At 63.4% G+C, this 54,979-nt stretch carries 52 protein-coding genes, 2 tRNA genes and 4 pseudogenes (1 of these 58 running past the window's edge); 24 read left to right on the top strand and 34 right to left on the bottom strand.

The window, feature by feature from the left end; translation table 11 throughout:
• The 4 genes from ybgF to CAF78_RS02330 form a co-directional block, all read left to right on the top strand.
• Positions 1-215, top strand: partial view of a tol-pal system protein YbgF gene (ybgF, locus tag CAF78_RS02345; RefSeq protein WP_085675678.1) — the 3' end only. 601 nt of this gene lie to the left of the window's left edge; 215 of the gene's 816 nt are visible here — the last part of the coding sequence; the start codon falls outside the window, past its left edge; the stop codon is at positions 213-215.
• A 159-nt stretch (positions 216-374) separates the two neighbouring features.
• Positions 375-1,022 (top strand): 7-carboxy-7-deazaguanine synthase QueE, encoded by a 648-nt coding sequence (gene queE, locus CAF78_RS02340; RefSeq protein ID WP_085675911.1) that lies wholly within the window; start codon positions 375-377, stop codon positions 1,020-1,022.
• A gap of 16 nt (positions 1,023-1,038) precedes the next feature.
• Positions 1,039-1,713 (top strand): 7-cyano-7-deazaguanine synthase QueC, encoded by a 675-nt coding sequence (gene queC / locus CAF78_RS02335; protein WP_079229346.1) that lies wholly within the window; start codon positions 1,039-1,041, stop codon positions 1,711-1,713.
• Positions 1,714-1,774: 61 nt separating this feature from the next.
• Positions 1,775-1,850, top strand: a tRNA-Lys gene (locus CAF78_RS02330).
• 94 nt (positions 1,851-1,944) lie between these two features.
• Here CAF78_RS02330 and CAF78_RS02325 read toward each other — a convergent pair.
• From CAF78_RS02325 to CAF78_RS02315, 4 genes and pseudogenes are all read right to left on the bottom strand, one after another.
• Positions 1,945-2,904, bottom strand: a complete 960-nt coding sequence (locus CAF78_RS02325; protein ID WP_085675679.1) for a cation diffusion facilitator family transporter — start codon at positions 2,902-2,904, stop codon at positions 1,945-1,947.
• Between the two features lie 146 nt (positions 2,905-3,050).
• Positions 3,051-3,587, bottom strand: a pseudogene (locus CAF78_RS28940) (methyl-accepting chemotaxis protein); the annotation flags it as partial.
• Between the two features lie 321 nt (positions 3,588-3,908).
• Positions 3,909-4,898, bottom strand: a pseudogene (locus CAF78_RS28935) (HAMP domain-containing protein); the annotation flags it as partial.
• Between the two features lie 285 nt (positions 4,899-5,183).
• Positions 5,184-6,536, bottom strand: coding sequence for an APC family permease (locus tag CAF78_RS02315; RefSeq protein ID WP_085675681.1), 1,353 nt, complete (start codon positions 6,534-6,536; stop codon positions 5,184-5,186).
• 475 nt (positions 6,537-7,011) lie between these two features.
• Here CAF78_RS02315 and CAF78_RS02310 point away from each other — a divergent pair, with 475 nt between their 5' ends.
• A complete protein-coding gene (locus tag CAF78_RS02310) occupies positions 7,012-8,523 on the top strand; it encodes a YdgA family protein (RefSeq protein ID WP_085675682.1) in 1,512 nt (503 codons plus the stop codon).
• Positions 8,524-8,757: 234 nt separating this feature from the next.
• Entirely contained in the window at positions 8,758-9,816 is a 1,059-nt protein-coding gene (nadA, locus tag CAF78_RS02305) for a quinolinate synthase NadA (protein ID WP_016711984.1), read from the top strand.
• A gap of 109 nt (positions 9,817-9,925) precedes the next feature.
• Here the strand turns inward: nadA and CAF78_RS02300 are convergent, their stop codons facing one another.
• Positions 9,926-11,362 (bottom strand): M48 family metalloprotease, encoded by a 1,437-nt coding sequence (locus CAF78_RS02300; RefSeq protein WP_085675683.1) that lies wholly within the window; start codon positions 11,360-11,362, stop codon positions 9,926-9,928.
• A gap of 119 nt (positions 11,363-11,481) precedes the next feature.
• On the opposite strand from CAF78_RS02300, the gene CAF78_RS02295 reads away from it, so the two are divergent.
• Together CAF78_RS02295 and CAF78_RS02290 are read left to right on the top strand one after the other, a co-directional pair.
• Positions 11,482-11,721 carry a sulfurtransferase TusA family protein gene (locus CAF78_RS02295; RefSeq protein WP_027919941.1) on the top strand — a complete coding sequence of 80 codons (240 nt, stop codon included), beginning with the start codon at positions 11,482-11,484 and terminating at the stop codon, positions 11,719-11,721.
• A gap of 19 nt (positions 11,722-11,740) precedes the next feature.
• Positions 11,741-12,811 (top strand): AI-2E family transporter, encoded by a 1,071-nt coding sequence (locus tag CAF78_RS02290; RefSeq protein WP_085675684.1) that lies wholly within the window; start codon positions 11,741-11,743, stop codon positions 12,809-12,811.
• Between the two features lie 116 nt (positions 12,812-12,927).
• Here CAF78_RS02290 and CAF78_RS02285 read toward each other — a convergent pair whose 3' ends face one another.
• Together CAF78_RS02285 and CAF78_RS02280 are read right to left on the bottom strand one after the other, a co-directional pair.
• Positions 12,928-13,401, bottom strand: coding sequence for a peroxiredoxin (locus tag CAF78_RS02285; protein ID WP_085675685.1), 474 nt, complete (start codon positions 13,399-13,401; stop codon positions 12,928-12,930).
• 11 nt (positions 13,402-13,412) lie between these two features.
• Positions 13,413-13,973, bottom strand: coding sequence for a glycine cleavage system protein R (locus CAF78_RS02280; RefSeq protein WP_013973793.1), 561 nt, complete (start codon positions 13,971-13,973; stop codon positions 13,413-13,415).
• Between the two features lie 260 nt (positions 13,974-14,233).
• On the opposite strand from CAF78_RS02280, the gene dapA reads away from it, so the two are divergent.
• The 5 genes from dapA (at position 14,234) to CAF78_RS02255 (ending at position 17,935) form a co-directional block, all read left to right on the top strand.
• The gene (dapA, locus tag CAF78_RS02275) at positions 14,234-15,121 is read left to right on the top strand and encodes a 4-hydroxy-tetrahydrodipicolinate synthase (protein WP_085675686.1); all 888 of its coding nucleotides are present in this window, start codon (positions 14,234-14,236) and stop codon (positions 15,119-15,121) included.
• 15 nt (positions 15,122-15,136) lie between these two features.
• Positions 15,137-16,255, top strand: coding sequence for an outer membrane protein assembly factor BamC (gene bamC, locus CAF78_RS02270; protein ID WP_085675687.1), 1,119 nt, complete (start codon positions 15,137-15,139; stop codon positions 16,253-16,255).
• Positions 16,256-17,014, top strand: a complete 759-nt coding sequence (locus CAF78_RS02265) for an MBL fold metallo-hydrolase (RefSeq protein WP_085675688.1) — start codon at positions 16,256-16,258, stop codon at positions 17,012-17,014. It abuts the gene before it with no gap.
• A gap of 29 nt (positions 17,015-17,043) precedes the next feature.
• Entirely contained in the window at positions 17,044-17,754 is a 711-nt protein-coding gene (gene purC / locus CAF78_RS02260; protein ID WP_011535129.1) for a phosphoribosylaminoimidazolesuccinocarboxamide synthase, read from the top strand.
• 91 nt (positions 17,755-17,845) lie between these two features.
• A tRNA-Ser gene (locus CAF78_RS02255) sits at positions 17,846-17,935 on the top strand.
• A gap of 71 nt (positions 17,936-18,006) precedes the next feature.
• On the opposite strand, the gene CAF78_RS02250 is transcribed toward CAF78_RS02255, so the two are convergent.
• From CAF78_RS02250 to CAF78_RS02220, 6 genes and pseudogenes are all read right to left on the bottom strand, one after another.
• The gene (locus CAF78_RS02250; RefSeq protein ID WP_256573927.1) at positions 18,007-19,650 is read right to left on the bottom strand and encodes a hypothetical protein; all 1,644 of its coding nucleotides are present in this window, start codon (positions 19,648-19,650) and stop codon (positions 18,007-18,009) included.
• 559 nt (positions 19,651-20,209) lie between these two features.
• Positions 20,210-20,557: an addiction module antidote protein gene (locus CAF78_RS02240; RefSeq protein ID WP_085675691.1), complete on the bottom strand. Its 348-nt coding sequence runs from the start codon at positions 20,555-20,557 to the stop codon at positions 20,210-20,212.
• Positions 20,554-20,766, bottom strand: a pseudogene (locus CAF78_RS28705) (type II toxin-antitoxin system RelE/ParE family toxin); the annotation flags it as partial. The pseudogene CAF78_RS28705 and the gene CAF78_RS02240, both read right to left, overlap by 4 nt.
• Positions 20,744-20,944 (bottom strand): annotated as a pseudogene (locus CAF78_RS28700) (DUF3077 domain-containing protein); the annotation flags it as partial. The pseudogenes CAF78_RS28700 and CAF78_RS28705, both read right to left, overlap by 23 nt.
• Before the next feature lie 143 nt (positions 20,945-21,087).
• Positions 21,088-21,342: a hypothetical protein gene (locus CAF78_RS02225; RefSeq protein WP_085675693.1), complete on the bottom strand. Its 255-nt coding sequence runs from the start codon at positions 21,340-21,342 to the stop codon at positions 21,088-21,090.
• Positions 21,343-21,736: 394 nt separating this feature from the next.
• On the bottom strand, positions 21,737-22,354 hold the full coding sequence (locus CAF78_RS02220; protein WP_085675694.1) for a LysE family transporter: 618 nt from the start codon (positions 22,352-22,354) through the stop codon (positions 21,737-21,739).
• Between the two features lie 278 nt (positions 22,355-22,632).
• Between CAF78_RS02220 and CAF78_RS02215 the strand changes: the two genes are divergently transcribed.
• Entirely contained in the window at positions 22,633-22,824 is a 192-nt protein-coding gene (locus CAF78_RS02215; RefSeq protein WP_085675695.1) for a DUF4223 family protein, read from the top strand.
• Between the two features lie 76 nt (positions 22,825-22,900).
• Here CAF78_RS02215 and CAF78_RS02210 read toward each other — a convergent pair whose 3' ends face one another.
• The 5 genes from CAF78_RS02210 to CAF78_RS02185 all read right to left on the bottom strand — a co-directional run bounded on the left by CAF78_RS02210 (position 22,901) and on the right by CAF78_RS02185 (position 29,305).
• Complete coding sequence (locus CAF78_RS02210) at positions 22,901-23,770, bottom strand: LysR family transcriptional regulator (protein WP_085675696.1); 870 nt, start codon at positions 23,768-23,770, stop codon at positions 22,901-22,903.
• Between the two features lie 59 nt (positions 23,771-23,829).
• On the bottom strand, positions 23,830-24,882 hold the full coding sequence (locus CAF78_RS02205) for a proline racemase family protein (protein WP_085675697.1): 1,053 nt from the start codon (positions 24,880-24,882) through the stop codon (positions 23,830-23,832).
• A gap of 240 nt (positions 24,883-25,122) precedes the next feature.
• Complete coding sequence (locus tag CAF78_RS02195) at positions 25,123-27,489, bottom strand: TonB-dependent siderophore receptor (protein WP_371856905.1); 2,367 nt, start codon at positions 27,487-27,489, stop codon at positions 25,123-25,125.
• 315 nt (positions 27,490-27,804) lie between these two features.
• Entirely contained in the window at positions 27,805-28,770 is a 966-nt protein-coding gene (locus CAF78_RS02190) for a FecR domain-containing protein (RefSeq protein ID WP_085675699.1), read from the bottom strand.
• Positions 28,771-28,774: 4 nt separating this feature from the next.
• Complete coding sequence (locus CAF78_RS02185; RefSeq protein WP_085675700.1) at positions 28,775-29,305, bottom strand: sigma-70 family RNA polymerase sigma factor; 531 nt, start codon at positions 29,303-29,305, stop codon at positions 28,775-28,777.
• 333 nt (positions 29,306-29,638) lie between these two features.
• On the opposite strand from CAF78_RS02185, the gene mqo reads away from it, so the two are divergent.
• Positions 29,639-31,276, top strand: a complete 1,638-nt coding sequence (mqo, locus tag CAF78_RS02180; RefSeq protein ID WP_085675701.1) for a malate dehydrogenase (quinone) — start codon at positions 29,639-29,641, stop codon at positions 31,274-31,276.
• Positions 31,277-31,325: 49 nt separating this feature from the next.
• Here the strand turns inward: mqo and CAF78_RS02175 are convergent, their stop codons facing one another.
• Genes CAF78_RS02175 through CAF78_RS02155 form a run of 5 tightly spaced genes read right to left on the bottom strand, consistent with a single transcriptional unit; the run spans position 31,326 to position 34,005 of the window.
• On the bottom strand, positions 31,326-31,769 hold the full coding sequence (locus CAF78_RS02175) for a hypothetical protein (protein WP_085675702.1): 444 nt from the start codon (positions 31,767-31,769) through the stop codon (positions 31,326-31,328).
• Between the two features lie 26 nt (positions 31,770-31,795).
• Positions 31,796-32,116 (bottom strand): AzlD domain-containing protein, encoded by a 321-nt coding sequence (locus CAF78_RS02170; RefSeq protein ID WP_027918627.1) that lies wholly within the window; start codon positions 32,114-32,116, stop codon positions 31,796-31,798.
• Entirely contained in the window at positions 32,095-32,796 is a 702-nt protein-coding gene (locus tag CAF78_RS02165; RefSeq protein WP_256573926.1) for an AzlC family ABC transporter permease, read from the bottom strand. Before CAF78_RS02165 ends, CAF78_RS02170 begins: the two co-directional genes overlap by 22 nt.
• Positions 32,793-33,275, bottom strand: coding sequence for a GNAT family N-acetyltransferase (locus CAF78_RS02160; RefSeq protein WP_085675703.1), 483 nt, complete (start codon positions 33,273-33,275; stop codon positions 32,793-32,795). Before CAF78_RS02160 ends, CAF78_RS02165 begins: the two co-directional genes overlap by 4 nt.
• Entirely contained in the window at positions 33,259-34,005 is a 747-nt protein-coding gene (locus CAF78_RS02155) for a 2OG-Fe dioxygenase family protein (RefSeq protein ID WP_085675704.1), read from the bottom strand. Before CAF78_RS02155 ends, CAF78_RS02160 begins: the two co-directional genes overlap by 17 nt.
• 203 nt (positions 34,006-34,208) lie before the next feature.
• Here CAF78_RS02155 and CAF78_RS02150 point away from each other — a divergent pair, with 203 nt between their 5' ends.
• From CAF78_RS02150 to CAF78_RS02140, 3 genes are all read left to right on the top strand, one after another.
• Complete coding sequence (locus tag CAF78_RS02150) at positions 34,209-35,078, top strand: LysR family transcriptional regulator (protein ID WP_085675705.1); 870 nt, start codon at positions 34,209-34,211, stop codon at positions 35,076-35,078.
• Positions 35,079-35,234: 156 nt separating this feature from the next.
• On the top strand, positions 35,235-35,879 hold the full coding sequence (locus CAF78_RS02145; protein WP_085675706.1) for a hypothetical protein: 645 nt from the start codon (positions 35,235-35,237) through the stop codon (positions 35,877-35,879).
• Positions 35,879-36,490 (top strand): metalloregulator ArsR/SmtB family transcription factor, encoded by a 612-nt coding sequence (locus CAF78_RS02140; protein ID WP_085675707.1) that lies wholly within the window; start codon positions 35,879-35,881, stop codon positions 36,488-36,490. The genes CAF78_RS02145 and CAF78_RS02140 overlap by 1 nt, the downstream gene beginning before the upstream one ends.
• Positions 36,491-36,611: 121 nt before the next feature.
• Here the strand turns inward: CAF78_RS02140 and CAF78_RS02135 are convergent, their stop codons facing one another.
• Complete coding sequence (locus CAF78_RS02135) at positions 36,612-36,947, bottom strand: helix-turn-helix transcriptional regulator (RefSeq protein ID WP_085675708.1); 336 nt, start codon at positions 36,945-36,947, stop codon at positions 36,612-36,614.
• Positions 36,948-36,998: 51 nt separating this feature from the next.
• On the opposite strand from CAF78_RS02135, the gene xenA reads away from it, so the two are divergent.
• The gene (gene xenA / locus CAF78_RS02130; RefSeq protein WP_085675709.1) at positions 36,999-38,090 is read left to right on the top strand and encodes a xenobiotic reductase XenA; all 1,092 of its coding nucleotides are present in this window, start codon (positions 36,999-37,001) and stop codon (positions 38,088-38,090) included.
• A gap of 113 nt (positions 38,091-38,203) precedes the next feature.
• Here xenA and CAF78_RS02125 read toward each other — a convergent pair whose 3' ends face one another.
• From CAF78_RS02125 to CAF78_RS02105, 5 genes are all read right to left on the bottom strand, one after another.
• A complete protein-coding gene (locus CAF78_RS02125) occupies positions 38,204-39,451 on the bottom strand; it encodes an FAD-binding oxidoreductase (RefSeq protein WP_085675710.1) in 1,248 nt (415 codons plus the stop codon).
• Positions 39,452-39,453: 2 nt separating this feature from the next.
• Positions 39,454-41,031: an aldehyde dehydrogenase (NADP(+)) gene (locus CAF78_RS02120; protein ID WP_085675711.1), complete on the bottom strand. Its 1,578-nt coding sequence runs from the start codon at positions 41,029-41,031 to the stop codon at positions 39,454-39,456.
• A gap of 125 nt (positions 41,032-41,156) precedes the next feature.
• The gene (locus CAF78_RS02115) at positions 41,157-42,104 is read right to left on the bottom strand and encodes a dihydrodipicolinate synthase family protein (protein ID WP_085675712.1); all 948 of its coding nucleotides are present in this window, start codon (positions 42,102-42,104) and stop codon (positions 41,157-41,159) included.
• 43 nt (positions 42,105-42,147) lie between these two features.
• Complete coding sequence (locus CAF78_RS02110; RefSeq protein ID WP_085675713.1) at positions 42,148-43,074, bottom strand: 4-hydroxyproline epimerase; 927 nt, start codon at positions 43,072-43,074, stop codon at positions 42,148-42,150.
• A gap of 23 nt (positions 43,075-43,097) precedes the next feature.
• Complete coding sequence (locus tag CAF78_RS02105) at positions 43,098-44,711, bottom strand: APC family permease (RefSeq protein ID WP_085675714.1); 1,614 nt, start codon at positions 44,709-44,711, stop codon at positions 43,098-43,100.
• Between the two features lie 378 nt (positions 44,712-45,089).
• Here CAF78_RS02105 and CAF78_RS02100 point away from each other — a divergent pair, with 378 nt between their 5' ends.
• The gene (locus CAF78_RS02100) at positions 45,090-45,872 is read left to right on the top strand and encodes an AraC family transcriptional regulator (RefSeq protein WP_085675715.1); all 783 of its coding nucleotides are present in this window, start codon (positions 45,090-45,092) and stop codon (positions 45,870-45,872) included.
• On the opposite strand, the gene CAF78_RS02095 is transcribed toward CAF78_RS02100, so the two are convergent.
• A complete protein-coding gene (locus CAF78_RS02095) occupies positions 45,860-46,747 on the bottom strand; it encodes a LysR family transcriptional regulator (RefSeq protein ID WP_085675716.1) in 888 nt (295 codons plus the stop codon). The two genes, CAF78_RS02100 and CAF78_RS02095, sit on opposite strands and share 13 nt — an antisense overlap.
• 140 nt (positions 46,748-46,887) lie before the next feature.
• On the opposite strand from CAF78_RS02095, the gene moaB reads away from it, so the two are divergent.
• Positions 46,888-47,427, top strand: a complete 540-nt coding sequence (gene moaB, locus CAF78_RS02090; protein ID WP_085675717.1) for a molybdenum cofactor biosynthesis protein B — start codon at positions 46,888-46,890, stop codon at positions 47,425-47,427.
• 86 nt (positions 47,428-47,513) lie between these two features.
• On the opposite strand, the gene CAF78_RS02085 is transcribed toward moaB, so the two are convergent.
• Together CAF78_RS02085 and moaA are read right to left on the bottom strand one after the other, a co-directional pair.
• Positions 47,514-48,413, bottom strand: a complete 900-nt coding sequence (locus CAF78_RS02085; protein ID WP_085675718.1) for a bestrophin family protein — start codon at positions 48,411-48,413, stop codon at positions 47,514-47,516.
• A 20-nt stretch (positions 48,414-48,433) separates the two neighbouring features.
• Positions 48,434-49,438 carry a GTP 3',8-cyclase MoaA gene (gene moaA, locus CAF78_RS02080; protein ID WP_085675719.1) on the bottom strand — a complete coding sequence of 335 codons (1,005 nt, stop codon included), beginning with the start codon at positions 49,436-49,438 and terminating at the stop codon, positions 48,434-48,436.
• Between the two features lie 353 nt (positions 49,439-49,791).
• Between moaA and CAF78_RS02075 the strand changes: the two genes are divergently transcribed.
• Complete coding sequence (locus tag CAF78_RS02075; RefSeq protein WP_085675720.1) at positions 49,792-52,122, top strand: FdhF/YdeP family oxidoreductase; 2,331 nt, start codon at positions 49,792-49,794, stop codon at positions 52,120-52,122.
• 119 nt (positions 52,123-52,241) lie between these two features.
• Here the strand turns inward: CAF78_RS02075 and CAF78_RS02070 are convergent, their stop codons facing one another.
• Positions 52,242-52,703: an Lrp/AsnC family transcriptional regulator gene (locus CAF78_RS02070; RefSeq protein ID WP_085675721.1), complete on the bottom strand. Its 462-nt coding sequence runs from the start codon at positions 52,701-52,703 to the stop codon at positions 52,242-52,244.
• A gap of 125 nt (positions 52,704-52,828) precedes the next feature.
• Between CAF78_RS02070 and CAF78_RS02065 the strand changes: the two genes are divergently transcribed.
• A complete protein-coding gene (locus tag CAF78_RS02065) occupies positions 52,829-54,013 on the top strand; it encodes a PLP-dependent aspartate aminotransferase family protein (RefSeq protein ID WP_085675722.1) in 1,185 nt (394 codons plus the stop codon).
• Between the two features lie 106 nt (positions 54,014-54,119).
• Here CAF78_RS02065 and CAF78_RS02060 read toward each other — a convergent pair whose 3' ends face one another.
• Complete coding sequence (locus CAF78_RS02060) at positions 54,120-54,356, bottom strand: YdcH family protein (RefSeq protein WP_085675723.1); 237 nt, start codon at positions 54,354-54,356, stop codon at positions 54,120-54,122.
• 117 nt (positions 54,357-54,473) lie between these two features.
• On the opposite strand from CAF78_RS02060, the gene CAF78_RS02055 reads away from it, so the two are divergent.
• Positions 54,474-54,839 (top strand): 5-carboxymethyl-2-hydroxymuconate Delta-isomerase, encoded by a 366-nt coding sequence (locus CAF78_RS02055; protein ID WP_085675724.1) that lies wholly within the window; start codon positions 54,474-54,476, stop codon positions 54,837-54,839.
• Positions 54,840-54,979 lie beyond the last annotated feature (140 nt).

Below are 54,979 nucleotides of genomic sequence, written 5' to 3'. Positions count from 1 at the left end.
AGGGCGACCTGCCAGCCGCCAGCCAGGCGTTCGCCCAGGTCAGCCAGAAGTACCCCAAGCACAGCAAGGTGCCAGATTCGCTGTACAAGCTGGCTGACGTCGAGCGCCGCATGGGCCACACCGACAAGGTCAAGGGCATCCTGCAACAGGTCATCACCCAGTACCCCGGCACGTCCGCCGCGCAACTGGCGCAACGCGACCTGCAGAAGCTCTGAGCTGCACCTTTGCAAGAAACCCGCGCCTGTCGCGGGTTTTTTCGTTAGAATCACAGCCCTTTTTTTATAAACACGCTGTAGCGGATAACGCCATGTCGAGTCCGCGACAGTGCCTGACGGAGGCGGACAGCCTGTTTAGCTGTCACGCCCGTGGCGAGCATGCAAGACACATTACGCATCACCGAAGTCTTTTACTCTTTGCAGGGTGAAACGCGAACGGCTGGGCTGCCCACGGTATTCGTGCGCCTGACCGGTTGCCCCCTGCGCTGCCAGTACTGCGACAGTGCCTACGCCTTCACCGGCGGCACCATTCGCACCCTCGATTCGATCCTCGAGCAGGTGGCCGGCTTCAAGCCGCGCTACGTCTGCGTCACCGGCGGCGAGCCGTTGGCCCAGCCGAACGCCTTGCCGCTGCTGCAGCGCCTGTGCGATGCCGGCTACGACGTCTCGCTGGAAACCAGCGGCGCGCTCGACATTTCGGGCACCGATCTGCGCGTCAGCCGTGTGGTCGACCTCAAGACCCCTGGGTCGGAAGAGTCGCACCGCAACCGCTACGAGAACATCGAGCAGCTGACCCGCAACGACCAGGTCAAGTTCGTCATCTGTTCCCGTGAGGACTATGACTGGGCGGTGTCCAAGCTGATCCAGTACAACCTGGCCGAACGCGCTGGCGAAGTGCTGTTCTCGCCCAGCCATCATCAGGTGAGCGCCACCGACCTGGCCGACTGGATCGTCGCCGACAACCTGCCCGTGCGCTTCCAGCTGCAGCTGCACAAGCTGCTGTGGAACGACGAACCCGGACGTTGATTGAGGAGTGAACGAGATGACTGAGAAACGCGCGGTAATCCTGCTGTCTGGCGGCCTCGATTCGGCCACGGTCGTGGCCATGGCCAAGGCCGAAGGCTACAGCTGCTACACCATGAGCTTCGACTACGGCCAGCGCCATCGCGCCGAGCTGAATGCTGCTGCCCGCGTCGCCCGCGACCTGGGCGTGGTCGAGCACAAGGTCATTGGCCTCAACCTCGATGGCATAGGCGGCTCGGCCCTGACCGACAGCAGCATCGATGTGCCGGAGACCCCGGGCGAGGGCATTCCGGTGACCTACGTGCCGGCCCGCAACACCGTGTTCCTCTCGCTGGCGCTGGGTTGGGCGGAAGTGCTGGAAGCCCGTGACATCTTCATCGGCGTCAATGCCGTGGACTATTCCGGTTATCCGGATTGCCGTCCGGAGTTCGTCGAGGCGTTCGAGCGCATGGCCAACCTGGCGACCAAGGCTGGCGTCGAAGGGCAGGGCTTCCGCATCCAGGCGCCGCTGCAGAACATGAGCAAGGCGCAGATCGTGCAGGCGGGTATCGCCCGTGGCGTGGACTACAGCCTGACGGTTTCCTGCTATCAGGCCAACGATGAAGGCCAGGCGTGTGGCAAATGCGACAGTTGCCGCCTGCGTGCTGACGGCTTCAAGGCAGCGGGTGTAGCAGACCCGACGCGCTACTTTTGACAAAAGGTAGGCTCAGGTATTGATTTCCCGTTAGAAATCAGTATTATACGCGCCATCCAACGGGTCGTTAGCTCAGTTGGTAGAGCAGTTGGCTTTTAACCAATTGGTCGTAGGTTCGAATCCTACACGACCCACCATATGCAACAAGACAAAGCCCGCTACCAGAAATGGTCGCGGGCTTTTTCGTTCATGGCTGGCCGGTAAAGGGGGGGGGCAGGGCGCCCCTCCTGGTTATTCAGCCCACTCTGGATCCCCGGTAAACACCACGGTGATCCAGCGATCTGGCCCTTCGCCGCCTACCGCATCACCGATCTCGTTGCGCCACGCATCCCATTCATCGATGGTTTTCGCAGCCATGGTCCTTGGCACGATGAAATACAGCTCGATCTCCCGCGAGCGCCCGACCTTGGCCACATAGGCCCTGTACGACTGCAGGCCGTGGCGCGCCACGAATGCACGCGCCACTTCGTCAACGTGCAGCTTCAGGTCGCCCGGTGTCACCAGGAAGATCTCCGACAGCGCCTGGCGCACTACTGACAACGGTAGTGGAATGATCACCAGGCACACCAATGCCAGCACCGCCGGGTCGATGTACGGCGATACCCACTCCCATTGCGTGCCCTGCACCGCATAGCCGAAGCAGAAGGCGATCAACAGGGCGGCGGTGATACTGGCCGACATCACCCAGCCTTTCACGTCCATGCGCACGAAGTCCGACTTCAGTTTGCGGTTGGCGCGGTTCTCGACCACGGCGATGGTCGCGCAGGCGATCACGGTCAGCAGCGCGTAGACCATGGCGATGCCGAACTCCAGGTGCCGGCCGCCTTGCAGCAGGCTGCTGACGGCGTTGATCAGCGCGTAGATGGCGACGCCGCTGAGCAGGATGCCATTGAGTGCCAGCACCATCGGCTCCAGGTGCCAGAAGCCCATGGTGAAGCGCTCACGCAGCTTGCGCGAGAGTTGCAGGCTGGTGGCGTGCGAGGTGATGAGTTTCACCACCACCAGCGACAGGCCGCTCATGCTGGCGTCGACCAGGGAATAGACGCCGTCGAAGACGATCGAGAACGAGCCGGAGGCCAGGCCGAAGCCGATGCCGATGGTGGCGATGAACAGGGTGACGGCGATCGAGGTGCGTAACAGGCCCTGTTCGCTGGTGATATCGAAGAAAGAAGATCGGGGTGTGGTTTGCATAACTTGAACTCAGTGTGACGATTTTGCTTTTTGGGGCCTGTGCCGGCCTCTTCGCGGGCAAGCCCGCTCCCACAGGGATATCACAAGCCTCAAGTGCTGCACGGTACCTGTGGGAGCGGGCTTGCCCGCGAAGAGGCCCTTACAGGCTAGACGCGAAACTGTTCCATCAATGCCTGTTGCTGGTTGGCCAGCCGGTTGAGGGCCTGGCTGATCCGCGCCGATTCATCGGCCTGGCCCGACAGCGACTCGGTCACGTCGCGAATCCCGGCGACGTTGCGGTTCACTTCCTCGGCCACCGCACTCTGTTCCTCTGCCGCCGAGGCAATCTGCAGGTTCATGTCGCTGATCACCGCCACGGCCTCGCCGATGCGCTCCAGTGCCGGCAATGCCTGTTCCATGCGCGTGGCGCTGGCCTGGGCCTGGCGCTGGCCTTCATGCATGGCACCGACCACGTCCTGGGTGCCTTGCTGCAGCCCTTCGATCACCTGGCGGATCTCTTCCACCGACACCTGGGTGCGTTGGGCCAGGCTGCGCACTTCGTCGGCGACCACGGCAAAACCACGCCCGGCCTCGCCCGCGCGTGCGGCTTCGATGGCGGCATTGAGTGCCAGCAGGTTGGTCTGCTCGGCAATCGCGCGGATCACCTCGAGCACCGAGCCGATCTGCTCGCTGCGCTGCTCCAGCGCACGGGCCTCGTCCATGGCCGCGTCCATGCCGGTTGCCAGCTGGTCGATGGTCTGGCGGGTGCTGGCGATCAGCTGCAGGCCCTCACGGCTGGCCTGATCGGCGCCGCGTGCGGCCTGGGCCGCCTGCGCGGCGTTGTGGGCGACGTCCTGGGCGGTGGCGCTCATTTCGTTGGCGGCGGTGGCGACCTGTTCGATTTCCCGTTGCTGCTGCTGCATGCCATTGCTGGTCTGGCTGGCGATGGCGGCGGACTGGTCGGCGGTGCCGCGGGCTTCGAGCAGCGAGCCTTTGACCTGGGCGATCACTGGTTGCAGCTTGTCGAGGAAACGGTTGAACCAGCCTGTCAGCTGGCCCAGTTCGTCCTGGCGGGCGTAGTCCAGGCGACGGGTCAGGTCGCCTTCGCCGCTGGCGATGTCTTCCAGGCGGGCAGCCACGGCGAGGATTGGCCGGGTAACGCCTCGGGCGGTCAGCCAGACCAGCAACAGGCCGATGATCGCGGCGCCCAGGCCGATCAGCAGACTGGTCAGGTTGGCGCTCTGGTTATGGGTATCCAGGCGCTGGTTGAGGGCCAGGGCTGGCGCTTGCAGCACGGCTTCCGGCAGTTCCAGTTGCACCTGCCAGGCGGTGGCATCAGGAATGGGCGCAAATGGGTGTGTTACGCGCAGCATGCCCTGGTCTACCGCCTTGTCTAGCGGCTGGCCCAGCTTGCTGGCGTCACGACTGTGCCCGGCGAGCAGGCCGGCTGCACTGACAATGCTGACCTGGCCTTGGCCGTCGAACAGCTCCTGTTGGCCATCCAGGCTCAGTTGCTGGAGGTTGTCCAGGCCGATGTCCAGGCCGACCACGCCGACGACCTTGCCGTTTTCCAGCAAGGGCAGGGCGATGCTGGTCATCAGCACCTGGTGGCCATTGACCTCGTCCAGGTAAGGCTCGAGCATGCAGGCCCTGGCGGTTTCCTGCGGGCAGGTCAGCCAGCGGTTCCTGGCCTGGCCATTGGTGCCGGGGCTGTTGTCACCCAGCATCGACTCGGGCATCGCTTCCAGCTCCAGGGTGCCTGGGCGGGGTTGCGACCAGTACAGCGAGAAACGTCCGCTTTCGTTGCTGCCACTGGTCTCCTGGCCGATGAACTGATTGTCCTGGTGGTCCAGCGCATTGGGCTGGAACACCAGGTACAAGCCGATCACGTCCGGGTTGCCGGCCAGGCTGGCGTGGGCCTGGCGGGTCAGTTCGGCGCGCAGGTCGCTGCCGCCCTTGGCCTTGAGCACCTGGACCAGGCGGGCGAAGCCGTTGCCGTACTGGTAGGCGTCCATGAAGTAGCGCTGGATGCGCAGCGCCTGGGTTTCGGCGTGGGCCTGCAGGCGCAGGCGCGCACTGTGTTCGAGCATTTCGGTGCTGGCCTGGTTGACCAGCGCCGCGCTCCGCCGCGACTGGGTCAGTGAGCTGGCGACCAGCAGGGCGACGATGGCCAGCAGGCACAGGCCGGTGAGCAGGGTGATCTTCCACTGGATGGAGAGGCGACGCAGCGGCATGAGGACTTTCCTTATCGTTCAACAACAACGCCCGCGTTCAGGCGCGGGCGTTGTCGGTGGCTGGAGTCAATCAGCGACGTAGTTCGGTGGCGAGACCCGGAAGGCCTTGGTCAGCCAGGCCAGGTGCAGCAGCCCCGCCAGTGCCCACAGGCCGCCAAAGATCAGCGAATGCTCGTTGAGGTCAAGCCAGAGCTTGGCGATGATGCAGAAGCCGATGGTCGGCAGGGCCAGGTACTTCACCTTGTTGGCCAACCCCTGGCGATTGCCCTCGCGCAGGTAGCAGTGGCTGATCACCGACAGGTTGACGAAGCTGAATGCTACCAGCGCGCCGAAGTTGATGATCGAAGTGGCGGTGACCAGGTCGAAGAAGATGGCCGAAAGGGCGATCACGCCGACCACGGCAATGTTCACGATCGGGGTCTTGTAGCGCGAATGCAGGCGGGCGAACACGCTGCTCGGGATCACATTGTCGCGGCCCATGACGTACAGCAGGCGCGAAACGCTGGTCTGCGAAGCCAGGCCCGAGGCGATGGTGTTGATCACGGTGCAGGCGATGAAGATCGACTGGAACAGCTTGCCGCCGACATACAGGGCGATTTCCGGCAGTGCCGCTTCCGGGTCGTGGAAGCGTGCGTTGGTCGGGAAGTAGGCCTGCATGAAATACGACACGCCGATGAACACCACGCCGCCGATCAGGGCGGTGAGGAAGATCGCCCGCGGGATGATCTTGCCTGGGTCCTTGGTTTCTTCGGACAGGCAGGTCACTGCGTCGAAGCCCAGGAACGAGAAGCACAGGATGGTTGCGCCGGCAGCCAGGGCGCTGAGCTGCGTCTGCGAGTCGGCGAACGGGGTCAGGCTCCAGGAGGTACCCAGTCCCTCGCCCTGGTCCAGGCCGCGGATGCAGAGGTAGATGAACACCGACATGATCATCAGCTGCACAACCACGAACAGCAGGTTGAAATGCGCCACCAAATTGATGCTGCGCATGTTGATCAGGCTGATCAGGGTAACGAAGCCAGCCACCCACATCCACGCCGGCACCTCGGGGAACATGGCCGAGAGGTAGAGCTTGGCCAGCAAGGCGTTGACCATGGGCAGCAAGAGGTAATCAAGCAGCGAAGACCAGCCGACCAGGAAGCCCACGTGTGGGTTGATGGCGCGTTGGGTGTAGGTGTACGCAGAACCGGACTGTGGGAAGCGGCGTACCAGCGTGCCGTAGCTCACAGCGGTGAACAGAACGCCGGCCAGGGCCAGCAGGTAGGCGCTGGGCACGTGGCCGGAGGTCACGCCGGACACGATGCCGAACGTGTCGAACACGGTCATTGGCGTGAGGTACGCCAGACCGATGATGACTACGTGCCAGAGGCGCAGGGATTTACGGAATTGGCCGTTGCCGGTGGCGTTGTGGTCATGCTGCATGCTGGTGTGGCTCCATGTTGTTCACCTTTTTTGTTTGGAGCAGAGATAGGCGCGGGCTAGGCGCCGACGTCAGGCTTGCAGTGCCGTGGCGAGGAGGTTGAAGCGTGCGGGCAGGGGCATCCGAGCATCATGACGGCGCGACTTTTTCTTCTTCGTGGATCGGGCGCTGGGCGAGGTGGTGAAAATAAAAAACGATTGGTAGGGAGGCGTCAAGTTAAACATGACAAGATGTTGCGAAATTGAAATATTTATCGGTTAAACAGGCTGAATGTTCGGTTTTTGCGCGTTTTTTTGCGGTTTCGATCGACTTGAATGTTCGTAAAAATTAACGATTGCACGATTGTCGGACATTTCCCAAATCCAACCTTTCTGCCTTGACGCGGTCACCTGGCTTTCGCGGCGATGATATCCTTTTGCACCCCTTGCAGCCGACTGGCTGCGAAACTGCCCATATGGACATCGATCGGTACTATTCATGAAGAAATCAGTAGGCATCCTTTCCGGCCTGGCCATCGCCATCGCCGTCGTGACCACCGCTGGCGCCTGGTACACCGGCAAGCAACTGCCTGGGGAGCTGGACAACGCTGTCAGTCGCAGCAACGCACAGCTCAAGAAGGCCCTGACCAACTATGGCGGCAGCATGACCGTCGAGCTGGTCTCGCTCGATCAGCATTTCTTCAGCAGTACTGCGCAGTACCGGCTCAAAGCCAAGGACATCAATCTTGGCCATGGCGAAGTGGTCAGTTTCGACCTGGGCATGACCGACCAGATCGAGCACGGCCCGTTCCCCTGGTCGCGGGTCAAGGCGTTGAAGCTGGTGCCGGTGCTGGCGACGAGCAGCAGCACCCTGCAGAAGGATGACATCACTGCGCCGTGGTTCGCTGCGGCAGGCGAGCATTCGCCGATCAGCGCGCACACCAGCCTGGGCTTCTCGGGCAACGTCGACAGCACCGTCACCGTGGCGCCGCTCAAGCGCACCGAGGCCGACGGCAGCAGCCTGGAGTTCTCGGGCATGTCATTGGAGGTCAGCGGCGATCAGGAAGGCAAGGCGTCGAAGTTCCATGGCAGCGCAGACCGCTTGGAGATCAAGCTGGTCGGCGAGGACCATCCGCCGGCCACCTTCGAACTCTCGGGCCTGAAGGTCGGCGGCAACCTGGCGGCCAGCAAGCATGACGCAGTGTATGTCGGCAATGTCGACCTGCTGCTGGCCGAGGCCAAGGCCACCCTGGGTGACAAGCAGCAGGTGCTGCTGCTCAAGGGCCTGGAGCAGAACGCCCTGCAGACCCTGGATGGCCCAGACACCGTGGGTGGCCGTGTGGATTACCGGGTGGCGGACATCACCTGGGACGGCCGCGCAGTCGGTAATGCGCAGATGGGGGTGAGCGTCAAGTCGCTCAATGCCCCGGCCTTGCAGTCACTGTCGAAGTGGTACCAGGCCCACTTGCCGGAGTTCGAGGCTGCCCAGGCTGCCGGCCAGCCGGTGCCGGAAATCCAGATGGATGAGGCGGAAAAAGCCCGGTTCCATGGTGACCTGCAACAGTTGCTGGCCTCCAAGCCCAAGCTGGCGATCGAGAACCTGGCGTTGCGCACAGCCAATGGCGAGAGCCGCTTCGACCTGTCGATGGATTTCGCCAGCCCGGCTTCGTTCGACCTGCCGCCTGACCAGCTGAGCAAGCAGTTGATCACCGAGGTGAAAAGCAAGCTGTCGTTGTCCAAGCCGATGATCGGGGACCTGGCGACCTTGCAGGCGCTGCTGGATGGGCAGACCGATGCCCAGGCGATTGCCGCGCAATCGAGCCAGGCCGGGGAAATGGTCGGCATGATGGCGCTGCAGAGCGGCATGGCCACCGTGCAGGGCAACGATGTGGTATCGAGCCTGCACTATGCCGATGGCATGGTTGACTTCAATGGCAAGAAGATGACCGTCGAAGAGTTTGCCATGCTGCTGGCGGCGCATTTTGCCGCGATGCAGCCGCAGGAAGGCTGACCTGGCGAGGGGCACTGGCCTGTTAGCGAGTTTGCCCGCGAACAGGCCAGTGCAGGCTGTACAAAAACCACTTTAGAATTCCCTTGATTGTCTGTAGCCTTCGGCGTCCGATAATAATCCGCGCCCGCAGAGGGCCGTGGCGGCGTGCCTGCCGTCCGGCATCCTTAGCCGATCTGCCAGGGCCGGGTGATACACTCGATTTGACGCGCACGCGCGCCTGCAGGTCCAGCGATCATGACCCAGATTTCCGAACGCCTGTTGGTTCAGGCCCACCTTGACGCCAAGCAGCCCAACCCGCTGACCGCCGAGCAGGAGGCCGAATACCGTGCGGCCATCGCTGCCGAGCTGAAAGCGCAGAATGCCGTGCTGGTGGCTCACTACTACTGCGACCCGGTCATCCAGGCGCTGGCCGAAGAGACCGGCGGTTGCGTGTCCGACTCGCTGGAAATGGCCCGCTTCGGCAAGAACCACCCAGCCGAGACGGTGATCGTCGCCGGTGTGCGTTTCATGGGCGAAACCGCCAAGATCCTCACTCCCGAAAAGCGCGTGCTGATGCCGACCCTGGAGGCTACCTGCTCGCTCGACCTGGGCTGCCCGGTCGAAGAGTTCTCGGCCTTCTGCGACCAGCACCCGGAGCGCACCGTGGTGGTCTATGCCAACACCTCCGCCGCGGTGAAGGCGCGGGCCGACTGGGTGGTGACGTCGAGCTGCGCGCTGGAAATCGTCGAAAGCCTGATGGACAACGGCGAGACCATCATCTGGGGGCCGGACCAGCACCTGGGGCGCTACATCCAGAAGCAGACCGGTGCCGACATGCTGCTGTGGGACGGTGCCTGCATCGTCCACGAAGAGTTCAAGTCGCGCCAGCTGGCTGACATGAAGGCGCTGTATCCCGATGCTGCGATCCTGGTGCACCCGGAGTCGCCGGAAGCCGTGATCGAGCTGGCCGACGCGGTGGGCTCCACCAGCCAGCTGATCAAGGCGGCGCAGACCCTGCCGAACAAGACCTTCATCGTCGCCACCGACCGCGGCATCTTCTACAAGATGCAGCAGCTGTGCCCTGACAAGGAATTCGTCGAAGCACCGACTGCCGGCAACGGCGCGGCGTGCCGCAGCTGCGCGCACTGCCCGTGGATGGCGATGAATACCCTGGAGCGGGTGCTGCACTGCCTGCGTAATGGCGGGGATGAAATCTTCGTAGACCCGGCGCTGGTGCCCAAGGCGATCAAGCCGCTGAACCGCATGCTGGACTTTACCCAGGCGGCTCGCCTGAAGCTCTCCGGTAACGCCTGACGCCAGACCGCGTCGCCTGCTTCGCGGGCAAGCCCGCTCCCACGGGTACAGCGTAATCCTCAAGGACAACGCTGTACCTGTGGGAGCTGGCTTGCCCGCGAATAGGCCATCAGCGCCCCATCATTTCCTGAACCATGCGCTTCTGTTCCATGATCTCGCGCTGGCGCTGGTCGATCTGCGAGGCCAGCGGGAAGTTGCTGCCCGCCCGACGCTTGGCGTAATCCAGCTGCTGGATCGCCTGGTCGAAATCCCCCACCAGCGTGAAGTATTCCGCGCGCGCCCGGTGCAGGCCGATGGTATTGCCCGACAACCCGCGCACCTCGGCCATGTCGTACCACACGTCCGGGTCATCCGGCCGGCTCTTGAGCAGGTCGTCCAGCACCTTCTCGGCCTCGGCCGGCTTGTTCTGCTTCACCAACAGGTCGGCACGCACCTGTTTCAGCGGATAGTTGCCCGGGTACAACCCCTGCATGCGCTCGGCGCGCTGCTGCGCATCGGCCAGGCGGTTGTTGGTGATGTCCAGGTCGATCTGCGCGAGGTTGTAGGTGATGTCGTTGGGCGCCTTGGCCAGCAGCGGCTTGAGGTTTTCCCGCGCTTCATTGAGCTGGCCGCCCTTGATCTGCGCCAGGGCCAGGCCGTAGCGCGCAGCGTCCAGTTTCGGGTCTTCGTCGAGCTGGGCGCGGAAGCGCTTGGCCGCCAGGCCCGGGGTGCCCTCGTAGGTGAGTGCCACGCGGGCGCGGATCAGTTGGTAGCGCTGGCTGTCTTCGACGCCGCCCTTGGGCGCCTGCTCGGCACGGTTGCGGGTGTCGGCGATACGCGATTCGGTCACCGGGTGGGTCAGCAGGAATTCTGGCGGCTTGGCGTCGTAGCGGTACTGGCGCGCCAGGCGTTCGAACATGGTCGGCATGTTGCGCGGATCGTAGCCGGCTTTTTCCAGGTTCTGGATACCGACGCGGTCGGCCTCTTGCTCGTTCTGCCGCGAGAAGCGCCGTTGCTCCTGGATCGCCGCGGCCTGGGTGCCGGCGATCATGCCAATGCCGGCATCACCCGCGCCCCCTGCTGCCAGCACGATACCGGCCAGCAGTGCAGCCATCATCGGCAGCTGCATGCGCTGCTGGGCTTCGACGCCACGGGCGAAGTGGCGTTGCGACAAGTGCGCCAGTTCGTGCGCCAGTACCGAGGCGTATTCGCCTTCGGTCTGCGCGTTGAGGAACAGGCCGCCGTTGACCCCGACAATGCCGCCAGGCGCGGCAAAGGCGTTGAGCTCACGGCTGTCGATGAGGATGAACTCCAGGCGCCGGTCCTGCAGCTGGCTGGTTTCGGCCAGGCGGTAGACGGTGGTTTCGACGTAGTCCTTGAGCTGCGGGTCGTTGAGCTGGTTGACCTGGCCGCGCAGCAGGCTCAGCCAGGCGCGGCCGAGGTCGTGCTCCTGTTTGGGCGAGACGATCGCGGAGCTGGCGTCGCCCAGTGACGGCAGGTCGTCGGCATGGCCGGGAAGGGCCATCAGGCAGGCCAGCGCCAGCAGGGTGGGGCGCAGTAGATTCATGCAGAAGCTCGCGTCGATCAAAAAGCCTTACTGTAGCCGGGTCGCGCGGAGCCGACCAGTGGCGGTATGCTACCGAGCTTTTCCCACGACTGTCCGCCCCGCCCCTGGAGACGCGCCCGATGAGTGACACCCTGACCTGCGACGCCGAGCTCGACGCCAGCGGGCTGAATTGCCCGCTGCCGCTGTTGAAGGCAAAGATGGAACTCAACCGCCTGGCCAGCGGAGCGGTACTGAAGGTGATCGCCACCGACGCCGGTTCGCAGCGCGACTTCCGCACTTTTGCCCAGCTTGCCGGTCATACCCTGCTGCACGAAACGGCCGAGGCCGGTACCTACACCTACTGGCTGCGCAAGGCCTGAGCCAACCCAAGGATCGTCAATGTTCAAAGTGCTTCGCGACTGGATAGAGCGCTACTTTTCCGATGAGGAAGCCGTGGTGCTGGCGGTCCTGCTGTTCCTGGCTTTTACCGCGGTACTCACCCTTGGTGGCATGCTCGCGCCGGTGCTGGCGGGCATGGTCCTGGCGTTCCTGATGCAGGGCCTGGTCAACGCCCTGGAGCGCGTGCGGGTGCCGACCCGGCTGGCAGTGATGCTGGTATTCGCCCTGTTCATGGGGGCACTGGCGGTGTTCATGCTGGTGCTGGTGCCACTGCTCTGGCATCAGCTGATCACCTTGTTCAACGAACTGCCGGGCATGCTTGGCAAATGGCAGTCGCTGTTGTTGCTGCTGCCCGAGCGTTATCCGCACCTGGTGTCGGACGAGCAGGTGCTGCATGCGATCGAGTCGGTACGGGGTGAAATCGGCAAGTTCGGCCAATGGGCGCTGACCTTCTCGCTGTCCAGCCTGCCGCTGCTGGTCAACGCGATGATCTACCTGGTGCTGGTGCCGATCCTGGTGTTCTTCTTCCTCAAGGATCGCGAGCTGATCGGTCGCTGGGTCAGTGGCTACCTGCCGCGTCAGCGCACGTTGCTTAACCGGGTGGGCAGCGAGATGAACCGGCAGATCGCCAATTACATTCGTGGCAAGGGCATCGAGATCCTGATCTGCGGAATCGCCACCTATATCGCCTTCATCAGCCTGGGGCTCAATTACGCCGCGCTGCTGGCTCTGCTGGTGGGGTTGTCGGTGGTGGTGCCCTACGTGGGCGCTGTGGTGGTAACCGTGCCGGTGACGCTGATCGCGCTGTTCCAGTGGGGCTGGGGCGACCAGTTCATCTTCCTGATGACGGTGTACGCGATCATCCAGGCGCTGGATGGCAATGTGCTGGTGCCACTGCTGTTCTCCGAGGCGGTGAGCCTGCACCCGGTGGCGATCATCTGCGCGGTGTTGCTGTTTGGCGGGTTGTGGGGCTTCTGGGGGATCTTCTTCGCGATCCCGCTGGCGACCTTGATCAAGGCCGTGCTGGATGCCTGGCCTCGGCAAGAACCAAGCGTTTCACCGATGCTTTGATGTAGTTGGGGCCGCTTAGCGGCCCTTCGCGGGCAAGCCCGCTCCCACAGGTGTTGTGCAATATCCTGTGGGAGCGGGCTTGCCCGCGAAGGGCTGCAAGGCAGCCCCAATCAATCTCAAGCCTTGTTCAGGGCCTGGGCTGCCGCCAGTACGGCATCCACATGCCCCGGCACCTTCACCCCACGCCATTCCTGGCGCAGCACACCGTCCTTGTCGATCAGGAAGGTGCTGCGGTCGACGCCCATGTATTCCTTGCCATACAGCTTCTTCAGCTTGATCACGTCGAACAGCTGGCACAGGGCCTCGTCCTTGTCGCTGATCAGCTCGAACGGGAAGGCCTGCTTGGCCTTGAAGTTCTCGTGCGACTTGATGCCATCACGCGACACACCGAACACCACGGTGTTGGCGGCGGCAAAGGCGTCATGCTGGTCGCGGAAACCCTGGCCTTCGGTGGTGCAGCCCGGGGTGCTGTCCTTCGGGTAGAAGTACACCACCACCTGCTGGCCCTTGAGCTCGGCCAGGCTGACGGTCTGGCCGCCGGTGGCCTGGGCCTGGAAGTCGGCGACGGGTTGGTCGAGTGCTACAGGCATGGTCAGTTTCCTTACATCGGGTTTTGTGGGCGCCACGGCTCGATCAGCGCATCGAGGTTCAGGGCGTCGGCGAAGTCCAGGAACTGGTCGCGCAGCCAGCTGATCTGCGTGCCGGCCGGCAGGATCACGGTGAACTGGGCGTTGAGCATGCTGCTGCCGGTTTGCGGCGCCAGGTAGGTGTCGCAGGTCATGGCTTCGAGCTCGACGCGGTGGTCGAGGAAGAACTGGCACAGCTCGTTGATGATGTCCGGGCGGTAGGCGGCGCTGACGTAGGCCACGTAGGGCAGGGCCTGGGGGCGCACTTCCTGGTCGGCGCTGCGCACCACGTCGAGGGTCAGGCCGTGCTTTTTGCCCAGGCCCGGCAGCATGGCTTCGAGGCGCGCCAGGGCATCCCAGCTGCCGCCTACCTGCAGCACCAGGGCGCTGGTCTCGCCGTGGCGGCTCAGGCGCGAGGTGACCACCGCGCAGCGGTTTTCGAAGGCGGCGCGGCTGAGGACGTTGGCCAGCTCCATGGGGTTGGGGCCCAGGGCGCTGATGACGAGGAATTGTTCGCGGACGGTGGGGGTGGACATGCAGCATTCCTAAAGCGATGAGCGGTCGGTGCAGGACGGGCGAAAGCCTCCTGTCGGCAGGGCCCGGGGCTCGCATGCGAGGACGTGGACGCTGGCCGGGGAGCAAGGTCGACGGCCCGGCGGGCCGCGCTGCACCGATCAAAGGGTCAAGGGTAGCGAAATAAGGCGCCGAGGGGAATGCTCCGCCCGCCTGCTTCGCTTGTGCAAGGCCGATGCCCCCAGTACCATTACCGCTCTCTTTTTCCGGCAGGAGCAGTTACATGATTGCGGGCAGTATGGTGGCGTTGGTCACACCCATGGATGCACAAGGGCGTCTGGACTGGGTCAGCCTCGACAAACTTGTAGACTTCCACCTGGAAAACGGCACCCACGCGATCGTCGCAGTCGGCACCACCGGTGAGTCGGCCACGCTGGATGTCGAAGAGCACATCCTGGTCATCAAACACGTGGTCGAGCGCGTCAAGCGCAGCAACAAGCCGATCCCGGTGATCGCCGGCACCGGTGCGAACTCCACCACCGAAGCCGTGCACCTGACCCAGAACGCCAAGAATGCTGGCGCCGACGCTTGCCTGCTGGTAGTGCCGTACTACAACAAGCCGACCCAGGAAGGCCTGTACCAGCACTTCAAGCACATCGCCGAAGCCGTCGACATCCCGCAGATCCTCTACAACGTACCCGGCCGCACGTCCTGCGACATGCAGGCCGAGACCGTGATCCGCCTGTCGAAGGTCAAGAACATCATCGGTATCAAGGAAGCCACCGGCGACCTGGTCCGCGCCAAGGCCATCCTTGAAGGCGTCGACAAGGACTTCATCGTCCTGTCCGGCGACGACCCGACCGCCGTCGAGCTGATCCTGATGGGTGGCAAGGGCAACATCTCGGTCACCGCCAACGTCGCCCCGCGCGAAATGGCCGACCTGTGCGAGGCCGCCCTTGAGGGCAATGCCGAGAAGGCCCGCGCAATCAACGAAAAACTCATGCCGCTGCACAAAGACCTGTTCTGCGAAGCCAACCCGATCCCTGTGAAGTGGGCGCTGGTGGAAATGGGCCTGATGCACAAAGGCATTCGCCTGCCACTGACCTGGCTGAGCGAAGGTTGCCACGAAAAAGTCCGTACTGCCTTGCGCCAGTCCGGCGTACTGGTTTAAGAGGAAGTACACCGCATGAAGCGACTGGCTGGTCTTTCCGCGCTCGCCCTGATCATTTCCAGCACCAGTGGGTGTGGCTGGCTGTGGGGCGAGGATGGCTATTTCCGCGACCGCGGCAGCGATTACCTGCAGGCGCACCCGACTGCGCCGATGCAGCTGCCGCCGGACGCCGGCAACGTCAAGCGCCTTGACCCGTTGCTGCCGATCCCGCGCAACGTCGCCGACGATCGTGCCACTGGCGAGTTCGAAGTGCCGCGTCCGCAACCCCTGACCGCCGGCGCCGAAGCCAGCGATTACACCTTGCAGCGCAGCGGCAGCAGCCGTTGGGTACTGGCTCAGCATTCGCCAGCCGAAGTGTGGCCGGTGGCGCACCAGTTCTTCGAGGACAATGGCTTCCGCATTGCTGAAGAACGCCCGCAGACCGGTGAATTCAGCACCACCTGGCAGCGTTTCGACGAACTGTCGGCATCGCTCGGCCAGCGCCTGTCGAGCACTGCCAGCAGCGGCGATAGCGAAGTGCGCGTGCGTGTGCGCATCGAGCCCGGTGTGCAGCGCAACACCTCCGAGGTGTACATCGTCAGCGTCGAGCGCCCGGCCGGCAGCACTGCCGACACCGCGTTCCCGTCCACGTCGGCCAACACCGGCGCCGACGCGCTGCTGGTCGACGAAATGCTGGCCAGCATGAGCCGCAGCGCCGAGAAGGGCGGTTCGGTATCGTTGCTGGCCGCGCGTGACTTCGACGCCCCAAGCCGTGTCAGCCTGAGCGAAGACGGCAGCGGCAACCCGGTGCTGTTCCTCGGTTCGGACCTGGACCGTGCCTGGTCCGGCGTGGGTCGTGCCCTGGAGCAGGGCGGCGAGTGGCGCGTCGAGGACATCAACCGCAGCCTGGGCCTGTACTACATCAACCTGTCGGAAAAGCCCGAAGACAAGCAGAACGAGCCTGGCTTCTTCAGCCGCATGTTCGGCAGCGCACCGACCAAGGAAGAGCGTGAAGCCCGTGCCGAGCGTTATCAGGTGCGCCTGAGCAAGGTCGGCGAGAGCGTGCAGGTCACCGTCGAGAAGAACATCAACACCGTGGCCCCGGCCGATGTCGCCCGTCGCGTGCTGAGCGCCATTCAGGACCACCTGGGCTAAGTGCGCTTCGCGGTACTCGGAAGCGGCAGCCAGGGAAATGGCACGCTGATCGCCAGTGGTGACACGTTCATCCTGGTCGATTGCGGTTTTTCCCTGCGTGAAACCGAGCGGCGCCTGGCGCTGCTCGGGGTCTCGGCGGCACAACTGAGCGCCGTGCTGGTGACCCACGAACATGCCGACCACGTGCATGGGGTGGGGTTGCTGTCGCGGCGCTACAATGTACCGGTCTACCTCAGCCAGGGCACATTGCGCGGCATGCGCAAGCCGGTGGAGGTGACCGGTTTTCTCGCTTGTGGCCAGCGGCTGCAGATCGGCGCCCTGGAAGTGAGCGCGGCGCGGGTCGAGCATGACGCCTACGAGCCGCTGCAGTATGTGATCAGCGATGGGCAGCGGCGTTTCGGCATGCTCACCGACCTGGGGTCGTACGATGCGCTGCTGCTCGAGCGCTACCAAGGCCTGGACGCCCTGCTGATCGAAGCCAACCACTGCCGCGACCTGCTCGCGCGCGGTCACTACCCGGCCTTCCTGAAGCAGCGGGTGGGTGGCATGCAAGGACATTTGAACAACCACCAGGCCGCGCGCCTGGTGCAAGAGTTGGGCTGGAACAACCTGCAGCACCTGGTGCTGGCCCACCTCAGCAGCAAGAACAACCTGCCACACTTGGCCCGCCAGTGCTTCGTCGATACCCTCGGGTGCGACCCGGACTGGCTCCAGGTGGCGAATCAGGAACACGGGCTCGACTGGCGCGAAATCGCCTAGCCCAACACCTCAGCAAGCGGAGCCCAATCATGGAAAAACGCGACGAACTCTACCGCGGCAAGGCCAAATCGGTTTACAAGACCGACGACGCCGACCGCTTGATCCTGCTGTTCCGTAACGACACTTCGGCGTTCGACGGCAAGCGCATCGAACAGCTCGACCGCAAAGGCATGGTGAACAACAAGTTCAACGCCTTCATCATGCAGAAGCTCGAAGAAGCCGGCGTGCCGACCCAGTTCGACAAGCTGCTGGGCGACAACGAGTGCCTGGTGAAGAAGCTGGACATGATCCCGGTCGAGTGCGTGGTGCGCAACTACGCCGCCGGCAGCCTGGTCAAGCGCCTGGGCGTGGAGGAGGGCATCAAGCTGGAGCCGTCCACCTTCGAGCTGTTCCTGAAGAACGACGAGAAGGGTGACCCGTTCATCAACGAATCCCACGTTGTCGCCTTCGGCTGGGGTACCGCCGAGCAGCTGGTCGAGATGAAGAAGCTGTCGCTGAAAGTCAACGAAGTGCTGAGCAAGCTGTTCGATGACGCCGGCCTGCTGCTGGTCGACTTCAAGCTGGAGTTCGGTGTATTCCACGGCCAGATCGTCCTGGGTGACGAGTTCAGCCCGGACGGCTGCCGCCTGTGGGACAAAGAAACCCGCAAGAAGATGGACAAGGACCGCTTCCGCCAGGGTCTGGGCGACGTGATCGAAGCCTACGAAGAAGTTGCCAAACGCCTGGGCGTGCCGCTGTAAGCTGCGCGTTCACGCAAGCGCCTGATACCACGCGATTTTTTTTGAAAAAAAGTTTGCGTTTCAAGAAATCGCTGGTATGATGCGCGGCATTGGAGAGATGCCGGAGTGGTCGAACGGGACGGATTCGAAATCCGTTGTACTGGCAACAGTACCTAGGGTTCAAATCCCTATCTCTCCGCCATACAAGATGAAGCCCCGCAGATTAACGTCTGCGGGGCTTTTTCGTTTTTACAGTCTAGCGCTCGTTTCAACTCACCAAGGCGTTGGCTCCAGCGCGCCGACCCCGGTGGGGGTGCTGCTGCCTTCGCCATTGCGCAGGAACGCCAGGTGCCAGAAGTCATTGGGCACGATCTCGTCCCCTGGCTTGACGTTTTCCGGGAAGATGAACTCGAACACCGGTGCCACGTACTGCCCGGCCGTCAGCCCGTTGGCCACGGTCAGGCGGCTGGCGTTTTGCAGGCAGCTGTCCACGCCAGGTTGCGGGAGGGTATTGGTGGGCACGCAGAGTGAACGAGCGACCACCCGCAAGGTGCGGCTTGGCTGGCTGAGCAGCCCGGTCGGTGCCTTGGACGCACGCAGCCGCGCGCGTTGTGGCTGGGCGCCAACGTTTTGCGTGGTGATCCCGCCAGAAGCGCCAGCGCAGGTAGCCGCCAGCACGGTGGAAGGGTCACACTCACCGGTCATTTCAAACGGCGTGATCCAGCGGTTGCGTTGTACCCCGGTGGTAGGGTCGACATCGATCAGGTAGATGTCCACCGGGGTCTTGACGTCGGTCGTCTCGGCTTCGAGGAAGATGCGGTCCTGGGTTTCCTGGGCTGCACCGTTGACCGCGACCAAGGCCGGGTCAGCCGTGCCGACGCCGAACTCGCCAATGGCCAGGTAGCTGGGCTGGCTGCCCGGCTGGGTGTAGATGCCGAGGTTGGCCTCGATGGTGTGGGCGGAAATGAAGTCCGGCACACCGGCGGTGGTCGATTTGAACAGCGTGCCGGAGTAGGTGATGAAGTCGCCGACTTCGAACGGTACCTGTTGCGTCGGGTCGGGGTCGGTTGCCGTGCGGGTTGGGTCACTGAAGCGCTTCATGACGAACTGGCTGCAATACAACTGGCCTGCCTTCGGCGGTGTCAATTCACCCGACGCAGGCAGCGCCACACCGGCCTGGGCAAAGTTGCGGCAGTTGTTGGTGGTGGTCGGGGTGACCACTTTCGGCCGGTTTTTCTGTGGGCACAGCGGATCATCACCGGTACGCGGCACGCACATCGGGTAACCGGTCGCCGAGTGAATGGTCGGGTTGGCGTCATCCACCGAGAAGCGTGGGTCGGGGCTCTGGGCCCGGCCAAAACGCCCATTGGGATCGTTGATCTGCAAGACGGTCGGTTGCGGCGAGTTGGTACTCGTCACTTCTATGTTCCCGGTGGTCTGGTCAATCCTGCTGATATAACCACTGCCGACCTGGGCCGATTGCTGGGAGACAAAGATCAACCCGGCAATTTGTTTGCCTGCCACGGTGTTGCCCACAACATGTATTTCAAATGAAGGGTAAGTGGCCGGCAGTTGTTTAAGGCCCAGCGGGCCACCGTGTACGAAGTCCGCCCAGTTGAGCGTATTGGCGGGCATCTGGATGACCGAATTGCAGGGCACGATAATGGTTGTGCCGTTGACTACAACCGTACCGCCCAAACGGTCCGGGCTACTGGTATTCGGGCAGTTGCTGTTGCTGCTGTCGACCGTCATGTCCTGAATGAAACCTGTGATGTCGAAGCCGTGAATGGCCAAGGGGTCGACAAAGATCGGGTCAGGTAACGTGGGCGTAGTGAAGGGTGATGGAGTGCCCTTCACCGGCTTGTCAGTACCGCCCTTGGCCCAGGCATCGCCAGGCCCGGCAATACTCAATGCCATAGCAGCGACTACAGCCCCGGCAAGCAGTGCCGGGCGAGCGAAGCGCGTGCTGAGCCGCGTTTGGGTGGGCGCTACGGCTGAAGCTCTGACTCCTGCAGATGTGCTCATAATGGTCTCCGAAATGCTGCCAGCCTCTTTGCAAGCATTCGACCTACCGACGTTCAGGCTCGTGTTGCACGGCTTGTGCAACAACTACGGAGCGATACGGATATCGAATAGACAGCTCGACCTGAAATACCGGGTTACGGCACTTCCGACGATCTCGAGCGGCGATGTTCTGGCCGGTTCCGGACATGCACGCAAGAGTTCGTTCCTTGAGCCGTAGTGGTCCAAGCACGGGTTGTGCCATAGCTGAATTGGCGTGCAGAGCCTCGAAAAACTGTTTCTAATTGTAAAAACGTTATGTGGATCTGAATTGTTTGTGAAAAGGGCAACCCGGTTTTGGGGGGGCGCAACACCAGAGTTGGGTGCGCGTGGCCTGTTGTGGCGATTCTCTGATGTATTCAGACGGGGAGGACAATGCTCTGGTGCTGCCAATCCGGATGGCCAGGCCCATTTTTCAAGTGGCAGGCATTTTCTCGAGCGGCTTTACGGTTAGCTCCACACCCAAAGCGAGCATCAGCTTCTGGACGGTGGCGAAGCGCGTCTTGTCGCCTCCTTTGAGCGTTTTGTAAAGTGACTCGCGGTTCACCCCTGCATCCTGGGCAAACTGGTTCACGCCTCTGGCTTTTGCAACCTCTCCCAAGGCGTGCATCAGAATCTGCGCATCATTGGCTTTCATTGCTTCTGCCAAAAACGCAGCGATGGTTTCTGGGCTGTCAAGGAAACGGGATGCCTCGAAGCGTTTGGTATTACTCAGATCCAGATCCAGGATGGGCATATCTTCGGGATCGAATTTTTCGCTCATGATTTCTTACCTCGAAGCGCGTACAGAATTTCTTTCGCCCGCTTGATGCCTCTAGCTTGATCAGTCTTGCCACTACCGTAGAGGATCACATAGCGGTTTGTGCCAGCCCGCACGAAATAAATGCGGTAGCCAGGACCTACAAACACACGCATTTCGCTGACACCTTCGCCAACAGGTTCGGTGTCGCCATAATTCCCGCCTTCTGCGCGGATGCAAACCGGTCAAGGCCAGGTCGTGGGCGTAGCTCATGAGTTCAGAGGCTTGCTCGCGGGCGGCTTGGCAGGGGATACCGGGCTCGATGCAGAACAGGGGCTGGGTTTTGTTTTCGCCTTGGTAGAAGCGGGTTTTGCCGACTGTGGTGGGGCGGTGGGTGTTGTCTGTGGTCATTGTTTTCTCCCTGATTTTCTATTGCCTGTACTGGCCTCTTCGCGGGCGCGCCCGCTCCCACAGGTACAGCGCCATAGCTGAAGGCAGCGCCAATCCTGTGGGAGCGGGCGTGCCCGCGAAGAGGGCGGCACATCACTTGAGCCTTAGTGCAGCGTTCGTAGCTCGGCCGGTAGATGAGCCTGCATCTGCAATTGCACCAATGCCGACTCCACCAGGGCGTAGGCAGCTTCCACTTCGTGGATCACCGCCTGCATGACGATCGAGTTCGGGGAGGTGGGGTTGAGCTGCACTGATTGGCGGGCGACGGACAAGGCACAGATTACGTATTCAGACGTCTGGACCAGAGTGTCTTGCAAAGCAACAGAGGCTTGGGGTGGATCGGGGACTATTTTGCGCATGAAAGCTCCTGGGTAAGTGGAGCCGCCCGGCAACGCTGTCAAACGAATGGAGGCAGTTGTACATGGATTGACAGACCGGTTACCCAAGAACCCGGCGCACACGAATGTGCCCCATGCACAGCTGCCATGAAGCGCTGCATCGGAAACTTGAATAGGGCGGCCTGTCAAAGCCGGTCGCTGCATTGGCAACGACGGCCCCGAGATTAGGCCCACTCCCAAGCACTCGCAATGGTTTGGCAGGCCCACGAGTATGATTCAGAAGCGCCCTACAAGGCATGGGAAAAATCTGAAGCGAAGATGTAAGAAAATATGTGTTCCAGCCCCGGATCAGAGCCTTCACGCAATAAAAAAGCCCCTGGGAACATCAGTTCCCAGGGGCTGATTGCTACTGGTCTCAGCGCATCGCCGCCAGCTTGATGCCGAACCCGACCAGACAAGCCCCGGCCAACCGCTCGAACATATTGGCGATACGCGGATTGGCCCGCATGCGCTCAGCCAGCAGATGCGTCAGCACCACGGCAATCAACCCATACAGGAAGGTCACCAGCGCCACCGTCGCGGCAAGGAAACCGAAGGTCACCAGCCCCTGGTGCTTGACCGGGTCGACGAACAGCGGGAAGAACGCCATGTAGAACATGATCGCCTTGGGGTTGAGCAGGGTGATCATCATGGTCTGGCGCAGGTAATGGCCGTTGTCCATGCGGTTGGCGCGGGGGGCGCCGCCGGGTTTGCTCAGCAGCATGCGCAGGCCCAGGTAGGCCAGGTAGGCGGCGCCGGCCCACTGCACCACGTGGAAGGCGGCGGGGTAGGCGGCCAGCAGGGTCGCGACGCCGGCCACGGCCAGCCACAACAGCACCTGGTCACCCAGGATCACCCCACAGGTTGCCGCCATGCCGGCCTTGATGCCGCCCTTGCCAGTGGCGGTGATCAGGGCAAAATTGCCAGGGCCGGGGATGGCCAGGACGATGATGAAGGCGATGACGAACGCGCCGTAGTCGGTGACGCCGAGCATGGGGAACTCCTGTTGGGCAGTGCTAAGGCAGGCTCGTAGCCTAACGCGCTTTGCATTACCCGTAAAAAAACATCGGGGCTGCAGGGCAGCCCATCACCTCACAACGGCGGGACACCCGGTTGCTGAAAACGTGAACCTCTCAGCGCGGGGCATTTGCCAAGTGCCGCCCGGACCATTTTGTCGGTGGTTTTTTGCGACTTGGATCCAATGCCTGGGTTCTGTATCATCCCGCCGCCATCAGAAAGATGGCCGAAGATGAAGCATTTAAAGGACTTAGTATGAAAAAGCTGTTCAAGGCCACTGTCGCCGTTGCTGTAGTTTCCGGCGTTGCCCTGCTGTCGGGCTGCACTGGCCAAGTCTATAACGCGCAGAAAAACTGCTCGTACGACTACCTGTTCCACCCTTCGGTTTCCATCTCCAAGGTCATCGGTGGCTGCGGCCCGATCGATAAGCTGCCGCAGCAGCAGTAAGCCTGGTGATCCCCAGATCTCGCCGCTAGCGGCCTGATCCGAAGCCCCCGGTCATGCAAATGGCCGGGGGTTTTTGTTAGCTGAAACGCTTGCCCTGGGTGTAGAAGGGGATCGATTGCAGGCCCTCGACCGCCTTCAGCGTCTCCGGCGACCGTTCTCGCAAGGTGGAAAACGCCAGGTAAGTACGCACACTGAGCTCGGGCGCGGCGGCCACGGCATGCAGGCGTCCCTCGGCAAGCAGGCCCTTGACCATGAATTGCGAGAAATACGCCGAGCCGCCGTGCTTGAGGATGTAGTCCAGGGCAATGGTTTCCTGGGTGATTGACAGTCGATGACGCCTGGCGCCGGGGAAGGCCGCATTGTGCTGGTCGGTGAACGAGCGGCCCCAGCTGATGTACACGTAGCCCTCGCCATGGCCCTCGAACACCGTGTCGGCCTGCGTCGACACCAGCTGTAGCGGTTCTTCGAGGAACGGTTCAAGGGCCACGTCTGGCCAGTGGTGCGGTTCGTAGAGGATCGCAAGGTCCAGCAAACCTTCGCGCAGCTCGTTCATCAGCAGGATCGAGTAATCCGATTGCACCTGCGTGGCGACCCGTGGCTGGTGCCGTTCCATCCATGCCACCCAGTCGGCCGTGATGTTGCCCCAGTGGTTCATCGGCAGCCCCAGGCTGACCGAGCTGCGCACATCGGTAGGCAAGGCCACGTCATGTTGGGCGCGCTCCCAGGCGCTGATCACCGAAACTGCATGGCGGTAGAACAGATTGCCGCCGGAGGTCAGCGTGACGCCGTGCCGGCTGCGGCTGAACAGCGGGCGGTTGAGGCGATCCTCGAGTGCCTTGATCCGTGCACTGACCGAAGACTGGGTGATGTGCAGGCGTTCGGCGGCCTTGTGGAAGCTGCCGCTGGCGGCCACTTCGATGAAGGCCCGCAGGTGCTCGATGTTCATGTGATGCGACCTTCGCAAAAGGCGAGCCGGCTGGCCCGACTCGCCGATACTAGCGGCACTCAGGCCCAGATGTCGCCAATGGTGAAACCTTCCGGGAACGGGTCGTCGTGGTCGAGGACGAAGGTGTTCAGGCCGTAGATCCAGCTCTTGCCCGTGATGGTCGGCACCACGGCCTGCTTGCCGCCAATCGTGGTTTCGTCGATCAGGCGGCCGGTGTAGACATTGCCCAGCAGGCCTTGGTGGCGGAAGTCGCGGTGCAGCGGCAGTTCGCCCTTGGCGTGTAGCGTGGCCATCTTTGCCGAGGTGCCGGTGCCGCACGGGCAACGGTCCAGCGCGCCGGTCCAGGTGGCCGGGTCGTCCCAGGAGAACGCGCCGCTGGCCATGGTCACGGCATTCTTCCAGTCGGCATTGGGGTCTTCGCTGGGCCCGGAAAGCTGGGAGATCGTGATGCCGATGCCGGGGTAGTCGGGGTGGGCGACCGGCAGCTGTTCGATGGCGGCCTGGCGAATCATCGATGACACCCGGGCGATCTCGCCGCCATGTTCGGGAATCAGCTCAAGCCCCTTGAACTGCCGCACATCGGCGATCACGTAGAACATCCCGCCCCAGCCCACGTCCACGCGTACCTTGCCCAGGTGCGGCACGTCGATTTCGGCGTCGATATGCGCCGCGAACGCCGGCACGTTCTGGAAGGTGACCGCCTTGACCTTGCCACCTTCGCATTGCGCCTTGATGCGGATCAGCCCGGCCGGTGCCTCGAGCACCAGTTCGGTGAGCGGCTCACGCATCGGCAGCATGCCCATTTCCAGCAGCACGGTGACCACCGAGATGGTGTTGCCGCCTGACATCACCGGATACTCGATCTGTTCCATGATGATGTAGCCGGCGTCGGCTTCGGGGTGGCTGGGCGGGACGATGAGGTTGCAGCAGTGCGCCGGGTAGCCGCGGGGCTCGCGCAGCATCAGCTTGCGCAGCGGGTCGTCGTTGGCTTCGAGCCACTTCATTTTGGCGTGCACGCTGTCGCCGGGGATGTTCGGGATGCCGCCGGTGATCACGCGCATGGGCGTGCCGGCGTGGGTGTCGACGGCATGGATGGTGCGTTTGAATGACATGCGGGGCGGCCCTTTGTTGTGGTGTTTGAGCGGGGTCTGGGCCGCAGGATAAAGGGGCGGGGTGGGGCTGTAAGGCGAATAATTCCGATCGGGTGATCGGGTTCTTGAATGGCAGTTGTGGTTGCCTGTGCCGGCCTCTTCGCGGGCTCGCCCGCTCCCACAGGTACAGCGCTGGCCTCAGGCCAGTTGTGATCTATGTGGGAGCGGGCGAGCCCGCGAAGAGGCCGGCACAGGAGACCGCTACCAGCGCAGCGAAACCGTGCCCAGCAAAGTACGCTCCTCACCCCAATAGCAACGCCCGGCGTTGTTGCAACCCGCCACGTATTCCTTGTCGAACAGGTTGCGGGCATTGACCTCGACCGACCAGTTGTCGTCGATCTGATAGCCGACCTTGGCATCCACCAGTGTCACATCACCGGTGTCGAGTTTGCCGTACAGGCTGGTCGGCGTGTACGCGAAGGTACTGTCGAAGTGGCGCACACCGCCACCGATCTGCAGCCCCTTCAGCAACCCGTCACGAAAGCGGTAGGTGCTCCACACCGACGCCTGGTTGCGCGGCACGCCGGTCATCTGGTGGTCTTCATACAATGACCCGGCCACATCCTTGGTGATGCGCGAGTCGGTGTAGGTGTAGGCGGCAGTCAGGTTGAGGTTCTCGCTCAGGTCGCTGTTGAGCTCCAGCTCCACGCCCTTGGCGCGGCTGGCGCCGATCTGGCGGTAGTCACCTACGGCTGCGTCATACAGCACGTCGTCCTTCTTGCGCAGGTCGTACACCGAGGCGGTGAAGGCGGTGTTCCAGCCCTTGGGTTCGTACTTGATGCCCACCTCGTACTGCTCGCTGGTGGTCGGGTCCAGCGGGCCGCTCTTGCTCTCGGTCTGCTGGGTCGGGGCGAAGGCCGTGGAGTAGCTGAAGTACGGCGACAGGCCGTTGTCGAACTGGTACATCACGCCGGTCTGCCAGGTGAAGTCGCTGTCCCAGCTGTCCATGTCGGCTTCGGCGTTGAGGGTGCCGGCCTTGTTGCGGAACTGGCTGTTGACCCGATCCAGGCGCCCGCCAAGCAGCAGCACCCAGTGGTCGACCTTGGTCTGCAGCTGGCTGTACAGGCCATACATGGTCTGTTCCAGCAGGGCGTTCTGCACATGGAGCGGGGTGCTCGGCTTGCCGTTCCACACCGGGTTGAACACGTTGATGGTGCCGCCGTTGCCGGCGTCCCAGTCCTGGTTGAACGACGTGCGGTCCAGGCTCGCGCCCACCAGCACCGTGTGTTCGAAAGCACCGTCGATGAAGTGGCCTTCGAACTGGTTGTCCAGCGAGTAGGCGATGGACTTGTTGTAGCGGTCATAGGCCTGGTTGCTCAGGGTGGTGCCGAAGCCGCCGTTGTTCAGGTTGCCGGGCCACATTTCCTGGCGGTCGATGCGTGACTGCAGATAGCGCGAGTTCTGGCGGAACTGCCAGGTGTCGTTGAAGCGGTGGCTGAACGCGTAGCCCAGGCTCCAGGTTTCGCGCTCGAAGTTGTCCCAGTCCGGGTTGCCGGACAGCTGGTCCTTGTCGATCTTGCCGTTGGGGTTGTGCAGCAGGGTGCCGGCGGCGGGATAACCGAGTTCCATCAGGGTACGGTCGCGCTGGTAGGTGGCCAATACGGTCAGGCTGTTGAACTCGTCGAAGTTCAGGGTCAGCGACGGCGCGATGTACATCCGGTCGTCGGGCTGGTGGTCGATCTGGGTATCGGACTTGCGGCCCATCATTACCAGGCGGCCGAGGATGTTGCCTTCGTCAGTCAACGGGCCGGAGACATCGACCCCGAGCTGACGGCGGTTGTACGAGCCGTAGCTCAGTTGCACTTCGCCACGGGCGTCGTCAGTCGGTTTTTTGCTGACCAGGTTGACCACGCCACCCGGGGCGTTTTCGCCATACAGGATCGAGGTCGGGCCACGGAACACTTCCACCCGCTCCAGGCCGTAAGGTTCGCTGCTGGTGTCGTAACGGTTGCCCTGCACGCGCAGGCCGTCGCGCAGCAGGCCATATCCATAGTCGGTGGCGTTGAAACCGCGGATGAAGAACAGGTCGCCGGCTTGCCCGTCACCCCCGGCGAAGGGCGGCGAGAAGATCCCCGGCACGTAGCCGAGCACTTCGGTAAGGGTCTGCGACTGCTGGTCATCCATGCGCTGGCGGGTCACCACCGACACCGAACGCGGGGTGTCGGCCAGTGCGCTGCTGGTCTTGCTGGCGGTGGCGCTGGCCACGGCGCGGTAGCCGCTGTCGCTCTGGCCGTTGCTGGCGAGCAGGGCGGCGGCATTGACGGTGGTGGCATCGAGTTGCAGCGCACTACCGTCGACGGCCGGTTGCAGCACATAGCCGGCGTTGCCCTGTGGTACGGCTTGCAGCCCGCTGCCCTGTAGCAGGCGGGCCAACCCCTGGGTGACACTGTAGCGGCCTTGCAGGCCCTGGCTGGTCTTGCCGGCAGCCAATGCATTGCTGCCGGCCAGGTAGATGCCGGCCTGGCTACTGAACTGGTTGAGCGCGCCTGCGAGCGAGCCCGGGGCGATGTCGAAATTCATCTCGGCACTGGCGGCCTGTTCGGCATGCGCCAGTGTGGCAGGCAGCATCAGTGGTGCGACTGTGCAGAGCGAAAGCGGTGCGGCTAGCGCCAGGCGGAATGCGGGGTGGAGGGGCTTCGGCATGCTGGTCCCTGGAATCGATACGGTAGGTTGTGAGGTGTCGTACGCGGGGTAAACCGAACGAAACGAGGAAAAGGGAACCGGGCTGGAGAAATTTTTGGCTGTATTGAGATTTCTGTGGGAGCGGGCTTGCCCGCGAAGAATCCAACACGGTGCATGGCACCGGCTATGCCGGTGTTCGCGGGCTAGCCCGCTCCCACATGGATCGCGCAAACCTTGCGCTTTCAAGCAAAGCCCGGCCAGTCAGGCGGGCTCCACACTCACCCACCAGGAAGTGAGCTGCTGCACACGCACCGGCAATGCCGCCTGCAGCAGCGCCAGTGCGCGGTCGCTGTCGTCAAGCGGGAAGGTGCCCATTACCGACAACTGCGCGACCGCCGGGTGCCAGCCCAGATGACCGTGGCGATAACGCCCCAGCGTCTGCAGCAATTGCGCCAGCGGCATGTCCTCGGCGTTCAGGCGCCGATGGATCCACGACTCGCCGGCACTTTGCGCTAGCCGTGGGTCGCCGATGGCCTGGGCGCTGAACTGCACCTGCTGGCCGGCCTGGACGATACGGCGCTCGGCACTGCCTGCGGTGCATACCTCGACGGCGCCGGCGTAGACGTCCAGGCGCGTGAGCTCATCCTGCTGGCAGACCGCGAAACGGGTACCCAAAGCCTGCATGCGCCCCTGGTTGGTATCGACGTAGAACGGGCGGCGGGCATCGTGGGCGGTTTCCACCAGGATTTGGCCAAAGCGCAGGTGCAGCACCCGGGCCTGCAGGGTGAAGTCCAGGTCTACCGCGCTCTGCGCCCCGATCCACAGCTGGCTGCCGTCGGCCAGGCGTGTCTCGCGGGTTTCGCCGATGCCCGTGGTCAAGTCGGCGCCCCAGCCTTGCAGCGGCGCCCCGCGCCAGGCACTCCAGCCCAGCAGCGAGCCGGCGCCCAGCACCACCAACGACTTGAGCCCCGTGCGGCGGGTGATGCGGCGTGGATCATGCTCACGCAGTACCCGGCCGGCCCCGCTGCCTTCTTGCTGCAGGGGCGCAAATCGCTGGCCAACCCTCTGCACGTAGTGCCAGGCCGCCTGGTGGTCGCTGTGCTGCTCGAGCCAGGCCTGCCATTGCCGTTGCAGCTGTGGGCCGACGTTTTCGTCCTGCAACTGCACATACCAGTGCGCAGCTTGTTGCAGGCTGGCGTGGCTGAGTTTGTGTGCCGTTTGGGTCATGGCGTCATTCCACCAGCAGGCCGTCGAGTTCGGCTTCGAGGATGGCGCAGTGCAGCAACGCCTGGGCCAGGTACTTCTTGATCATGCGTTCGCTGACGCCGATGTGGGCGGCGATATCGCGGTAGGCCAGGCCGTCGATCTGCGCCAGCAGGAATGCCTGGCGGACCTTGCCCGGCAAACGCTGCAGCATCGCGTCGACTTCATGCAGGGTCTCGACGATCAGCGCGCGCTGTTCAGGCGAGGGCTGCAGTGCAGGGGGCTGCAAGGCCAGCTGTGCAAGCCAGGCGTGCTCCAGCTTCTGTCGCCGCCAATGGTCGATGCACAGGCCGCGGGCGATGGTCGCCAGGTACGAGCGTTCCGCCGACTGGCCTTCGAGCGGGCGCGGACGATGCAGAATGCGCACGAAGGTGTCCTGCACCAGGTCGGCGGCATCCGGCCGGTTGCCCAGGCGCCGGTAGAGAAAGCCCAGCAGCCAGCGCGAATGGCTCTGGTACAGGGTATGGATCGAACTGTTCAGCTCAGGAATCGAAACCACGGCGGCATCCGGCGCAAGCGCGCATTGGGTGCGAATGAGAAATGCTCGCAATACTAGGGCTGCTTGAACGATACTGCAATGGCTTCGACAAGCGCTTGGCCAGCATGAGACAACCTGCCGCCTTGCCTATTGCCGTGCAATTTGTTTGTGCTGGCATTTCGGTTACAATCAGCGAAACGATTCAGCCTGGTCGGTCAATTCGACAAAAGCCTGAGTCGTTTTCTGGTTCTCTGGCTGCTGAACAATCATCAACAACAAGCCTGCGCTGAAGAACAAGGAACACTCTGGGCCAGCCACAGGCCCACCCTCCGTTCTACTGACTGGAATTGATCAATGTTCAAGAAAGCTGGCAAGACCTTGCTGGGTCTGGCTGTCGCTGCGAGCTTCATGCAAGCGCACGCCGCAGAAACCAAGAAAGTCGATGTGCTGCTGGTCGGCGGCGGCATCATGAGCTCCACCCTGGCCGTGTGGCTGCACGAGCTGGAGCCAAGCTGGTCGATGGAGATGGTCGAGCGCCTGGACGGCGTCGCCGAAGAAAGCTCCAACGGCTGGAACAACGCCGGTACCGGCCACTCCGCGCTGGCCGAGCTGAACTACACCCCGGAAGACAAAGACGGCAACGTCAACATCTCCAAGGCCATCGAAATCAACGAAGCCTTCCAGATCTCCCGCCAGTTCTGGTCGTGGCAGGTTCGCCAGGGCGTGCTGAAGAACCCGCACTCGTTCATCAACACCACCCCGCACATGAGCTTCGTCTGGGGCGATGACAACATCAAGTTCCTCAAGAAGCGTTACGACGCGCTGCAGGCCAGCCCGCTGTTCCGCCCGATGCAGTACTCCGAGGACCACGCGCAGATCGCCAAATGGGTCCCGCTGATGATGGAAGGCCGTGACCCGAACCAGAAGCTGGCGGTCACCTGGACGCCCATCGGCACCGACGTCAACTTCGGCGAAATCACCCGCCAGTTCGTTGGCCACCTGCAGACCCAGAAAGGCTTCGACCTGAAGCTGTCCAGCGAAGTGCAGGACATCACCCGCAACGAAGACGGCTCCTGGCACGTCGAGTACAAGAACCTCAAGGACGGTACCGAATCGGCCACCGACGCCAAGTTCCTGTTCATCGGTGCCGGCGGCGGCGCGCTGAAGCTGCTGCAGAAGTCGGGCATTCCTGAAGCCAAGGAATACGCAGGCTTCCCGGTGGGCGGTTCGTTCCTGGTGACCGAGAACCCGACCGTGGCCATGCAGCACATGGCCAAGGCCTACGGCATCGCCTCGACCGGTGCGCCACCCATGTCGGTACCGCACCTGGACACCCGCGTGCTGGACGGCAAGCGCGTGATCCTGTTTGGCCCGTTCGCCACCTTCTCGACCAAGTTCCTGAAGAACGGTTCGTACCTGGACCTGCTGAGCAGCACCACCACCCACAACGTGTGGCCGATGACCAAGGTCGGTATCGACCAGTACCCGCTGGTCGAGTACCTCGCCGGCCAGCTGATGCTGTCGGATGACGACCGCTTCGAAGCCCTGCGCACCTACTTCCCGAACGCCAAGAAGGAAGACTGGAAACTGTGGCAGGCCGGTCAGCGCGTGCAGATCATCAAGCGTGACGAAGAGAAGGGCGGCGTGCTGAAGCTGGGCACCGAAGTGGTGGCGTCCCAGGACCGCACCATCGCCGGCCTGCTGGGCGCCTCGCCAGGTGCCTCGACCGCTGCACCGATCATGCTGAACGTGCTGGAAACCGTGTTCAAGGAAAAGGTCGCCACCCCTGAATGGCAGGCCAAGATCAAGGAAATCGTACCGAGCTACGGTACCAAGCTGAACGACTCCGCAGCGGCCACCCAGAAAGAGTGGAACTATACCGCCGAGGTGCTGCAGCTGGAGAAGCCACCGGTGATCGACGACAGCGTCGGTACCACCGTTGCGCCGAGCAAGCCGGTTGAAAGCAAGCCAGAGAACGACATGGCGCTCTGATCGGGCGATGTGGGTTCGAGAAAGCCACGGGTGACCCCCGTGGCTTTTTTCATGGCTGTTTCGGCAGGTCGCTGTCGATGGCAAGCTCCTGCAGTACCTCAGTGAGGTTGAGGTCTACAGCCAATGCCAGGAAACTCACGTCACCCTCGTCACTGACGGGGAACACTTTCGCTTCGGTGGCCGCCCTGAGCACCACCTGATCACCGTGCATGACGTGCAGTTGCGAGCCGTCGGCCATTTCCAGCGTCAGGCTTCCCGAGGTGGCGAACAGCAGCAGGTCGCTGCCCGGGGTCAAGTGCGCAGCCGCCTGCAGGTGGCGGTACTCGGCGATCCAGCCATCGCGCAGGAACGTCTTGCCCAAGGCATAGGCCAGCGAGCATTCCAGCGACAGGTCAGCCATTTCGTCGATCACCCGGTCACGAGGAACCTTGGGCATCAGGCGGGAAAATTCACTCAGGTTGGTCAGGGTGACTTTCCGGCGTGCAAGGCTCATAGCGGTTTCCTTTTCAGATCCAGGCCTCAAGCCAGCAGCGTGATCGCCACGTGCCCGGCGACGCCGGCACACACGCTGTAGATCAGGCTCCTCGACCAGTAAGCGACGATGACCACCGGAATGGCTGCCAGCAAGTCGGCATTCAGGCCCAGCAGCGAGCCATCCTTGGCCACCAGCAGGGCGGGTACGGTGATGCTGGCGATGATCGCCACCGGCAGGTATTCAATGACGTCATTGAACAGCTTGGGGGACTTCTCCATCTTCAGCAGAAACGGTGTGGCACGGGTCAGGTAGGTGATGGCAGCCATCAGCATCACTGCCGCGATCAGGTAGTTCTTTTCAGGCATAGCCCTGCTCCACAGCCTACGGCGGTTGCGATGAATACGTTCAAGGGCGAGGGCGCAAACATGTTCAGCAGGCAGGTGGTAACGATCACCACCAGGGCGATGACGGCCTTGGTGAAGGTGCTGCACAGCGATATCAGCACGAAGATCATCATGGCCGTCAGCGCATAGTCCAGCTTGAACTGGGAAAACCGGTTCAAGGCATCCGAAGCCACCGCGCCAAACACAGCACCGGCGATCCAGCTGGCATGGCAATAGGTATTGAACTGCAGCAGATAACCAGGCGAAGTCGGCCTGCCGTTTTCCAGGCGTTGGCTGTGGAAGGCAAAGGACTCATCGGTCAGGCCGAACGCGTACAGCAGCTTCTGCGGCTTGCTGATCGGCAGTTGTGCGCTGCGTTTGGACATGTACATCGCCATCAGCATGTGCCGCGAATTGATCAGCAAGGTCGACAGGGCAATGGTGAGCAGCGGCGCGCTGGTGGTCATCAGTGCCAGGGCGGCGAACTGCGCTGCCCCGGCGTAGACGAACAGGCACATGGCAGCCGGCAGCCACAAGGGCAGGCCGGCGTTGATGCACATGACACCGAACACGAAGCTGACGACGAAGTAGCCGGTGACGATCGGCAGGGCGTCGACCAGGCTCTCCTTGCGCGAGGTGGTCAGCAACACCGACGAGGTCACAGGTCGACCTCGCAGGTGATTTCACCACGGGTCTGCAGGAAGCCTTGTTTCTGCCAGAAGCTCAGGGCGTTGGCGTTGCCCTCTTCGACGAACAGAAACACCCGGCGAATGCCGTGCTGGCGGAAATCGCTGAGGATCGAATTGGCCAGTGAGGTGCCGATCCGGCTCTGGCGATAGTCCGGCGCCACCGCCATGTGGTTGATGGTGCCCCGGGTGCCCATCAAGCCGCCCGCGACCGCGCCGACGATGCTGCCGGTCTGGTTCTCGGCCACGTAGCAATAGGTATGCTCGGTGCCGAGCAAACCTTTGAGCAGCCCTTCGTCTTGCCAGTCACAGAACGAGGTTTCTTCGAAGCAACGGAAGAAATCGACGATCTTGCGGGCATGGAAGGGGGTGGCTTTCTTGATGCTCAGGCCATTGATGCGTTCGGCCGTGAACGGCTTCGGCGCCGTGCCGATGTAACTAGTCGATAATGTCATGCTCGCTGCCCGGTCGAGAGAAGGAAATGGCGATGATCTGCCGGTAGCCCATTTCGGAGTCGCTCGGGTTGGTCGCCGGCGTGACGTAGTGCTGCAGTTCGCGATCGAGGAAGTAGGTGGTGTCGAGAATATTCAGGTAAGTACCGGAATCGATCACATTCGACTGTTTGTCGTAGATGTTGCTGGTGGCACCCTCAACGTTGTGGCGGCCCCAGAAGTGCACGCCGCTGAACGGGTAGCCGTCGCAGTGAATACCTTCGGGCGTGATCTCGATCTGCGCCCCTGGCTTGATTTCGATACGGATCTGGTGCACCTGGCATTGCCAGTTGACTGTGTGCAGCTCTTTTGGCAACACGGCCTTGTATACGTCGAAGTCCAGGCGAATCAGCGAACGCAGGATCGGTGAGTTGAAGACGTCGGCGGAAATATCATCGAAATGACGCGCCATGCCGCCGACATAGGTGTTGTGTGCCTCGGATTGTTCATAGGCACGGTGATTGAGTTGGCACAGTTCGCCGGTGACCGGGTTGAAGTCGAAGTCACTGTAGCGGCGGTAGCGAGTGCCCTTGTCGGCTTGCCCGTAATAACGGTCTACACCCATGGTTTCCCAACTTTTGGAAAACTCGACAAACTCTTTGAAGCCGCCGCTCAACGCGTAGTCGCTGCCCATGACATTGACCGTCTTGTTTTGTCGCAGGGCAGTGTCGATGTTTCTGTTCAGTGTCAGCATGGCCATCTCTTCTTATAGAAAACTGGCAAAAATCTAACAGTTGAATCAGGCGCAGAAACTTCACTTTTTTTTGACGTGCCTCAACCGTTGCTTGTACCCGGTCGGCGTGCACCGTTAGCGGGCAGACAGTGCCGGCCGTTGTGCGTTATCCTCGTGGCTTTCGTAGGCGGTCTGCGTCGGCGGAAAATGGGGAGGGAGATTGAATGGACATCAAGGTGCTCAAAAACATCGTGAACGTTGCCCGAACGGGGTCGATCACCGATGCGGCCGAACAGGTGCACGTCACGGTACAGGCCTTGGCCGCTCAGTTGAAAAAGCTCGAAGATCATTGCGGCTTCAAGTTGTTCGACCGGACCAACAAAGGGGTCTCGCTGACCCAGGAGGGCGTGGGCATCCTGCCGCATGTCCTGGAAATCGTACGTTCCTCCGAACGCATGCAGCTGAAGATCAACCAGTTGCGCCAGAGCCGCAACCAGCGCCTGCCGTTGCGCGTTGCCTTGAACAGCACGCTGTCGATGGAGATCAATCAGCAGATCATGGCCGGCGTGGTCAGCAAGCTGTCAGGCTACAGCCCTATCTTCAGTTGCTCGGAATCGCCCGACAACCTGACCAAGCTGGCCAAGGACGAAGCGGACATGGTGGTGGTGCTGGGTGACAGCGTCCCCGAGAACTATCATTCGGTGCCGCTCAAGGGTTTGCGCATCGAAGTCGTCGCCTCGTCATCCAGCCATGACCGTTCGGCGCCCTGTGCGGTGATCAAGCCATTGCCCGAGTGCCCCTATTCCTCGATCTTTTCCCGCTTTGCCGAGCGCCGGCCCGGCATGCTGGAGGCTGCAACCGTGTTCCACTCCGGCAGTGAGATCGTCAGTGTTTCCATGATCAAGAGCTTTGGCGGCGTGGGCGTGCTGTCGCGTGCGGTGGCCGAGGCCAACGACCTGTCCATCTGGCCTGGCTTCTCGGACTTTCTCGATGTGTACCTGATCATGAAAGAGCCGTGGATCATCGAAGAAGAGTTCCCCCTGTTTGGCGCGGTTCCCACACCCATACGCAGCTTTGACGCCATCAGCGCCTGAGCTTGCAGTGCAGCACGCAGAAGCCACGGGAGAACCTGTGGCTTCCTCTTTTCAGCGGATAAACCACTGATCGGAATGTCGTCGTCGGCCCAATAAAAACATATTTTGATGCTTAAATTAATCTTGTCAGTCGATCCCCTCCAGGAGGGTGCCGTCATGAACATCAAGATTGCCGCCTTACTGCTGCTCGCCCTGTGCGCGCAGCCGGCATGGAGCCAAAGCTACTCCTCTTCCCCTGCAACCCCCGCCGCCAAACCCGCTCAGTCCGGGGCAATGACCACGCGCATGGCCCTGCGCGACCTGTGGGTCGAGCACATCTTCTGGGTCCGCAACTATGCCGTCGCCAACCAGGCTGGCAATGCCAGGCAGGCCGAAGTCGCCGCCAACGAAGTGGTGGCCGACGCCACCCGGATCGCCAACAGCATCGCCCCGCTGTACGGTCAGACCGCTGCCGATCAGTTGCTCAAGCTGCTGGCTGGCCACTGGGGCGCGATCAAGCATTACAGCGATGCCACCGTGGCCAAGGACAAGAAGGGCCAACAGGCTGCCGTCAACGACCTGGGCAGCAACGCCAAGGCCATTGCCGCGTTCCTGGCCAACGCCAACCCCAACCTGCCGGAGCAGACCCTGCTGACCTTGCTCAGCGCCCACGGTGGCCACCATGTGGCGCAGATCGATCAGCTGGCCGCCGGGGACTATGCGGGCGAGGCGCGAACCTGGGCGATGATGCGCGAGCATATCCTGACCTTGTCCGACGCCCTCACGGCGGCGCTGGTCAAGCAGTTCCCGGACAAGTTCTGATGCTCGAAGGCCTGGGGCGTACGCAACAGGACCTGCTCCACGCGTTGCTGCATCAGCCAGCCGGCATGAGCATCGACGAGCTGGCGCAGGCCCTGGCCGTTACCCGCACGGCGGTGCGCCAGCACCTGGCCGCCCTGGAACGCGACGGCCTGGTCAAGCGTGGCGCGACTCGGCCCACCGGGCGCCGGCCGGAGCAATTGCACCAGCTGAGCGAGCATGGCCGCGAGCTGTTCCCGCGGCAGTATCCGTTGCTGGCCAACCTGCTGATTGGCGAAGTGGCTGGCTTGATGGGGCAGGACGCCTTGCTGGCGCTGATGCGTCAGCTCGGGCGCAAGCTGGCGGCGGACATGGAGCCTGAGGTGGTGGACGAAGGGCGGATCGTCGAACACATGAATGCGGCGGGGTATGAAGCCGAGGTGTTTTTCCGTTCTTCAGGCGAGCCGCAGATCGTGGCGCACAATTGCGTGTTCCATCACCTGGCCAAGGCCCATCCGGTGGTGTGCGAGCTGGATCTGGCCTTGATCGGCACGCTCGGTGGCGCCGAGGTCAGCCATGAGGAATGCATGTTGAGAGGCGGGCAGGTGTGCCGCTTTGCCCTGCGCAAGGCATGATGTTGCCTGCACCGGCCTCTTCGCGGGCAAGCCCGCTCCCACAAAGAAAGTGCAAAGCCAGAGGGCCGCACCGTACCTGTGGGAGCGGGCGAGCCCGCGAAGAGGCCGGCACGGGCTGAAATCAGTTCTGCCGCAGTATGCAGTCCAGTAACCCGGGAAACCGCTCGGCCAACATTTCGCTGCGCAGCGAATTCATGTGGGTGGTCCCGACATTGCGGGTATGCACCAACCCCGCATCGCGCAACACGCGAAAATGGTGCGACATGCTCGACTTCGGCCGCCCGCCATCGAGCTCGCCACAGCTGGCCTCGGCCACGCCCGCCAGGTGGCGGACGATGCCCAGGCGCACCGGGTCGCTCAGTGCGTAGAGCACACGCTCGAGAATCAGGTCTTCAGGGTTGGGGTGTTGGTAGGCTCGCATGGCCCACATGATAACGGGGGTTTCATTAATTGCCATAGTTCGATTATGATCGAACTATCGTATTCAGATGACTCCCGGAGCTTGCCCATGCCTGCCCTGTTCCAACCCTACTCCCTCAAAGATGTCACCTTGCGCAACCGCATCGCCATTCCACCGATGTGCCAGTACATGGCCGAGGACGGCCTGATCAACGACTGGCACCAGGTGCATTACGCTGGCCTGGCCCGGGGCGGCGCCGGCCTGCTGGTGGTCGAGGCCACCGCCGTGGCGCCGGAAGGGCGTATCACCCCCGGCTGCGCCGGGATCTGGAGCGACGCCCATGCCCAGGCCTTCGTGCCGGTGGTGCAGGCGATCAAGGCAGCAGGCTCGGTGCCGGGCATCCAGATCGCCCACGCCGGGCGCAAGGCCAGCGCCAATCGCCCGTGGGAAGGTGATGACCATATCGCGGCCGACGATGCCCGTGGTTGGGACATCATCGCCCCATCGGCCGTCGCCTTTGGCGCGCACCTGCCGAAGGCTCCGCGCGAGATGAGCCTTGACGACATCGCCCGGGTCAAACAGGATTTCGTCGACGCCGCCCGCCGTGCGCGCGATGCCGGTTTCGAGTGGATCGAACTGCACTTCGCCCATGGCTACCTGGGCCAGAGCTTCTTCTCCGAGCACTCCAACAAACGCACCGATGCGTACGGTGGCAGCTTCGAGAACCGCAGCCGCTTCCTGCTGGAAACCCTGGCGGCGGTGCGCGAGGTGTGGCCGGAAAACCTGCCGCTGACCGCGCGCTTCGGTGTGCTGGAGTATGACGGTCGTGACGAGCAGACCCTGGATGAGTCGATCGAGTTGGCACGCATGTTCAAGGCGGGTGGCCTGGACCTGCTGAGCGTCAGCGTTGGCTTCACCATTCCTGAAACCAACATCCCATGGGGCCCGGCGTTCATGGGGCCGGTTGCCGAGCGCGTGCGTCGTGAGGCGGGCCTGCCGGTGACGTCGGCGTGGGGCTTCGGTACGCCGCAGCTGGCCGAGGCGGCCTTGCAGGCCAATCAGTTGGACCTGGTATCGGTAGGGCGTGCGCACCTGGCCGACCCGCATTGGGCGTACTTCGCGGCCAAGGAACTGGGTGTGGAGAAGGCCTCCTGGACCTTGCCGGCACCTTATGCACACTGGCTCGAGCGTTATCGCTGAGTGAACCGGGGGCTGCTTTGCAGCCCTTCGCGGGCAAGCCCGCTCCCACACTGCCCTCAGGTCTTGTGCTATCCCTGTGGGAGCGGGCGTGCCCGCGAAGAGGCCGGTACAGGCTAGAACCGATCCAACCGGTAAGCCGCTGTCTCCGGCCCCGCTGACTGCTCCGCCATCCGCCCCACCCATTCCGCCGTCACCGCCGCCTGGGTCAGCCCCAGGTGCTGATGCCCAAACGCAAGCAGCACGCGCCCATCGCACACCCGATCGATCACCGGCAACGAGTCCGGCAACGATGGCCTGAAGCCCATCCAGGGTGTAGCCCCTTCAACACTCAGTTCCTGCTGGAACAACCCTTTGCTCAACCGGTGCAACTGCCATGCCCGCTGCATGCTCGGCGGCGCATCGAGCCCTGCGAACTCTACCGTGCCGGCCAGGCGCAGCCCGTCCGCCATGGGCGTCATGATGAACTTGCGCTCTAGCGAGGTGACTGCGAATGGCAGCCGCTGCTGCTCCTGCGGCAGCATCAGGTGGTAACCGCGCTCGGTGTCCAGCGGCACAGTCTTGCCGGTCAGCGCCGCCGTCAACTGTGCCGAATGTGCACCGCAACTGAGCAGTACCTGGCGCGCCTTGAACGTGCCCTGGTCACTGGCCAGGCTGACCCCGTTGCCGTGCAGTTGCCCACCCGCAACCCGCGCCTGGACGAAACGCACACCGCTGGCCCTGGCAGCCTCGAACAGTGCACACACCACCCGGTACGGGTCGATGAAGTGCCCGGTATGCGGGAAGAACAAGCCACCCAGCAGCGCAGGGTTGAGTTGCGGTGCTGCCTCGCGCACGCTTTCGGCCGACCAGAAATCCACCGCCACATTCTGCTGCTGCATGCGCGCCTGCAAGGCTTGCAGCGCCTGGCGCGACTCGGGCCGTTCGAACACCAGCAGCGAGCCATCTTCCCTGAACAGCTCGTTGCGCCCGATCGAGCCGAGCAAGCGCCGCCAGGCCCCCAGGCTGCCTTCATTCAGCGCGCGGATACCGGCCACACTGCGCTGGAACGGCGCCGGGCGCAGGTTGAGCAGTAGCCGGGTGAACCACGGCATGGCCTTGGGCAGGTACTTCCAGTCCAGGCGCAGCGGGCCCATCGGGTCGAGCAGCATGCGCGGCAGGCGCTTGAGGATCGACAGGTCGGCGATCGGGAACACCTGCTCGGTGGCCAGGTGCCCGGCATTGCCATAGGAGGCACCGTGGCCGGGGGACTGGTGGTCGAGCAGCAGCACCCGCCGCCCCTGGCGGGCCAGTTGCAGGGCGCAGGCCACGCCGACGATGCCGGCGCCCACCACGGCGATATCGGTTTCAGGGGTGTCGACCATGCTCAATCTTCCCGTCTACCGTCGAGCAAACGCCGCAGCTGCAACGGGTTGCCGTGCTGGAGCGCCAGTGGCAACAGGGCATCGGGGAAGTCCTGGTAGCACACCGGGCGCAGGAAGCGCAGGATCGCCGCCGTGCCGACCGAAGTGGTGCGGGCGTCGGAGGTGGCCGGGAACGGCCCGCCGTGGACCATCGCATCGCACACCTCGACACCGGTCGGCCAGCCGTTGACCAGAATGCGCCCGGCCTTGCGTTCCAGGGTCGGCAGCAGGGCGCGGGCGCTGTCGATATCGGCATCATCCAGCTGCAGCGTGGCGGTCAGCTGGCCTTCGAGGTGCTCGGCCACCTGGCGGACCTGTGCGTCGCTGGCGCAGGCCACCACCAGTGAAGCCGCGCCGAATACTTCGGCCTGCAACGCCGGGTCGCTGAGAAACGCTTCGGCCTGGGTCACGAACAGCTGCGCCTGGCACTGGTTCGGCCCTTGTTGTGCCTGCCCGCTGGCGGCAACGGTGGCGTTGGCGTTGCTGGCCAGGGCGCCGATGCCAGCGGCATAGGCGCTGAAAATGCCAGGGGTGAGCATGGTCTGCGCGGCGGCCTGGCGCACGTGCTCGCTGGCCGCGTCGATGAAGCGCTGCAGCGCCGGCCCCTGGCGGGCGATCACCAGGCCGGGGTTGGTGCAGAACTGCCCGGCACCTTGGGTCAGCGAGGCAACGAAGCCTTGCGCCAACGCTTCGCCGCGGGCCTCCAAGGCTGCGTCAAAGAGGAACACCGGGTTGATCGAACTCATCTCGGCGTAGACCGGTATCGGTTCCGGGCGCGCCTGGGCTGCCTGGCACAGGGCAAGGCCCCCACTGCGCGAGCCAGTGAAACCGACTGCCTTGATGCGCGGGTCGCTGACCAGGGCAATGCCGACTTCACGGCCGGCGCCGTACAGCAGCGAGAACACGCCCTCGGGCAGGCCGCAGTGTTTGACGGCGCGGGCCACGGCCTGGCCGACCAGTTCGCTGGTGCCGGGGTGTGCGGCATGGGCCTTGACCACCACCGGGCAACCGGCGGCCAGCGCCGAGGCGGTGTCGCCGCCGGCTACCGAGAACGCCAGGGGGAAGTTGCTGGCGCCGAACACCGCCACCGGGCCCAGGGCCACCTGGCGTTGGCGCAGGTCGGCGCGTGGCAGCGGCTGGCGCGCGGGCAGGGCGTTGTCGACCCGCACATCCAGCCATTCGCCGCTGCGGACCACGCGGGCGAAGGTGCGCAGTTGCGTGCAGGTGCGGCCACGCTCGCCCTGGATACGCGCCTTGGGCAGGCCGCTTTCGGCGACGGCGCGGTCGACCAGCGCATCGCCAAGGGCTTCGATCTCACTGGCGATGGTTTCAAGAAAATGGGCTCGCTGTTCCAGCGAGGTTTCGCGGAAGCTGTCGAACGCTGCCCAGGCCAGTGCGCAGGCCTGGGCCACGTGTTCGCCGGTGCCGCCGGCGTAGGCGGGTTCGAGGGCCTGGTTGGTGGCCGGGTCGATGGCGCGGATCGCGTCGCGGCTGCCGGGCACGGCGGTCTGGCCGATCAGCAGGTTGCCTGTCAGGGTCATGGAGCGTCCTTTGAATTGGATGTGAGGCTAAGGCGGTCCCTGTGGGAGCGGGCGCGCCCGCGAACACCGGCGAAGCCGGTGCCAGGCAGCGAGTCGCCTGCTCCCACAGAGAACGCAGTGGTTGCTTAGGCCAGGTTCTGCTCGGCCGACCAGCTGGCGTACCACTTGCGGAACAACGCGTACTGCTGCTCGGCGTAGTTGCGCTGGGCGTCGGTCAGCACGTCGGTTTCGTTGAAGTGCAGGCTGTACTCGGTGTCGCCGTTGAGCACCATCAGGTGCTTGTAGTAGAGCACCAGGTCGCAGCCTTCATCGAACGACGACAGCACCGCCAATGCAGCCTCCAGCTCACGCGCCAGGCGGCGGGCCTTGGCGTCGCCCTTGGCGGCCTGCTTGCTCAGGCTCACCAGTTGCAGCACTTCACGCGGCAGGGCATTGCCGATACCGGTGATGGCACCGGTGGCGGCGCAGTTGACGAAACCATGCACCACCTGGGTGTCGACGCCGACCATCAGGGTCACGTCGTCATCCTTCGAGGTGATGTGTTCGGCGGCGTAGCGCAGGTCGGCGCCACCGCCGAACTCCTTGAAGCCGATCAGGTTGGGGAACTCGCGGCGCAGTTCAAAGAACAGGTCGGCGCGGGTGGCGAAGCCGTAGTAGGGGCTGTTGTAGATCACCGCCGGCAGCTTGGGCGCGGCGGCGAGAATCGCCGAGAAGTGGTGTTTCTGGGCGATCAGCGAAGCGCCGCGGCTGAGCACGCGGGGGATGACCATCAGGCCGGCGGCGCCAACCTTGGCCGCGTGGGCAGCATGGGCCACGGCTTCACGGGTGTTCACCGCACCCGTGCCGACAATGGTCGGGATCCCGGCGGCCACCAGGCGGGCCACGCCTTCCTGGCGCTCGGCTTCGGTCAGCAGTGGCCAGTCACCCATCGAGCCGCAGTAGACCACCGCGCTCATGCCGGCCTCGATCAGCTCGCGGCCCTTGCGCACCAGGGCGTCGAAGTCCGGCTTGCGCTCGGCGGTGCAGGGGGTCATGAGGGCGGGCATGGTGCCGGTGAAGATGTTGTCGGTCATTGTTGTCACTCCTGGCGATATTCACTGGTTTAAAGGGCCGGGTTCAGATGCCCCAGGCGAATGGATCCTGCTCGTCGATCAGCAGGGTGCTGTCGGCGGTCATGTAGGCGCGGCCGGTGATGAACGGGCGAATGCGTTCGCCGTCGCGTTCGTAGCGGCCATGGAACTGGCTGCCGGTGATGCTGGCCTGGACCCAGGTCTGGCCTTCTTCGAGCTTGCCATCGGCGGCCAGGCAGGCCAGTTTGGCGCTGGTGCCGGTGCCACAGGGCGAGCGGTCGTAGGCTTTGCCGGGGCACATGACGAAGTTGCGGCTGTCGGCATGGGCGTCGTCGGCGAACAACTCGACATGGTCGATTGGCGCGCCGTTTTCGCCGGTGATGCCTTGGGCTTCGAGGGCCTTGAGCATGGCCCAGGTGTACTCGGTGAGGGCTTCGCGGTTGTCCAGTTCGACGCGCTGGCCGTGTTCGGCGACCAGGAAGAACCAGTTGCCACCCCAGGCGATGTCGCCGTGCACCACGCCGTGGCCCGGTACGTCGACCGCCACCTGCTGGCGGTAACGGTAGGACGGCACGTTGCCGACGGTGATGGCGCCGTCTTCGTGCAGGGTGGCGCTGACCTGGCCGACCGGCGTGTCGATCTTGTGCACGCCGGGCCCGATCAGGCCCAGGTGCTGCAGCGAGGCGACCAGGCCGATGGTGCCGTGGCCGCACATGTTCAGGTAGCCGGCGTTGTTGAAGAAGATCACCCCGCAGGTGGCGTCGGCCGAGACCGGCGGGCAGTACAGCGCGCCGACCAGCACATCGTTGCCGCGTGGCTCCAGCAGGCAGGCACGGCGCCACTGGTCGTGCAGCTCGCGCAGTTCGTCACGCTGCTCGGCCATGCTGCGCCCCTGCAGGTGCGGGAAACCGTTCATCACCAGGCGGGTCGGTTCGCCGCCGGTGTGGGAGTCGATGACGTGAATCTGTTTCATGGGCGTGTCCATTGCTTGAAGGGTCAGGAGGCGACGGCGGCGGGGCGGCCGGTATAGGTTTCGGCGCTGGCTTCGCTTTCATCGTCCCCTTCCAGGCGCACCAGGTGAGCCGGTACGCCGGTGGCCGCGCCCCAGTAGTAGATGCCCAGGGCGCAGGCGGCCACGGCCAGGGTGTCGAACGGGTGGCCGAGCACGCCCAGGCCGCCGAAGCTGCCCAGCCAGGACAACAGGATGGTCACGGCGTAGAAGCCGATCAGCCAGGCCGAGGAACGTACTTGCTGGGCCAGCGACAGGTGCTGGGTCGGGACGAAGCGGCCGCACAGCAGGTACAGCACGAACATCACGATCTGCAGGGCCAGCAGCCAGGACACGGTGTTCCAGCCCGACCAGTAGACGATCAGCGCGGCGATGATGAACGACAGCGGGCCGAGCACGCCCATGCCCTTGACCCGGAACGGGCGCGGCATGTCCGGCGCATTGCGGCGCAGGGCGGCGACGGTGACCGGGGCCACGGCGTAGCTCAGTACCAGGGCGGCGGACACCACGTTGATCAGCGCTTCCCAGGAAGGGAACGGCAGGGTCCAGAACACCGACAGGCCGAAGGTCAGCCACAGCGCCGGGCGCGGGATGCCGGACTCGGCGTCGATGCGGGTGAAGTACTTGAAGAAGGTGCCGGTCTGCGCCCAGCCATAGACCACGCGCGGGGTGGCGTTCATGTAGATGTTGCCGCAGCCGCTGGGCGAGATCACCGCGTCGGCCACCACCAGGTAGGCCAGCCAGCCGACCCCCAGGGCCAGGGCGATGTCACGGTAGGGCAGGGCCAGTTCCTTGGTCACCGCGGCCCAGCCGTTGGCGAGCATCTCGGTCGGCACGCTGCCAAGGAAGGCCAGTTGCAACAGGGCGTAGATCGCGGTGGACAGCAGCACCGAGAGGATCAGCGCGATCGGGATGGTGCGCTGCGGGTTCTTCACCTCGCTGGCCACCGAAATGATCGGCGTCAGGCCCAGGTAGGCGAAGATGATGCCACCGGCGGACACTGCCATTTCCACGCCGGACAGGCCGAACGGGGCGAAGCCCTGGACCTCGAAGTTCTCCGGCTTGAAGAAGCTGAACAGCACGCCGATCACCAGCAGCGGCACGATGAACTTGAACACGCTGACCAGGTTGTTGGCCTTGGCGAAGGTCTTCACGCTGCGGTAGTTGAGGAAGAAGAACAGCCCCAGCAAGGCGAACTGCACCAGCCAGCCGAGCACGGTCGGGTCGCTGGAGCCGACCTTGGTCAGCCCGGGGAACCAGGCTGCGGCGTACTGGCGCGAGGCGACCACTTCGATGGCGATCAGGCTGGAGAAGGCGATCAGAGTGATGAAGCCCATCAGGTAGCCGAGCAGCGGGCCGTGCGAGTACACCGGGTAGCGCACCACGCCACCGGCACGCGGCAGGGCGGCGCCGAGTTCGCAGTAGACGATGCCCAGCAGCAGCACGGCGAAACCGCCGAGGAACCAAGAGAGGATACCGGCCGGGCCGGCGATGGCCGAGACGTGGCTGGCGGCGAACAGCCAGCCGGAGCCGAAGATGGCCCCGAGGCCGATGAAGGTGAGGTCGAGCAATGACAGCTGTTTCTTGAATTTGCCTGACATGGGTGCGCCTTTTTGTAGGTTTTGGATAGGCAGGTCTGATGTCACGTATTGCGGCTTGTTACGGCCGCGCTCTTGTAGGTGTTGGGCGGCTTGCGTGGGGCATAGAGTGGACCCGAAAGGGGCAGGGGTTCTTGATGGTTTTCTGCAGGAGCGATGACGAAATTGGCACAGTTGCAGAAAATACTGGCGCTTTCATGAGGCGGGTAGATAGGCTGTAAGGCATACCGCATAAGGGCTGTAGAGATGTGTTAGTGCTGCTGGCCTCTTCGCGGGCAAGCCCGCTCCCACAGGTACAGCACAGGGTTTGAAATCAGTGGGGGCCCTGTGGGAGCGGGCTTGCCCGCGAAGAGGCCAGTGCAGCCAATAGAGATTGCCCCAATGACCGATACCCCCATGGCAACCCTGTACCAATCTCTGGACCAGCACCGCCCGGCCACCCTGGAGGCCCTGCTGGCCGGTGTCTCGTTGCTGCTGCCGATCCTCGACGCCATCCCCAACGCCGCGATCTTCATCAAGGACCCGGCCGCCCGCTATGTCCTGGCCAACACCACCCTGGTCCAGCGCTGTGGCCTCAAGCGTCTGCAGCCGCTGCTGGGCAAGACCAGCGCCGAAGTGTTCCCGGCGCAACTGGGCCCCGGCTACACCGAGCAGGATCGACGTGTGCTCAAAGATGGCCTGGTGCTGGAAGACCAGCTCGAACTGCACCTGTACGGCAGCCGCGAACCGGGCTGGTGCCTGACCCACAAGCGCCCGCTGCGCAACCCTGCAGGCGAGATCATCGGCCTGGTGGGCATTTCCGTCGACCTGCAGTCAGCCGCGGACACCCACCCCGCCTACCAGCGCCTGGCGGCCGTGGACGAACACATCCGCCGGCATTTCCATCAGCCGATCAGCATGCAGGCGTTGACCCGCATCGCCGGGATTTCCGTGGCGCAGCTGGAGCGCTACTGCAAGCGGGTATTCCACCTCACACCGCGGCAGATGATCCACAAGGCTCGCCTGGAGCACGCCCACCGGCTGCTGCATTCTGATTTGCCGATCACCGAAGTGGCGCTGCGCTGCGGCTACACCGACCACAGCGCGTTCAGCCGCCAGTTCAAGCAGCTGACCGGTTTCACGCCTCGGCAATATCGCCAGGCAACGGCGGATCAGGTGGGTTGAAAAAGCAGCTTCGCTTCGTCGAAGCACTGCTCGGCAATCGCCGAGCGTGGCTCGCTGCGGCGCAGCAGCAGGCCGACCGGGCTGTGGATGCTGGCGTCGGCGATGGGGATGATGCGCATGTGTTCGCTGAGGTCTTCCAGGCCGCAGCCCAGCGGCATGATCGCGCAGCACACGCCGGTGTTGATGGCCTGCACCAGCTGGAAGGTCGAGTCGCTTTCCAGCACGGCATTGGGTTCAAGGCCACGGCTACGCAAGCTCAGGTCCAGTGACTGGCGGTAGTGCATGCCTTTGCTCAGCAGGCCCAAGGGAATATCGCCGAGCTCGTCCCAGCGCAGGCTGTCGGCGTCGAACTGGAAGTGCTGGGTGTCGAACAGCAGGCCCATGGTGGTGGTGCCCAGCTCGATCACCTCGAAGAAGTTGGCGTTGACCTGGTCGAGGTAGCAGATACCCAGGTCGAGCTGGTTGCGGCTCAGGCCATCCATGATCTGCTCTGTGCTGTGCGAGCTGAGCTGAAACTGCAGCTCGGGGTATTTCTCGCGCAGCGGCAGCAGCAGGTGCATGGGGTTGAAGCTGGCCAGTGGCACGGTGCCCAGGCGCAGGCTGCCGACCACCTGGCCACGGCAACTGGCGGCCTCGGCTTGCAGGCCGTCATGGGCGGCGAGCAGGGTGCGGGCCCAGGCCAGGATCCGTTCGCCAGCTTCGGTGAAACCCTCGAAGCGCTGGCCGCGCTTGACCAGCACCAGGTCCAGTTCGTCCTCCAGGTTGCGCAGGCGCATGGACAGGGTCGGCTGGGTGATATGGCACAGCGCCGCGGCCTGGCCGAAGTGGCGGGTCTGGTCGAGGGCGATGAGGAACTTGAGCTGCTTGATGTCCATGGAAATGCCTGGCGTCTGGTTGTGCAGACCTTAACCCACGTCTGCGATAGATGTCATTGATCGGCCGGTTCGCCATTTCGATTGGACGCTGGCCGGGCTTGCCTCTAGCGTGACGACAATGCCATTCAAGGAGCTTCATCGTGCGCGTCCAACCCGATGCGGTTTTCGTACCGCTGAACATCGCCGTGCTGACCGTCAGCGACACCCGTACCTACGACAACGACACCTCCGGCGAGCTGCTGGCCAGCCGCTCGGTGGAGGTTGGCCACCGCCTGGTGGCGCGGGCGCTGCTCAAGGACGACCTGTACAAGATCCGTGCCCAGGTGGCGACCTGGATCGCCGATGACGCCGTGCAGGTGGTGCTGATCACCGGCGGCACAGGCTTTACCGGGCGCGACAGCACGCCGGAGGCAGTGCAGTGCCTGCTGGAGCGGAGCGTCGACGGCTTTGGCGAACTGTTCCGCGCCTTGTCCATTCTCGATATCGGCAGCTCGACGGTGCAGAGCAGGGCACTGGCGGGGATTTCCAACGGCACCCTGGTGTGCTGCCTGCCCGGCTCGACCGGCGCTTGCCGTACTGCCTGGGAAGGCATCTTGGTGGAACAGCTGGATGCGCGGCATCGGCCCTGTAATTTTGTGAAGCATCTGAAGCCCATCGAAGCCTGCGAAAGCCGCGGCTAGCCTGCCCCGGCCCTTTCGCGGGCATGCCCGCTCCCACAGGGGGCACGCCTCAACCTGTGGGAGCGGGCGTGCCCGCGAAGAGGCCATCAGCTCAACACATAGTCTACCGGCAGCAACACCGGCGGCAGCGGCTCTACGCCCAAAGCCCCCAACACATCCCGCTCCACGGTCCTGACCATGGCATCCATCGGCAGGTCGTTCTCATCCCGCCCGAACGGGTCTTCCAGCTCGTTGCCGATCGCGTCCAGGCCGAAGAAGGTGTAACCGACGATGGTGGTGAACAGCGGTGCCAGCCAGCCCAGCGGCTCGGCCAAGGCGAACGGCAGCAGCAGGCAGAAGATGTAGATGGTGCGGTGCAGCAGCAGGGTATAGGGGAAGGGTAGCGGCGAGCCCTTGATCCGCTCGCAGGTGGCCTGCACCTCGGTCAACCCGGCCAGGCGCTGTTCCAGGAGGGTGTAGCGCCACTCGCTGATCTGCCCTTGTTCCGCCAGCCGTGAACAACGGGCACCGATATCGCGCAGGATACCGTCACAGACGTTGTGCGCGGCCACCGGGGTAGCCTCGTTCAGCCATGGACGCGTGGCGTTCACTTCGCTTTCGTTGCGCAACCGCGCATTCAGCCCATGGGCAAAACCGCACAGGCTGCGTAGCAGCTCGGCGCGCAGCGTGTCGTCGGCGATCACCACGCTTTCGCGCACGAACGAGCGGGTCTCGATGATCAGCTTGCCCCAGGCCTTGCGCCCCTCCCACCAACGGTCGTAGCAGGCGTTGTTGCGAAAGCTCATGAAGATCGACAGCGACAGGCCAAGCAAGGTGAACGGCGTGGCGCTGACCGGATAGAAGAACGCCGGGAAATGCCGCTCGACCAGCACGATCAGCGCGGCCAGCAAGGTGACCATCAGGCAGCGCAGGGCAATGCGCTTGACGATCGAACCCTTGAGGGTGAACAGCACGCGCAGCACATCGGGGCGAGGGTGGACGATCATGGAAATCCAGAGGCGGCCGCTCAGCCGCCGGTCATGTTCATGAAGCGCAGGATCTGCACCTCGCCGCCGACTTCGAAGTGATGGCGGTAGGGCTTGAGGTGCAGCGAGTCGCGGATGGCCTTCTCCAGCCGTGCGGCATCGCCGGGGTGGGCGCGCAGCACCTGCTTGAGGTCCATCGAATGTTCGTTGCCCAGGCACAGCAGCAGGCGGCCTTCGACCGTCAGACGCACGCGGTTGCAGGTGGCGCAGAAATTGTGGCTGTGCGGTGAGATGAAGCCGACGCGGGTGTGGGCGGCTTCGGCCAGGCGCCAGTAGCGCGCCGGGCCCTGGGACGACTCGGTCGACTCGATCAGGGTGAAGTGCTCGGCCAGGCGCTCACGCACTTCATCGCTGGAGCAGAACGACTCGCCGCGCGCATGCTCGCTGATCACCCCCAGGGGCATTTCCTCGATGAAGGTGATGTCCAGCTCACGGTCGATGGCGAAACGCACCAGGTCGACCAGTTCGTGGTCATTGCGGCCCTTGAGCACCACGCAGTTGAGCTTGGTGCGCTGGAAGCCGGCCTGGCGTGCGGCGTCGATGCCAGCGATCACCTGGTTGAGGTCACCGGTGCGGGTGAGCTGCTTGAAGCGCTCGGCATCGAGGCTGTCGAGGCTGATGTTCAGGCGCGTGACGCCGGCGTCGAACAGCGGCTGGGCCAGGCGCCCGAGCTGCGAGCCATTGCTGGTCATGCACAGTTCGCGCAGGCCGGGCAGGGCGGCGATGCGCCCGCACAGGTCGACGATGCCCTGGCGCACCAGCGGCTCTCCGCCGGTCAGGCGGATCTTGCGGGTGCCGAGCGCGACGAAGCGCTCGGCCACCTGGAACAGTTCTTCGAGGCTGAGGATCTGCTGGCGCGGCAGGAACTGCATGTCTTCGGCCATGCAGTACACGCAACGGAAGTCGCAGCGGTCTGTGACCGACATCCGCAGGTAGTCGATTTTCCGGTTGAAGCCGTCGATCAGGGCCCGGCTGTTCTGTTCCACGTTGGCGCTCGAAAGGAAATGGGGGCTACAGGAACCAAGCTATAGCCTGTGGCCAGCCCCGTCAAATTGCTTTCCCCGACCGATTCATCAATGCCCTCTATCACGGCTGCAGGCTGCGTATTTCAAGGGTTGGATCGCGTCACGGCCTTCGCGGGCAAGCCCGCTCCCACAGGGAAATCACAGGGGCCGAGGGCAGTGGTGTGCCTGTGGGAGCGGGCTTGCCCGCGAAAGCCGCGACGCGGTCCGAGACCATGATCGAAATGGCCTATCAAGGGGTAAGACATTTCGATTGGACGGCACTATCACGGGGTCCATAGGCTGAAAAAAAGCATCGAAGCGTGAGGATTGACCGCATGAGCCAGGACCAACACATCAGGGACTACAAGGGCCCCGCCGCCGGCTGGGGCGCGCTGAAAAGCGTGACCAAGAGCTGGCTGGGCAGTGACAACGCCTTCAAGAACCTGCGGGCCATGCTCAAGACCAACCAGAACGGTGGTTTCGACTGCCCGGGCTGCGCCTGGGGCGAGTCGCCGGAAAGCGACATGGTCAAGTTCTGCGAGAACGGCGCCAAGGCGGTGAACTGGGAAGCCACCGGCCGCTCGGTGGACCCGGCGTTCTTCGCCAGGTACAGCGTCAGTGCGTTGCTCGACCAGACTGACTACTGGCTCGAATACCAAGGCCGCCTGACCCACCCGATGCGCTACGACGCGGCCACCGACCACTATGTCGAAACCACCTGGCAAGAGGCGTTCGAGCTGGTCGCCCAGCACCTGCGCGCGCTCGATTCGCCTGATCAGGCCGAGTTCTATACCTCTGGCCGGGCCAGCAACGAGGCGGCGTTCCTCTACCAGCTGTTCGTCCGCGCCTACGGCACCAACAACTTCCCCGACTGCTCGAACATGTGCCACGAAGCCAGCGGCGCCGGCATGTCGGAAACCCTCGGGGTGGGCAAGGGCACCGTGGTGTTCCACGACCTGGAGCTGGCCGACGCGATCTTCGTCATCGGCCAGAACCCCGGTACCAACCACCCGCGCATGCTCGAGCCGCTGCGCGAGGCGGTCAAGCGTGGCGCCCAGGTGGTGTGCTTCAACCCGCTCAAGGAGCGCGGCCTGGAACGCTTCCAGCACCCGCAGCATCCGTTCGAGATGCTCAGCAACGGCTCCGAACCGACCACCAACGCCTACTTCCGCCCGGCCCTGGGCGGCGACATGGCGGCCATGCGCGGTATCGCCAAATTCCTCTTGCAGTGGGAGCGCGAGGCCCAGGCCAAGGGCGAGCCAGCGGTGTTCGACCATGCCTTCATCGCCGAGCACACCAGCGGCCTCGATGACTATCTGGCAGCGGTGGATGCCACCTCTTGGGAGCACATCGTCAAGCAGTCGGGCTTGACCCTGGCCGAGATCGAACTGGCCGCGCGCATGTACCGCAAGGCCGAACGGGTGATCATGTGCTGGGCCATGGGTGTCACCCAGCATCGCCATTCGGTGCCGACCGTGCAGGAGATCGTCAACCTGCAGTTGCTGCGCGGCAACGTCGGCAAGCCTGGTGCCGGGCTGTCGCCGGTGCGCGGCCACAGTAACGTGCAGGGTGACCGCACCATGGGCATTGACGAGAAGCCCAAGGCGGCCCTGCTCGATGCCATCGAGAAACGCTTCAAGTTCCGCGTGCCGCGCGCCCACGGGCACAACGCGGTGCTGGCGATCAAGGCGATGGAAGAGGGGCAGGCCAAGGTGTTCATCGGCCTGGGCGGCAACTTCGCCCAAGCCACGCCGGACACCCCGCGCACCCACGCGGCGCTGCGCAAGTGCGCGCTGACCGTGCAGATTTCCACCAAGCTCAACCGCTCGCACTTGGTCACCGGCCGCGATGCCCTGATTCTGCCGTGCCTGGGCCGTACCGAAATCGACCTGCAGGCCGAGGGGCCGCAAGGCGTGACTGTGGAAGACACCTTCAGCATGGTGCACATTTCCAACGGCCAGCTGCGCCCGCGGTCGCCACACATGCGCTCGGAGCCGTGGATCATCGCCGGCATGGCCAAGGCCACCTTGGGCAACCAGCCGATCGACTGGGAGTATGCAGTCGCCGACTACAACCGTATTCGCAGCATGATCGCCGACGTTATCCCGGGTTTTTCCAATTTCAACGAACGCTTGCAGCACCCGGGCGGCTTCCACCTGGGCAACAACGCGGCCGATCGCAACTTCCGCACAGCCACCGGCAAGGCGCGTTTCATGCCCCATGCCCTGCCTGAGGAACTGATCAACGCCAAGGTGCTGGCGCGGGGTGACAAGCCGGACCTGATCCTGCAGACCATGCGTTCGCACGACCAGTACAACACCACGCTGTACGGGCTCGATGACCGTTATCGCGGGGTATTCGGCCTGCGCGAGGTGGTGTTCGTCAGCGAGGCGGACATCCGCCGCCTGGGCTTCGAGCCGGGCGAGCACGTGGACCTGGTGTCGCTGTGGGAGGATGGCGTGGAGCGGCGGGTGTCGGGCTTCCGCCTGGTGCCTTACGACATTCCGGATGGCCAGGCGGCGGCGTATTACCCCGAGACCAACCCGCTGGTGCCGCTGGAGAGTTATGGTGAGGGGACTTATACACCGACCTCCAAGTTCATTGCGATCAAGCTAGAGAAAGCCAAGGCCGGGAACCGGATCGAGGCGGTGCTCGCTTCGGATTGATAGGCTGCCTGGGCCGGCCTCTTCGCGGGCACGCCCGCTCCCACAGGTTTCCCACAGTTCTTGAAATCATTGGCGTCCCTGTGGGGAGCGGGCGTGCCCGCGAAGAATCCAGCACCGATTCAGGATCGGTGCACCGGCAGAGCAGTGGTGTATTTCATCTGCTCCATGGCAAAACTGGAGGTGATGTTCGACAGCCCCTCGGTGCTGTTGATCAGCTTCTTGTAGAACCGGTCATAGGCTGCGATATCGCCTACCACCACCCGCAGCATGTAGTCCCAGTCCCCGGACATCCGGTAGAACTCCATCACCTCTTCGAACCCCTTGACCGTGGCCGCGAACTGCTCCAGCCAGGCGCTGTCGTGGCGCTGGGTCTTGAGCTGGACGAACACGGTCAGCCCCAGCCCCAGGCGTTCGGGGTCGAGCAGGGCGACACGGCCGAGGATGTAGCCGTCTTCTTCCAGGCGCTTGACCCGCTTCCAGCACGGCGTGGTCGACAGGTTGACCGCTTCGGCCAGGTCCTTGAGCGAGATCGAGGCGTCGCGCTGCAGCAGGGTGAGGATGTGTTGGTCGAAACTGTCCATGGCAAGGTCAAACCGTCGAGAAAAATTTTCTTCAGATTACCCCAGGCCTAGGAAAATATCCTGCACTGGCCTGCCATTGCCGCCGCGCCAGGTTGTTGCCATAGTTGCAGGCTTGAATCCTGCCAATGGGCCCGACCATGTCCGACAAGCCGCGTAATTTCGCCACCCGTACCATCCACGCTGGCGAGCAGTTCAGCGTTGCCGATAACGCCATCTTCCCGCCCATCTACACCGCCAGTTCGTACATCAAGCGCAGCCTCGACGATAACCCTGAGTATGCCTACAGCCGCGTCGGAAACCCGACCCGGCATGCCTACGAAAGCTGTGTTGCCGCGCTGGAGGAGGGGGTTGGTGCGGTGGCCTGTGCTTCGGGGGTGAATGCCACCGCCACAGTGCTGGAGCTGCTGCCCAAGGACGCCCACGTGGTGGTGATGAATGGTGTTTACGGCGGTACCTTCCGTATCCTCGAAGACTACCGCGGGCGCACCTCGGGGCTCACCACCACCTATGTCGACCTGAATGACATCGCGGCGGTGGCGGCTGCGATCAAGCCAGGGACCCAACTGATCTGGATCGAATCACCGACCAACCCGCTGCTGCACCTGGTGGACATCAAGGCGGTCTGCGACCTGGCCCGTGCCCGCGGCATCCTCACCTGTATCGACAACACCTTCTGCTCGCCGTGGAACCAGCGGCCGATCACCCTCGGCGTGGACCTGGTGATGCATTCGGCAAGCAAGTACATCGGCGGCCATTCCGACCTTACCGGGGGTGTGGTGGTCGCCGCCAACGACGGCCTGCTGGCGCGGCTGCGCAAGATCAGCATGGCAGTCGGGGCGATCCAGGGGCCGTTCGACTGCTACCTGGCCCTGCGTGGGCTGAAGACCCTGGATGTGCGCATGGAGCGCCAGTGCGCCAACGCGCTGCAGGTGGCGCGCTTCCTCGAAGGCCACCCGCAGGTCGAGCAGGTGTATTACCCGGGCCTGGAAAGCCATCCGCAACATGCACTGTGCAAGCGCCAGATGCGGGCAGGCGGGGCCGTGGTGGCGATGAAGGTCAAGGGTGCCGACCGGGCTGCGCTCAACCGCCTGGTCGAGGCATTGCAGATCTTTGTGCTCGCCGACTCGCTGGGTGGGGTGGAGAGCATGATCAACCACTCCTGGAGCATGTCGCACAACTCGTTGAGCCCGGCGCAAAAGGGCGAGATGGGGATCAGCGAGAACCTGCTGCGGTTGTCGGTGGGGATCGAGGATTACCGCGACCTGATCGACGACCTGGATTGCGCGTTGAAGGCTTCGGCTGCAGTGTAAGGGCTGCTGGCCCTATCGCGAGCTGCGCTCGCTCCTACGGGGCATGTGTAATCCTGTAGGAGCGAGCGCAGCTCGCGATAGGGACGGTGAATTCAATAAAGGATTGTCAGGCCTTCGGCGGATGGATTATCCGTTCGATCTTGTCCTTGATCAGTAGCCTTTCCTTGCGCAGGCGGTTGACCGCCTCGTCGTTGGTGCCATTGCCCTCGGCAGCCAACACCTCTTTGTCCTTGGCGTTGTATTCCTTGTGCAGCGAATGAAGCGTCTGGTCCTTGTCTATGAGTGCCTGGAATGCGTCAGCGGTAACGTGCAGGTCAGCGAGCAGATCATGCGGAACTGGCATTTCTTCACCTCTGTCAGGGTTGTCGGTAAGGTCCTGACCTTTGAGGATAGCCGCCTTTGCGCAGGTGGGGGACTGGGGTAGGCTGTCGCATCCTTCCCCGTGCCTGGAACCTGCGCCATGCCTCACCTGAACCTGGAATACAGCGACAACCTGCGCGATCTGAATGTCGATGTGCTGCTGCTGCGCCTGAACCACACCCTGGTCGGCAGTGGCCAGTTCGCCGACGAGGCCGACATCAAGAGCCGGGCCCAGGCCTTCAAACAGTACCGGGTGGGTACTGCGCCAGGTGAGCGGGCCTTCGCCCATGTGCGCCTGGCGATACTCAGTGGCCGCTCGCCAGAGGTGAAGCAGCAGTTGTCCGGCAGCTTGCTCGAGGTGCTGCGCGAAGCCATCCCGGCGCAGGCCGGCGTGGACGTCCAGCTGTGCGTCGAGGTGCTCGACATCGATCGCGAACCCTATGCCAAACTGCGCCTGCCCGGCTGAACGCATGCTGAATGAAGTTAATTTAATGTAGAAAAATGCATCGGCTTACGAATTTGTTACCGTCTTTTTCACGAAAAATTGATGGTGCGCTTTCTAGAGTTCCGCGACTTTCCCACGGTGCCATCAGGCCTGGGGGTTGA

The sequence above is a fragment of the Pseudomonas sp. R28(2017) genome, assembly GCF_002112505.1.
GTDB lineage: Bacteria > Pseudomonadota > Gammaproteobacteria > Pseudomonadales > Pseudomonadaceae > Aquipseudomonas.
This window is presented reverse-complemented; position numbering and strand designations above follow the sequence as displayed.

What these genes read in the sequence shown, in the direction of transcription:
- CAF78_RS02225 (WP_085675693.1), bottom strand. Translation starts at nt 21,342, where the DNA reads ATGCGCAAAATAGTCCCCGATCCACCCCAAGCCTCTGTTGCTTTGCAA.
- CAF78_RS02175 (WP_085675702.1), bottom strand. Translation starts at nt 31,769, where the DNA reads ATGAGCCTTGCACGCCGGAAAGTCACCCTGACCAACCTGAGTGAATTT.
- CAF78_RS02205 (WP_085675697.1), bottom strand. Translation starts at nt 24,882, where the DNA reads ATGTCATTCAAACGCACCATCCATGCCGTCGACACCCACGCCGGCACG.
- CAF78_RS02310 (WP_085675682.1), top strand. Translation starts at nt 7,012, where the DNA reads ATGAAGAAATCAGTAGGCATCCTTTCCGGCCTGGCCATCGCCATCGCC.
- CAF78_RS02280 (WP_013973793.1), bottom strand. Translation starts at nt 13,973, where the DNA reads ATGTCCACCCCCACCGTCCGCGAACAATTCCTCGTCATCAGCGCCCTG.
- CAF78_RS02095 (WP_085675716.1), bottom strand. Translation starts at nt 46,747, where the DNA reads ATGGACATCAAGCAGCTCAAGTTCCTCATCGCCCTCGACCAGACCCGC.
- CAF78_RS02075 (WP_085675720.1), top strand. Translation starts at nt 49,792, where the DNA reads ATGAGCCAGGACCAACACATCAGGGACTACAAGGGCCCCGCCGCCGGC.
- CAF78_RS02115 (WP_085675712.1), bottom strand. Translation starts at nt 42,104, where the DNA reads ATGACCGACAACATCTTCACCGGCACCATGCCCGCCCTCATGACCCCC.
- CAF78_RS02190 (WP_085675699.1), bottom strand. Translation starts at nt 28,770, where the DNA reads ATGACCCAAACGGCACACAAACTCAGCCACGCCAGCCTGCAACAAGCT.
- CAF78_RS02300 (WP_085675683.1), bottom strand. Translation starts at nt 11,362, where the DNA reads ATGAATCTACTGCGCCCCACCCTGCTGGCGCTGGCCTGCCTGATGGCC.
- CAF78_RS02070 (WP_085675721.1), bottom strand. Translation starts at nt 52,703, where the DNA reads ATGGACAGTTTCGACCAACACATCCTCACCCTGCTGCAGCGCGACGCC.
- CAF78_RS02170 (WP_027918627.1), bottom strand. Translation starts at nt 32,116, where the DNA reads ATGCCTGAAAAGAACTACCTGATCGCGGCAGTGATGCTGATGGCTGCC.
- CAF78_RS02285 (WP_085675685.1), bottom strand. Translation starts at nt 13,401, where the DNA reads ATGCCTGTAGCACTCGACCAACCCGTCGCCGACTTCCAGGCCCAGGCC.
- xenA (WP_085675709.1), top strand. Translation starts at nt 36,999, where the DNA reads ATGCCTGCCCTGTTCCAACCCTACTCCCTCAAAGATGTCACCTTGCGC.
- CAF78_RS02085 (WP_085675718.1), bottom strand. Translation starts at nt 48,413, where the DNA reads ATGATCGTCCACCCTCGCCCCGATGTGCTGCGCGTGCTGTTCACCCTC.
- CAF78_RS02055 (WP_085675724.1), top strand. Translation starts at nt 54,474, where the DNA reads ATGCCTCACCTGAACCTGGAATACAGCGACAACCTGCGCGATCTGAAT.
- CAF78_RS02125 (WP_085675710.1), bottom strand. Translation starts at nt 39,451, where the DNA reads ATGGTCGACACCCCTGAAACCGATATCGCCGTGGTGGGCGCCGGCATC.
- CAF78_RS02135 (WP_085675708.1), bottom strand. Translation starts at nt 36,947, where the DNA reads ATGGCAATTAATGAAACCCCCGTTATCATGTGGGCCATGCGAGCCTAC.
- CAF78_RS02210 (WP_085675696.1), bottom strand. Translation starts at nt 23,770, where the DNA reads ATGAACATCGAGCACCTGCGGGCCTTCATCGAAGTGGCCGCCAGCGGC.
- CAF78_RS02215 (WP_085675695.1), top strand. Translation starts at nt 22,633, where the DNA reads ATGAAAAAGCTGTTCAAGGCCACTGTCGCCGTTGCTGTAGTTTCCGGC.
- queC (WP_079229346.1), top strand. Translation starts at nt 1,039, where the DNA reads ATGACTGAGAAACGCGCGGTAATCCTGCTGTCTGGCGGCCTCGATTCG.
- CAF78_RS02150 (WP_085675705.1), top strand. Translation starts at nt 34,209, where the DNA reads ATGGACATCAAGGTGCTCAAAAACATCGTGAACGTTGCCCGAACGGGG.
- purC (WP_011535129.1), top strand. Translation starts at nt 17,044, where the DNA reads ATGGAAAAACGCGACGAACTCTACCGCGGCAAGGCCAAATCGGTTTAC.
- CAF78_RS02065 (WP_085675722.1), top strand. Translation starts at nt 52,829, where the DNA reads ATGGGCCCGACCATGTCCGACAAGCCGCGTAATTTCGCCACCCGTACC.
- queE (WP_085675911.1), top strand. Translation starts at nt 375, where the DNA reads ATGCAAGACACATTACGCATCACCGAAGTCTTTTACTCTTTGCAGGGT.
- CAF78_RS02160 (WP_085675703.1), bottom strand. Translation starts at nt 33,275, where the DNA reads ATGACATTATCGACTAGTTACATCGGCACGGCGCCGAAGCCGTTCACG.
- CAF78_RS02325 (WP_085675679.1), bottom strand. Translation starts at nt 2,904, where the DNA reads ATGCAAACCACACCCCGATCTTCTTTCTTCGATATCACCAGCGAACAG.
- nadA (WP_016711984.1), top strand. Translation starts at nt 8,758, where the DNA reads ATGACCCAGATTTCCGAACGCCTGTTGGTTCAGGCCCACCTTGACGCC.
- CAF78_RS02060 (WP_085675723.1), bottom strand. Translation starts at nt 54,356, where the DNA reads ATGCCAGTTCCGCATGATCTGCTCGCTGACCTGCACGTTACCGCTGAC.
- CAF78_RS02100 (WP_085675715.1), top strand. Translation starts at nt 45,090, where the DNA reads ATGACCGATACCCCCATGGCAACCCTGTACCAATCTCTGGACCAGCAC.
- CAF78_RS02155 (WP_085675704.1), bottom strand. Translation starts at nt 34,005, where the DNA reads ATGCTGACACTGAACAGAAACATCGACACTGCCCTGCGACAAAACAAG.
- CAF78_RS02240 (WP_085675691.1), bottom strand. Translation starts at nt 20,557, where the DNA reads ATGAGCGAAAAATTCGATCCCGAAGATATGCCCATCCTGGATCTGGAT.
- CAF78_RS02290 (WP_085675684.1), top strand. Translation starts at nt 11,741, where the DNA reads ATGTTCAAAGTGCTTCGCGACTGGATAGAGCGCTACTTTTCCGATGAG.
- CAF78_RS02120 (WP_085675711.1), bottom strand. Translation starts at nt 41,031, where the DNA reads ATGACCCTGACAGGCAACCTGCTGATCGGCCAGACCGCCGTGCCCGGC.
- dapA (WP_085675686.1), top strand. Translation starts at nt 14,234, where the DNA reads ATGATTGCGGGCAGTATGGTGGCGTTGGTCACACCCATGGATGCACAA.
- CAF78_RS02105 (WP_085675714.1), bottom strand. Translation starts at nt 44,711, where the DNA reads ATGTCAGGCAAATTCAAGAAACAGCTGTCATTGCTCGACCTCACCTTC.
- CAF78_RS02195 (WP_371856905.1), bottom strand. Translation starts at nt 27,489, where the DNA reads ATGCTGCCTGCCACACTGGCGCATGCCGAACAGGCCGCCAGTGCCGAG.
- bamC (WP_085675687.1), top strand. Translation starts at nt 15,137, where the DNA reads ATGAAGCGACTGGCTGGTCTTTCCGCGCTCGCCCTGATCATTTCCAGC.
- CAF78_RS02220 (WP_085675694.1), bottom strand. Translation starts at nt 22,354, where the DNA reads ATGCTCGGCGTCACCGACTACGGCGCGTTCGTCATCGCCTTCATCATC.
- CAF78_RS02140 (WP_085675707.1), top strand. Translation starts at nt 35,879, where the DNA reads ATGCTCGAAGGCCTGGGGCGTACGCAACAGGACCTGCTCCACGCGTTG.
- CAF78_RS02315 (WP_085675681.1), bottom strand. Translation starts at nt 6,536, where the DNA reads ATGCAGCATGACCACAACGCCACCGGCAACGGCCAATTCCGTAAATCC.
- CAF78_RS02295 (WP_027919941.1), top strand. Translation starts at nt 11,482, where the DNA reads ATGAGTGACACCCTGACCTGCGACGCCGAGCTCGACGCCAGCGGGCTG.
- CAF78_RS02145 (WP_085675706.1), top strand. Translation starts at nt 35,235, where the DNA reads ATGAACATCAAGATTGCCGCCTTACTGCTGCTCGCCCTGTGCGCGCAG.
- mqo (WP_085675701.1), top strand. Translation starts at nt 29,639, where the DNA reads ATGTTCAAGAAAGCTGGCAAGACCTTGCTGGGTCTGGCTGTCGCTGCG.
- CAF78_RS02250 (WP_256573927.1), bottom strand. Translation starts at nt 19,650, where the DNA reads ATGGCATTGAGTATTGCCGGGCCTGGCGATGCCTGGGCCAAGGGCGGT.
- CAF78_RS02110 (WP_085675713.1), bottom strand. Translation starts at nt 43,074, where the DNA reads ATGAAACAGATTCACGTCATCGACTCCCACACCGGCGGCGAACCGACC.